This is a genomic window from Luteimonas sp. YGD11-2, from assembly GCF_004118975.1.
Lineage (GTDB): Bacteria > Pseudomonadota > Gammaproteobacteria > Xanthomonadales > Xanthomonadaceae > Luteimonas > Luteimonas muca.
Map to the genome: position 1 here is coordinate 2999179 of NZ_CP035376.1, position 57499 is coordinate 3056677.

General features: G+C 70.7%; 48 protein-coding genes and 2 pseudogenes (2 of these 50 running past the window's edge). 24 read left to right on the forward strand and 26 right to left on the reverse strand.

All coding sequences use genetic code 11. The annotated features are described in order from the left end of the window. Positions 1-479, reverse strand: partial view of a cell division ATP-binding protein FtsE gene (gene ftsE, locus ERL55_RS13835; protein WP_129136939.1) — the 5' portion only. Its footprint begins 211 nt before the window's first position; the window shows 479 of its 690 coding nt (coding positions 1-479); its start codon is at positions 477-479; the stop codon falls past the left edge of the window. 368 nt (positions 480-847) lie between these two features. Beyond that, a pseudogene (rhlB, locus tag ERL55_RS13840) lies at positions 848-2461 on the reverse strand (ATP-dependent RNA helicase RhlB); the annotation flags it as partial. Between the two features lie 243 nt (positions 2462-2704). On the opposite strand from rhlB, the gene trxA reads away from it, so the two are divergent. Together trxA and rho are read left to right on the forward strand one after the other, a co-directional pair. After that, a complete protein-coding gene (gene trxA, locus ERL55_RS13845) occupies positions 2705-3031 on the forward strand; it encodes a thioredoxin TrxA (protein ID WP_129136941.1) in 327 nt (108 codons plus the stop codon). A 182-nt stretch (positions 3032-3213) separates the two neighbouring features. Next, entirely contained in the window at positions 3214-4986 is a 1773-nt protein-coding gene (gene rho, locus ERL55_RS13850) for a transcription termination factor Rho (RefSeq protein WP_129136942.1), read from the forward strand. Between the two features lie 85 nt (positions 4987-5071). On the opposite strand, the gene ERL55_RS13855 is transcribed toward rho, so the two are convergent. The 6 genes from ERL55_RS13855 to ERL55_RS13880 form a co-directional block, all read right to left on the reverse strand. Next, positions 5072-5827 carry a hypothetical protein gene (locus tag ERL55_RS13855; protein WP_129136943.1) on the reverse strand — a complete coding sequence of 252 codons (756 nt, stop codon included), beginning with the start codon at positions 5825-5827 and terminating at the stop codon, positions 5072-5074. A gap of 34 nt (positions 5828-5861) precedes the next feature. After that, the gene (locus ERL55_RS13860) at positions 5862-6719 is read right to left on the reverse strand and encodes a hypothetical protein (RefSeq protein WP_129136944.1); all 858 of its coding nucleotides are present in this window, start codon (positions 6717-6719) and stop codon (positions 5862-5864) included. Between the two features lie 147 nt (positions 6720-6866). Then, positions 6867-10130, reverse strand: a complete 3264-nt coding sequence (locus ERL55_RS13865) for an ankyrin repeat domain-containing protein (RefSeq protein ID WP_129136945.1) — start codon at positions 10128-10130, stop codon at positions 6867-6869. Then, entirely contained in the window at positions 10123-10395 is a 273-nt protein-coding gene (locus ERL55_RS13870; protein ID WP_129136946.1) for a YcgL domain-containing protein, read from the reverse strand. Before ERL55_RS13870 ends, ERL55_RS13865 begins: the two co-directional genes overlap by 8 nt. 148 nt (positions 10396-10543) lie before the next feature. After that, positions 10544-11557, reverse strand: a complete 1014-nt coding sequence (cydB, locus tag ERL55_RS13875; RefSeq protein WP_129136947.1) for a cytochrome d ubiquinol oxidase subunit II — start codon at positions 11555-11557, stop codon at positions 10544-10546. Then, the gene (locus ERL55_RS13880; RefSeq protein WP_129136948.1) at positions 11557-12987 is read right to left on the reverse strand and encodes a cytochrome ubiquinol oxidase subunit I; all 1431 of its coding nucleotides are present in this window, start codon (positions 12985-12987) and stop codon (positions 11557-11559) included. Before ERL55_RS13880 ends, cydB begins: the two co-directional genes overlap by 1 nt. 381 nt (positions 12988-13368) lie before the next feature. Here ERL55_RS13880 and ERL55_RS13885 point away from each other — a divergent pair, with 381 nt between their 5' ends. After that, a complete protein-coding gene (locus tag ERL55_RS13885; protein ID WP_129136949.1) occupies positions 13369-15750 on the forward strand; it encodes a S9 family peptidase in 2382 nt (793 codons plus the stop codon). A gap of 144 nt (positions 15751-15894) precedes the next feature. Continuing rightward, the gene (gene hemF / locus ERL55_RS13890) at positions 15895-16827 is read left to right on the forward strand and encodes an oxygen-dependent coproporphyrinogen oxidase (RefSeq protein WP_129136950.1); all 933 of its coding nucleotides are present in this window, start codon (positions 15895-15897) and stop codon (positions 16825-16827) included. Between the two features lie 111 nt (positions 16828-16938). Here hemF and ERL55_RS13895 read toward each other — a convergent pair whose 3' ends face one another. Beyond that, a complete protein-coding gene (locus tag ERL55_RS13895; RefSeq protein ID WP_129136951.1) occupies positions 16939-18984 on the reverse strand; it encodes a S46 family peptidase in 2046 nt (681 codons plus the stop codon). A gap of 140 nt (positions 18985-19124) precedes the next feature. Between ERL55_RS13895 and ERL55_RS13900 the strand changes: the two genes are divergently transcribed. Next, entirely contained in the window at positions 19125-19370 is a 246-nt protein-coding gene (locus ERL55_RS13900; RefSeq protein ID WP_129136952.1) for a hypothetical protein, read from the forward strand. A 79-nt stretch (positions 19371-19449) separates the two neighbouring features. Continuing rightward, complete coding sequence (locus ERL55_RS13905) at positions 19450-20190, forward strand: glucose 1-dehydrogenase (protein ID WP_129136953.1); 741 nt, start codon at positions 19450-19452, stop codon at positions 20188-20190. A gap of 6 nt (positions 20191-20196) precedes the next feature. Here ERL55_RS13905 and ERL55_RS13910 read toward each other — a convergent pair whose 3' ends face one another. Then, positions 20197-20643, reverse strand: coding sequence for a universal stress protein (locus tag ERL55_RS13910; RefSeq protein ID WP_129136954.1), 447 nt, complete (start codon positions 20641-20643; stop codon positions 20197-20199). Between the two features lie 143 nt (positions 20644-20786). Between ERL55_RS13910 and ERL55_RS13915 the strand changes: the two genes are divergently transcribed. Then, the gene (locus ERL55_RS13915; RefSeq protein WP_206733328.1) at positions 20787-20963 is read left to right on the forward strand and encodes a hypothetical protein; all 177 of its coding nucleotides are present in this window, start codon (positions 20787-20789) and stop codon (positions 20961-20963) included. Between the two features lie 8 nt (positions 20964-20971). Here the strand turns inward: ERL55_RS13915 and uvrD are convergent, their stop codons facing one another. Together uvrD and ERL55_RS13925 are read right to left on the reverse strand one after the other, a co-directional pair. Next, positions 20972-23173, reverse strand: coding sequence for a DNA helicase II (gene uvrD, locus ERL55_RS13920; protein ID WP_129136956.1), 2202 nt, complete (start codon positions 23171-23173; stop codon positions 20972-20974). A gap of 38 nt (positions 23174-23211) precedes the next feature. Continuing rightward, positions 23212-26187 (reverse strand): EAL domain-containing protein, encoded by a 2976-nt coding sequence (locus ERL55_RS13925; protein ID WP_164972213.1) that lies wholly within the window; start codon positions 26185-26187, stop codon positions 23212-23214. A 156-nt stretch (positions 26188-26343) separates the two neighbouring features. Here ERL55_RS13925 and ERL55_RS13930 point away from each other — a divergent pair, with 156 nt between their 5' ends. The 6 genes from ERL55_RS13930 to ERL55_RS13955 all read left to right on the forward strand — a co-directional run bounded on the left by ERL55_RS13930 (position 26344) and on the right by ERL55_RS13955 (position 33962). Beyond that, positions 26344-27033 carry a glutathione binding-like protein gene (locus ERL55_RS13930; protein WP_129136958.1) on the forward strand — a complete coding sequence of 230 codons (690 nt, stop codon included), beginning with the start codon at positions 26344-26346 and terminating at the stop codon, positions 27031-27033. 68 nt (positions 27034-27101) lie between these two features. After that, positions 27102-29342: a DPP IV N-terminal domain-containing protein gene (locus tag ERL55_RS13935; protein ID WP_129136959.1), complete on the forward strand. Its 2241-nt coding sequence runs from the start codon at positions 27102-27104 to the stop codon at positions 29340-29342. 125 nt (positions 29343-29467) lie between these two features. Continuing rightward, complete coding sequence (locus tag ERL55_RS13940; RefSeq protein ID WP_129137364.1) at positions 29468-30643, forward strand: beta-ketoacyl-[acyl-carrier-protein] synthase family protein; 1176 nt, start codon at positions 29468-29470, stop codon at positions 30641-30643. Positions 30644-30698: 55 nt separating this feature from the next. Then, positions 30699-31499, forward strand: a complete 801-nt coding sequence (locus ERL55_RS13945; RefSeq protein WP_129136960.1) for a beta-ketoacyl synthase chain length factor — start codon at positions 30699-30701, stop codon at positions 31497-31499. Next, on the forward strand, positions 31492-32322 hold the full coding sequence (locus ERL55_RS13950; RefSeq protein ID WP_129136961.1) for a glycosyltransferase family 2 protein: 831 nt from the start codon (positions 31492-31494) through the stop codon (positions 32320-32322). Before ERL55_RS13945 ends, ERL55_RS13950 begins: the two co-directional genes overlap by 8 nt. A 2-nt stretch (positions 32323-32324) precedes the next feature. Further along, positions 32325-33962 (forward strand): tryptophan 7-halogenase, encoded by a 1638-nt coding sequence (locus ERL55_RS13955; protein ID WP_129136962.1) that lies wholly within the window; start codon positions 32325-32327, stop codon positions 33960-33962. 46 nt (positions 33963-34008) lie between these two features. On the opposite strand, the gene ERL55_RS13960 is transcribed toward ERL55_RS13955, so the two are convergent. The 10 genes and pseudogenes from ERL55_RS13960 to ERL55_RS14005 form a co-directional block, all read right to left on the reverse strand. Next, complete coding sequence (locus tag ERL55_RS13960) at positions 34009-34461, reverse strand: hypothetical protein (protein WP_129136963.1); 453 nt, start codon at positions 34459-34461, stop codon at positions 34009-34011. A 74-nt stretch (positions 34462-34535) separates the two neighbouring features. Continuing rightward, complete coding sequence (gene fabG, locus ERL55_RS13965) at positions 34536-35285, reverse strand: 3-oxoacyl-ACP reductase FabG (protein ID WP_129136964.1); 750 nt, start codon at positions 35283-35285, stop codon at positions 34536-34538. 1119 nt (positions 35286-36404) lie between these two features. After that, entirely contained in the window at positions 36405-36830 is a 426-nt protein-coding gene (locus ERL55_RS13970) for a phosphotransferase (protein ID WP_129136965.1), read from the reverse strand. Further along, positions 36827-39166, reverse strand: a complete 2340-nt coding sequence (locus ERL55_RS13975) for an MMPL family transporter (RefSeq protein ID WP_129136966.1) — start codon at positions 39164-39166, stop codon at positions 36827-36829. The genes ERL55_RS13970 and ERL55_RS13975 overlap by 4 nt, the downstream gene beginning before the upstream one ends. Beyond that, positions 39163-39768: pseudogene (locus tag ERL55_RS13980) on the reverse strand (LolA-related protein); the annotation flags it as partial. The pseudogene ERL55_RS13980 and the gene ERL55_RS13975, both read right to left, overlap by 4 nt. A 7-nt stretch (positions 39769-39775) precedes the next feature. Continuing rightward, a complete protein-coding gene (locus ERL55_RS13985; RefSeq protein WP_129136967.1) occupies positions 39776-40804 on the reverse strand; it encodes an acyltransferase in 1029 nt (342 codons plus the stop codon). Continuing rightward, positions 40801-41097, reverse strand: a complete 297-nt coding sequence (locus ERL55_RS13990) for a hypothetical protein (RefSeq protein ID WP_129136968.1) — start codon at positions 41095-41097, stop codon at positions 40801-40803. The genes ERL55_RS13985 and ERL55_RS13990 overlap by 4 nt, the downstream gene beginning before the upstream one ends. An 83-nt stretch (positions 41098-41180) precedes the next feature. Continuing rightward, the gene (locus ERL55_RS13995) at positions 41181-41936 is read right to left on the reverse strand and encodes a lysophospholipid acyltransferase family protein (protein WP_129136969.1); all 756 of its coding nucleotides are present in this window, start codon (positions 41934-41936) and stop codon (positions 41181-41183) included. Between the two features lie 59 nt (positions 41937-41995). Continuing rightward, on the reverse strand, positions 41996-42679 hold the full coding sequence (locus tag ERL55_RS14000) for a ketosynthase (RefSeq protein ID WP_129136970.1): 684 nt from the start codon (positions 42677-42679) through the stop codon (positions 41996-41998). Positions 42680-42783: 104 nt separating this feature from the next. Then, the gene (locus tag ERL55_RS14005; RefSeq protein ID WP_129136971.1) at positions 42784-43068 is read right to left on the reverse strand and encodes a phosphopantetheine-binding protein; all 285 of its coding nucleotides are present in this window, start codon (positions 43066-43068) and stop codon (positions 42784-42786) included. Between the two features lie 98 nt (positions 43069-43166). Here ERL55_RS14005 and ERL55_RS14010 point away from each other — a divergent pair, with 98 nt between their 5' ends. From ERL55_RS14010 to ERL55_RS14030, 5 genes are all read left to right on the forward strand, one after another. Next, positions 43167-44522: an NAD(P)/FAD-dependent oxidoreductase gene (locus ERL55_RS14010; RefSeq protein ID WP_129136972.1), complete on the forward strand. Its 1356-nt coding sequence runs from the start codon at positions 43167-43169 to the stop codon at positions 44520-44522. 86 nt (positions 44523-44608) lie between these two features. Beyond that, positions 44609-45511 (forward strand): pteridine-dependent deoxygenase, encoded by a 903-nt coding sequence (locus ERL55_RS14015; protein WP_241685900.1) that lies wholly within the window; start codon positions 44609-44611, stop codon positions 45509-45511. A 169-nt stretch (positions 45512-45680) separates the two neighbouring features. Then, entirely contained in the window at positions 45681-46670 is a 990-nt protein-coding gene (gene hemB, locus ERL55_RS14020) for a porphobilinogen synthase (RefSeq protein ID WP_129136974.1), read from the forward strand. A gap of 344 nt (positions 46671-47014) precedes the next feature. After that, positions 47015-47884: a shikimate dehydrogenase gene (aroE, locus tag ERL55_RS14025; RefSeq protein WP_129136975.1), complete on the forward strand. Its 870-nt coding sequence runs from the start codon at positions 47015-47017 to the stop codon at positions 47882-47884. A 5-nt stretch (positions 47885-47889) separates the two neighbouring features. Then, positions 47890-48144 carry a YkgJ family cysteine cluster protein gene (locus ERL55_RS14030; protein WP_129136976.1) on the forward strand — a complete coding sequence of 85 codons (255 nt, stop codon included), beginning with the start codon at positions 47890-47892 and terminating at the stop codon, positions 48142-48144. A gap of 101 nt (positions 48145-48245) precedes the next feature. Here ERL55_RS14030 and ERL55_RS14035 read toward each other — a convergent pair whose 3' ends face one another. Continuing rightward, positions 48246-48788, reverse strand: coding sequence for a gamma carbonic anhydrase family protein (locus ERL55_RS14035; protein WP_129136977.1), 543 nt, complete (start codon positions 48786-48788; stop codon positions 48246-48248). Between the two features lie 238 nt (positions 48789-49026). Between ERL55_RS14035 and xth the strand changes: the two genes are divergently transcribed. Next, complete coding sequence (gene xth / locus ERL55_RS14040) at positions 49027-49818, forward strand: exodeoxyribonuclease III (protein ID WP_129136978.1); 792 nt, start codon at positions 49027-49029, stop codon at positions 49816-49818. A gap of 51 nt (positions 49819-49869) precedes the next feature. Here the strand turns inward: xth and ERL55_RS14045 are convergent, their stop codons facing one another. Then, a complete protein-coding gene (locus ERL55_RS14045; RefSeq protein WP_129136979.1) occupies positions 49870-51255 on the reverse strand; it encodes an FAD-binding oxidoreductase in 1386 nt (461 codons plus the stop codon). Between the two features lie 117 nt (positions 51256-51372). On the opposite strand from ERL55_RS14045, the gene serA reads away from it, so the two are divergent. Beyond that, the gene (gene serA, locus ERL55_RS14050) at positions 51373-52617 is read left to right on the forward strand and encodes a phosphoglycerate dehydrogenase (RefSeq protein ID WP_129136980.1); all 1245 of its coding nucleotides are present in this window, start codon (positions 51373-51375) and stop codon (positions 52615-52617) included. A 130-nt stretch (positions 52618-52747) separates the two neighbouring features. On the opposite strand, the gene ERL55_RS14055 is transcribed toward serA, so the two are convergent. Then, a complete protein-coding gene (locus tag ERL55_RS14055; RefSeq protein WP_129136981.1) occupies positions 52748-53017 on the reverse strand; it encodes a GlsB/YeaQ/YmgE family stress response membrane protein in 270 nt (89 codons plus the stop codon). Between the two features lie 100 nt (positions 53018-53117). After that, positions 53118-54482, reverse strand: a complete 1365-nt coding sequence (locus ERL55_RS14060) for an AMP-binding protein (RefSeq protein WP_129136982.1) — start codon at positions 54480-54482, stop codon at positions 53118-53120. A gap of 85 nt (positions 54483-54567) precedes the next feature. Here ERL55_RS14060 and ERL55_RS14065 point away from each other — a divergent pair, with 85 nt between their 5' ends. From ERL55_RS14065 to ERL55_RS14080, 4 genes are all read left to right on the forward strand, one after another. Further along, positions 54568-55203 carry a 4'-phosphopantetheinyl transferase superfamily protein gene (locus ERL55_RS14065; RefSeq protein ID WP_129136983.1) on the forward strand — a complete coding sequence of 212 codons (636 nt, stop codon included), beginning with the start codon at positions 54568-54570 and terminating at the stop codon, positions 55201-55203. A gap of 4 nt (positions 55204-55207) precedes the next feature. Beyond that, entirely contained in the window at positions 55208-55855 is a 648-nt protein-coding gene (gene rsmG, locus ERL55_RS14070) for a 16S rRNA (guanine(527)-N(7))-methyltransferase RsmG (RefSeq protein WP_129136984.1), read from the forward strand. A gap of 96 nt (positions 55856-55951) precedes the next feature. Then, positions 55952-56773 (forward strand): AAA family ATPase, encoded by an 822-nt coding sequence (locus ERL55_RS14075; RefSeq protein WP_129136985.1) that lies wholly within the window; start codon positions 55952-55954, stop codon positions 56771-56773. Positions 56774-56864: 91 nt separating this feature from the next. Continuing rightward, positions 56865-57499 carry the 5' portion of a ParB/RepB/Spo0J family partition protein gene (locus ERL55_RS14080; RefSeq protein WP_129136986.1) on the forward strand. Its footprint extends 274 nt past the window's final position, so the window shows 635 of its 909 coding nt (coding positions 1-635); it begins with the start codon at positions 56865-56867; its stop codon lies off the right edge, out of view.

The window sequence follows — 57499 nt, forward strand, 5'->3', positions numbered from 1 at the left end:
AGTCGCGGCTCGCCGACGATCGCGCGGGCGATGCCGACGCGCTGCTGCTCGCCCGCCGACAGTTGCGTGGGCAGCGCGCGCTCGCGCTCGCCCAGGCCCAGTCGCTCCAGTGCGCTGCGCACGCGCCTGGCGATATCCGGCCGCCGCAGGCCGCGCAGGATCAGCGGCAATGCCACGTTCTCGGCAACGGTACGGTCGGCCAGCAGGCGATGGTCCTGGAACACCACGCCGACATCGCGACGGTGCATCGCCACCTTGCGGCCACGCACGCGCAACAGGTTGCGCTCGCCGAACAGCACCGCGCCGCGGCTGGGCCGCTCGGCCAGGTGTACGAGTTTCAGCAGCGTGCTCTTGCCGGCACCGGAATGCCCGGTGACGAACAGCATCTCGCCCTCGCCGACATCGAAGCTGACGTCCGCCAGTGCGACGTGCCCGCCCGAATACTGCTTGCTGACGTTGTCGAATCGAAGGACGCCCATAGCGATCGATTATGCCTGCAACACCTGTGCACGTCCGTGGTGCCCGGGCACCGGGCCGCAAACGAAGACGGCCCGGACATGCCGGGCCGTCGTGCCGTGCGTGGAGTCGCTCAGCGCGCGTCGGCGGAACCGCCGACCAGGCGCTTGAGGCCGCGGCCGATCCGCGACAGCAGGGACGGCGCCGGCTGCTGGGCGGCGGTAGCAGCTGCCGGACGCGGAGCCGCGGGCGCTGCCGTGTTGTCGCGGGGTGCACGCGGGGTGGCGGACGACGCTGCGCTGTCACGCGGTGCGCGCGGCCCACGCGCACTCCCGCCCTCCGGACCACCCTGGCGCGGTGGCCGCGGAGCGCGCGGCGCGGCCGTTCCGGCCTCGCCCGATGCGGCACCCGCTGCCTGCGGCGGCGCGCCGGCGGCATCACCGTCCTTGCGCGGGCCACGACGGCGACGACGCTTGCGCGCCGGCGACGCGGCATCACCGCCATTCGCCGGTGCGCCCTCGGCCCCCGGTGCGGCGGCAACCGGGGTGCTCACGGCGCCGTTGCTGCCAGCTGCCGAAGCGGCGTCTGGAGCAGCCGCGATGCTGGCGTCCTCGCTGCTGCGCGGCCGGCGGCGCTCGCCCGGCCCGCCTTCGCCCGACGACGCGCGACCACCGCTGCGACGGCCGGCACCCGGGCCACCCGCACCACCCTTGCGCGGGCCACCGCGGCGGGCGTCGTCCGCCGCACGCTGCTCGCGTGCTTCGCGGAAGATCTCGCCGATGCTTTCGCCTTCTTCCGCCTGCAGCTCGACGCCTTCGCGCGGCTTGCGCGGCAGCGCGGTCAGCAGCTCGGTGGTGACCGGCTCCAGCGGCAGCTTCTGTTCGATATAGGCCTCGATGTCGGGCAGCGACATCGCATAGCGCTCGCAGGCGAAGCTGATGGCGTCACCTTCGGCACCCAGGCGCGCGGTGCGGCCGATGCGGTGCACGTAGTCCTCGGCATCGAACGGCAGGTCGTAGTTGTAGACGTGGCTGACGCCATCGATGTGCAGGCCGCGCGCGGCGACGTCGGTGGCCACCAGGATCTCGAGCTGGCCGGCCTGGAACTTCTTCAGCAGCGACTCGCGCTTCTTCTGCGGCACGTCACCCGAGAGCACGCCGACGCGGTAGCCGGCCTTCTCCAGCGAACGGGCCACGCGCTCGACGAAGGCCTTGGTGTTGACGAACACCATCGTGCGCGCGCCCTCGCTGCGCGACAGCAGGCCCAGCAGCAGCGGGATCTTTTCCTCGTCCGACGGGTAGTACACCTTCTGGCGCACCTTCGCCGCGGTGATGAACTCGCTTTCGACGACGATCTTCTCGGGCTCGTTCATGTGTTCGTAGGCGAGCTCGAGCACGCGGTGCGACAGCGTCGCCGAGAACAGCAGCGTCTGCCGTTCGGTGCGGATCGGCATGCGCCTGAGCAGGAAACGGATGTCCTTGATGAAGCCGAGGTCGAACATGCGGTCGGCCTCGTCGAGCACGCACATCTCGCAGGCATGCAGGCTGACAACCTTGTGCTGCTTGACGTAGTCGATCAGGCGGCCCGGCGTGGCGATGATGACGTCGGCGCCGTCCTGCAGCTGCTGGCGCTGCTTGTCGTAGTCCACGCCGCCATAGACCAGGGCGAACTTCAGGCCCAGGTCGAGCTTCATCGCATCCTTGTGGATCTGGATGGCGAGTTCGCGGGTCGGCGCCAGGATCAGCGCACGCGGATCCTCGGGCTTGCGGTCGGCCAGCGCCGGGCGCTTGAGCAGGCGGTCGATCACCGCGACCAGGAAGGCCAGCGTCTTGCCGGTGCCGGTCTGCGCCTGGCCGGCGACATCGCGGCCGTTGAGCGCGAGCGGCAGGGTCAGCGCCTGGATCGGGGTGCAGCGGAGGAATCCGGCGGCCTCAAGGCCGGCCAGGAGCTGCGGATGCAGGTCGAATTCCGAAAAGGTGATGTCGGTTAGAGGCTTGTCGCTCATGCGTTGGGAGTGCTCGATATGGCCGGGCTCGCCGGTGGCTTGCGGCGGGATTGCGCTTGCGCGGGGGAGACCCGCGTCGCAGACTGCCGGCCGGAGGAAGGGCGCCGTTGTGGGCCCTGGACGGTCGGGCCTCGATCAGGCCTTGACAGCCGGCCTTGGTTTTTGGCCGGAAGCGCCCAAGTCTAGCATCCATGCGGGTTGCGCGGCCGCGCCGCCTGCCCCCCATCCTTTCAGGAGAATCCAGTGAGCGACAAGGTCATCCATGCCGGCGATGCCGATTTCGAAACCACCGTGCTGCAGTCCGACGCGCCTGTGCTGGTCGACTTCTGGGCGCCGTGGTGCGGTCCGTGCCGGATGATCGCCCCGGCGCTCGACGAGCTGGCCGAGACGTATGCCGGCCGCGCCAAGGTGGTGAAGGTCGACATCGACCAGCACCAGGCGACCGCGCTGAAGTACCACGTGCGCTCGATCCCGATGCTGCTGCTGTTCAAGGATGGCCAGGTGCAGGCCACCCAGATCGGCGCGGTGGGCAAGGCCCAGCTCGCGCAGATGATCGACAAGGCACTCTGATCCACCGCATGGCGCCCGCCGGGCGCCATTGCCGCGGCCCGCGCGGCCGCTTGCCGCCGAACGATGGCGGTGCTAGTTTTGACCGATCCGGCGTGGAGTACCGCGCCGCACCCTTCTGAAGGTTCCCCTTCCATCCCTCGCCCGCATCCAAGCGGGCGCTCGCAGCAGCGAGGAATTCGCACTTGTCCGATAACACCCCCGACGCCGGCCAGACCGGCGAATCAGGCGACACCGCCGAAAAGCGCGTGCGCAAGCCGCGTGCCCCGCGTGCACCCCGTGCCGCCAAGGCCGATGCCGACACCCCCGTGCAGCAGGCGCTGCCGGTGGACGCACCCGCGCCATCCGCACCCGCGCCTTCGGCTCCGGCTGCGCCCGCGGCGACGCCTTCCGAATCCTCCGCGCCCGCGCACGCTGCCCAGTCCAACGACGGCAATGGTGGGAATGGCGGGAATGGCGGCGACGGTGGCGGGCGTGACCACGACGGCCAGGACAATCGCGGCCACGGGCAGCAGGGCCAAGGCCAGAACCAAGGCCAGAACCAGGGCCAGGGCAACAACCGCCGCGATCGCTTCCGCAACCGCCGCGACCGCCAGCGCGACCGCTTCCGCGACGACGGGCTGCCGCAGGAAAGCGGCAACGAACAGCAGCAGGCCCACCGCCTGCCGCCGCCGAACATCCCGGAAGGCTTCCCGCAGTACTCGCTGGGCGATCTCAAGCGGATGCCCGCGCACAAGCTGCTCGACATCGCCGAACAGCTCAACATCCACGAAGGCGTCGCCCGCGCCCGCAAGCAGGACGTCATCTTCGCCCTGCTGAAGGTGCTGACGCGTACCGGCGAAGGCGTGCAGGCCGACGGCGTGCTGGAGATCCTCCCGGACGGCTTCGGGTTCCTGCGCGGCGCCGAGGCGAGCTACCTGGCCGGCCCGGACGACACCTACATCTCGCCCAGCCAGATCCGCCGCTTCAACCTGCGCACCGGTGACCACCTGAGTGGCCGCATCCGCTGGCCCAAGGACGGCGAACGCTACTTCGCGCTCAACGTGGTGGACACCATCAACGGCGAGCCGCCGGAAGCCAGCAAGGGCAAGGTGCTGTTCGAGAACCTGACCCCGCTGTTCCCGCGCAAGCGCTTCAAGCTCGAGCGTGGCGACGGTTCCACCGAGGACATCACCGGCCGCATCCTCGACCTGATGGCCCCGCAGGGCAAGGGCCAGCGCGCGCTGATCGTCTCGCCGCCGAAGGCGGGCAAGACGATGATGATGCAGCAGATCGCCACCGCCATCACCACCAACCATCCCGAAGTGCACATGATCGTGCTGCTGGTGGACGAGCGTCCGGAAGAAGTGACCGAGATGCAGCGCACCGTGCGCGGCGAAGTGGTCTCCTCGACGTTCGACGAGCCGGCCGCGCGCCACGTGCAGGTCGCCGAGATGGTGATCGAGCGCGCCAAGCGCCTGGTCGAGCACAAGCGCGACGTGGTGATCCTGCTCGACTCGATCACCCGTCTGGCGCGTGCCTACAACAACGTCGTGCCGTCGTCGGGCAAGGTGCTCACCGGTGGCGTCGACGCCAATGCCCTGCACCGGCCGAAGCGTTTCTTCGGTGCCGCGCGCAACGTCGAGGAAGGCGGCTCGCTGACGATCATCGCCACCGCGCTGGTCGACACCGGCAGCGCGATGGACAAGGTGATCTACGAAGAGTTCAAGGGCACCGGCAACTCCGAGATCCACCTCGACCGCCGCATCACCGAGAAGCGCGTGTACCCGGCGATCAACGTCAACCAGTCGGGCACCCGCCGCGAGGACTACCTGATCGAGCCGGAGCTGCTGCAGAAGATCTGGATCCTGCGCAAGCTGCTGCACCCGATGGACGAGATCGCGGCGATGGAGTTCCTCCTGGACAAGATGAAGACCACCAAGTCCAACGACGAGTTCTTCTCCTCGATGAAGCGCTGATCCGGCAACGGAGGCGCTAAACGAAAAGCCCCGCATCCGCGGGGCTTTTCCGTTCTGTCCGTCGTGGCGCCGATCCGTGGTGCTGTTATCCGGCGTCCTCGCGCACCACGAACGGCGATTGCGCGGCGACGGCCTGGCCCGAAGGGCGCTCGGCCGCAAGGCACTCCGGCCGGTCCACCCAGGACCGCCGGGCCGCCTCCAGCATCTCGCGGGCGCGCGGCGTACCTGCCCTTGCCACGACCAGTTCGACCGGCGTGCTCACCGGCGTGCTGATCGGCCGGCCGTCCACCTGCTCGGGAAGCAGGCGCATGTCGCGCACCCAGTCGCGTGCCATGCGCTCGAACATTCCCTTGCCGCGCTGGGCCTTGTCATTGAACTCCACCCGGTCCAGTGCCGCCGACCCATCGGGCCTCGCGGTGTAGTGGATCGTCATCTCCGCGCCCAGGTCACGCCTGGCGGCTTCGATCGGGTAGCGTGGTGGCGCCGGATACGGCGTCCCGTCCGTCTGGCCCGGGCCATTGCCGCGGTATTCGGCTGCCATGACCATGGCATCGCCATCCGGCACCGCGCACACGCCCATCACCACGTAGGTGACGCCACCGTGCGCCCGGCCATCGATCATCGCTGGCTGGAATTCGAGTTCGCGCGTGCGCGCCTCGACGAAGTCACGCACCGCGTCCGGCAACGCCGACACCGCCTCGACGACAGCGGGCCTGCCGGCGTCGTCGACCGCGACCTTGACCATCGTGGTGAAGGCCACCGGTGTGTCGGCCTGCTGTGCAAGTGCGGGTGTAGCGGCCACCAGCGTGGCGCAACAGGCCAGCGCAAGCATCGTCTTCATGGGTGTTCCTCCTGGAACAGTCGCTGGGCGTGGCTCAGCCATCCAGCGGCGTGAGCAGGCGGAAACGTGACATTTCCGGTGTCAGGCTGTCGGCCAGCAGCAGATCGGGGCTGAAGGCCGGCGGCGTTGGCCTGGCCCAGTCGGGACGCGTGCGGGGACCGGGATGGTAGGACGCCCATTCGCCGTACCGGGGCCGGCGGTTGTTGCCGATGCGGAAATCAACCGGCACCCGCACCACCCAGTGATCGTGCGCCGCCTCCGGCCCTTCCGACGGCGGGATGAAGGTCCACCTGCGCGCGCCACTGATCGAGGCGCGGGCCAGGGCCTCGCGGATGGATTCCATGGCACGCGCGGTGCCGACCACCGTCAGGTTCACCTGTTCGGCCGCGACGTCCTCGACGCGGCCGTCGCGGCCGACCTTGACCAGCAGGTAGACCGTGCCCGTGCCGCCGGCAACCAGCACGTTGGAGGGATACTGCGGCGGACGCATGTTCTTTCTGCGCACGCTGCTCGCATCAGTGTCCGAATACGTTTCGCCGAAATGCGCGCTGCGGATGGCGACGTTCATGCTGCCATCGCCGGCCTGCGTTGCGACCAGGCGCAGGCTCATCTTCGCCTGTCCCGATGCGGGTGATCCGTCCACCAGCAGCGGCTCGAAGCGGAACGCGGGGACCGCGCGATCGACCAGCTCGAGCACGTAGTCGGGGAGTTTGTCCGGCTGGTCCACGATGTGCGAGGTGACCTCGCCCTGCGCGTCGATGTCGACGGTGCCGGTGACCACCATGCTGGCCTCGACTTCCTGGCGGGCCTCGCGTGCGGTCTGCGATTCGGCGCGGGTGGGCAGCGCCAGCAACGATGCCGCAAGCAAAGCGGCGGCGACGATTCGGAACATGATGGCTTCCTGCGCGGTCCGGGACAGCGAGGATGCAACGCCGGTGCCGATGTCGCAACCGCTGGCAGGTGCCGGGCGCGGGGTGCGTCTCCGCATCCTGACCGCACGGCACGAGCCCTGGGCAGGTGCTGCGGGTTCCGGCGCCGATCAGCCCTGGTCGCGCAGGAACCTCGCCATCGACACGTCGCCGCCGGCCTGGTGGCTCGGCGCAAGCTCGGCGGCGACGTCGACGAAGCCGCGCATGATCGCGACGTCGCGCGGCACCCGGTTGAGCGCGTCGCGCAGGCCGGGGTCGGCACCGGCCCGCAGCAGGCGGCGTGCCAGCTGCAGCAGGCCGTGCAGCGCGGTGAGATGCAGCGGGCCGAAGCCGCGCGGGTCCTGCGCGTCCAGCGAAGCGCCCTCGTCGAGCAGGTGGTCGAGCACCGCGGCAACCACGTTCTCGTCGCAGGCGGTGCCGGGCTCGGCACGTGCGCCCAGCAGCAGCAGCAGCGGCGTGACCCCGCCGGCGGCCACGGCGTCGATCTCGGCGCCGCCGTACAGCAGGGTGTCGAACAGCGCGACCAGGCGCGGGCGGTCGCGCGCGGTGAAACCGTAGAGGGCTGCGCAATGCAACGCGGTCAGGCCCTGGGCGTCGGTGGCGTGGATGTCGGCACCGGCCTTGATCAGGCGCCCGCACAGGTCCGGCAGCCCGAGCGCGGCGGCGAGCATCAGTACGGTCACCTCGCCGGGCAGGCGCTGCTGGTGACCGGCACCGGCTTCGAGCAGACGATCGACGATGTCGAGCTCGCGCATGCTGACCGCGGCCGACAGCGGCGTCGCACCGCTGTGTGCAGCCAGCGCCGGATCGGCACCGCGCGCAAGCAGCAGGTCGACGACCGCGCGATGGCCGCCGCCGCTGGCACGCAGCAGCGCGCTGCAGCCCTGCGCATCGATGGTGTCCACAGCGAAGCCGAGGTCGAGCAGGCGGCGCACCGCATCGGCATCGCCGGCCATCGCCGCACCGGGCAGGTCCGCCGGCTGCAGTGCGCGGCGGGGCAGTGCCCAGCCACGCCAGTCGAGCCAGTCGGCGAGGTCGCGGCGGCCGCCGGCCAGCGCCACGCCCAGCGGCGTCTGCCCGTCGGCTGCGCGCATGCCTGGGCTCGCACCCGCCCGCACCAGCGCCTTCAGCGCCGCCTCGCGGCCGAGGGCCGCGGCCAGGTGCAGCGCGGTCATGCCACGGCCATCGCGGGCATCGAGGTCGACGCCGATCGCGACCAGACGTTCGAGCAGTTGGTGCCAGCCCAGCCGCACCGCCAGTGACAGCGGCGGATCACCTTCGGGCGAGGCCGCGAACGGATCGGCACCGCGCTCCAGCAGTTCCAGCGCGAGGTGCTCCAGCGCGCGCGCGGCATGGTCGCCGTGGGCGCAGGCGGCAAGGAAGCGCGCCAGCCCGCCGGCGCCCGCCGGCGACACGTTGTGGCGCAGCATCGCCTGGAGGGCTTCCAGGGCTTCCGGGCCCTGCGCGAGCAGGCGGAAGATCGCGCTGTCGGCATCGCCCGTGCGTACGTCCGGATCTGCGCCGTGGGCCATCAGCCAGTCGATGCGGGCAGGCGTCACCGGCACCTCGTCGTCCTCGAGCAGGCTGCCGAGTTCGCGGGCGTCCACCAGCCCCAGCAGTGCGTCGAGGCGATCGGTGCGCGCTTCGCGCAGCGCGTCACGCAGCAAGGCCAGCGGCGCGCGGTCGGGCACCTCCGCATCGGCGCCGTCCGGAAGCACGCTGGCAGGCAGCGCATAGCCGGGGTCCAGCAGCGCCACCAGCGACCAGCGGCCCGCGGCCGCGGCGTGATCGAGCGGCGTGCGGCCGCCGGCGTCCGCCTGGTGCGGATCGAGCCCGAGTTCGACCAGGCGGCGCACCAGGCTGGCCGAGGGCGGATCGGCAAGCGCGGCCAATGCCAGCGCGCCCTGCCCCTGCGCATCGACCGCGCCGACGCTTGCGCCGGCAGCCAGCAGTGCCTCGAAAGTGGCAAGCCGCCCGCCACGCGCGGCCTCGAGCAGCGGCGTGCGCGAACTGGAGTCGGCCGGATCCGCCGCGGCACCGGCATCGAGCAGTGCGGCGACGACGTCGACATGGCCGGCGAACGCGGCCTCGTGCAGCGCGGTGCGTCCGCGCGCGTCGCGCGCATCCACCCTGGCCTTGTGGCGCAGCAGCAGCTGCACGCCGGCGGCATCGTCCTCGTCGCCACCGGCCGCGGCCAGGAGCGCCGGGGTGGCATCGGCAGGATGGGTGGCGGCGCCGCGCTCGAGCAGGAACTTCGCCAGACGCCAGTTGCCGGCGGCGCAGGCGATGCCGAGCGGGGTCAGGCCTTCGTCGTTGCGCGCATCCAGTTCCGCGGCGGCATCACGCAGCAAGGCGGCGACGCCGGGATCGGTGCTGCGCGCGGCATGGTGCAGCGGGGTGTTGCCCTCGTGGTCGCGCGCACGCGGATCGGCGCCGTTGGCCAGCAGCGTCATTACCGCTTCCGGTCGCCCGTGCCAGCTGTCGCGGGTGGCGGCCAGCAGCGGCGTCATGCCGGCGGTGGCGTCGTTGAGGTCCACGCCGCGGGCGATCAACGCGCGCAGCAGTCGCAGGTCCGGCAGCACCGCGGCCAGCACCACCAGCGCCCGCTGGTCGCGCCCACCGGCGGGCGGCGGCGCCATCGGATCCGCGCCGTGTTCGAGCAGTTCCAGCGCGCGGTCGACACGACCGGCGCGCGCGGCGGCATACAGCGCGGCATCGGGGTCACCTTCGACGACAGGCTCGACCACCTTCGGCATTTCGATATCGACGACGGGCAGCGGCAGGCGGGCGGCCGGTGCCAGCGCCTGCAGGCCGCGATGCGCAAGCCCGCTCCACACGGCGGCGAGCGCGGCCAGCCCCCAGCGCGCACCGCCATCGACCAGGCCCGGCCATGCCAGCACCACCGCCAGCGCGGCGATGCCCCCCGCGCCCAGCGCCAGCCACAGGCCGCGCAGCGCGCCGGCATCCTGTTCCGACAACGCCTGCCAGTGCGCGGACATGCTGCCACCTTGGCGTTCGAGCGCATGCCAGAACGGCCACGTCCGCCACAGCGCGATCAGCAGCAGACCACCACTGGCGCTCAGGCCCAGCGCGGCGCCCAGCGAGCCGCTCTGCCGCAGCGCCGACAGCGGCCACGCCACCAGCACCGCGGTGGTCACCAGCAGGCCGCCCCATGCCAGCAGCAGCGGCATGGACTGGGCCGGCAATGCACGGTCCAGGCGGGCGCCGCGTGCGGCCAGCGCGAACACCGGCTGCGCCAGCCACAGCCCGAGCGCCGCCAGCCACGGCGCAATGCCGGCCAGCAATACCAGCCCGGCACCCAGCGCATACAGCGCAATGCGATCGCGCCCGGCGGCGGGGCCCGGCTCAGGCATCGGTGCCCCAGTCCGCGGTCAACGGATCGGCGGCAGCCGACGGCGGCATCTGCAGGTGGAAGCGGTGCGCGGCGAGGTTGGCACGCACGGTCGCGATGTCCTCGCGTGCCAGCCGGCGCTCCGCGGTGAGCTCCACGTCGAGCACGAAGCGGAACGGCCCGAGCCGGTCCAGCAGGACCGCGGGCAGTACGGAGAAGTCGTCGCGCACGGCAAGGTAGACATAGGTGTCGTCCTTGCGCTGGCTCTTGTAGACGTAGGCGTGCATGGCCCGGAATACGGCTTGATGCACGCGATTGTGCGGGAAACGGGCTGTACAAGGAACCGCGGCGCGAACCGCGCGCACGGCATCACCGTAGCGGCGGCGACCGTCGTCGCACCTCCGTGCGAAGCGGATCCATCCTGCGCCGGAGGCGTCAGTGGTAGCCGGAATCCGAGCCGATCTTGCCGCGGAACACGTAGTACGACCACCCGGTGTAGCCGAGGATCAGCGGCAGCAGCACCACCAGCCCGACCAGCAGGAAGCCCTGCGACGAGGTGGGCGACGACGCCTCCCAGATCGACAGCGTCGGCGGCACGATGTTGGGCCACATGCCCAGCACCAGCCCCACGAAACCGAGGAAGAAGAAGCACAGGGTCAGCAGGAACGGCGTCGCGTCACGGCCCTCGCGCATCGCCGCGCGCCACAGCAGCACCGCATTCGCCAGCACCAGCAACGGCACCGGCGACAGCCACAGGAAGTTGTTGCCTTCGAACCAGCGCTCCATGACCTGCGACTCCAGGAACGGCAGCCACGCGCTCACCAGCCCCATGAACGCCGCCACCACCAGCACCAGTGGCCGGGTCAGCGTGCGCGCGATCTGCTGCAGCCGGCCCTCGGTCTTGAGGATCAGCCAGGTGCTGCCCAGCAGTGCATAGCCGAACACCACCGCCATGCCCGTCAGCATCGAGAACGGGCTGAACCAGCCGAGTGCGCCGCCGACGTAGCGGCCTTCCTGCAACGGCATGCCTTCGACCAGCGCACCGAGGATCACCCCCTGCGCGAACGTCGCCAACAGCGAGCCCACCGCGAAGGCCCCGCCCCAGAAGCGACGCGCCCGCCTGGCCTTGAAGCGGAACTCGAAGGCGACGCCGCGGAAGATCAGCGCGATGAGCATCAGCAGCACCGGCAGGTAGAGGGCCGACAACACCAGCGCATACGCCGCGGGGAAGGCGGCCAGCAGGGCCACGCCGCCCAGCACCAGCCAGGTCTCGTTGCCATCCCAGATCGGCGCGGCGGTGTTCATCATCTGATCGAGCTGGTGGCCGTCATCGGCGAACGGCGCGAGGATGCCCAGGCCGAGCACGAAGCCGTCGAGCAGCACGTACATCAGTACGCCGAAGCCGATCACTCCGAACCAGATCACCGGCAGCACGGTTTCCATGTCCATCAGCTCGCCCTCCCGCCCGGTTCGGGGGGCGACACATCGCCCTCGTCGGCACCGTCGGCGGCCGACAGCGGACGCCTCGGCGTGCGGTCCCCGTCTTCGGTCTCGGGCGCCGGCTCGAAGGGCATCGGGCCGCGACGCAGCAGCTTGTAGATGTAGCCGCCGCCCGCGCCGAACACGATCGCGTAGGCCAGCACGAACGCGCTCAGCGAGATCACCACGCTCGACACCTCCAGGTCGCTGACCGCGTCCTCGGTCCGCAGCAGGCCCTGCACCACCCACGGCTGGCGGCCGATCTCGACCACGAACCAGCCGGCAAGCACGGCGATGAAGCCGCTCGGTGCCATCAGCCGCCAGCCGTTCAACAGCCACGGCGTGTCGTACAGGCGCCCGCGCCGCCAGGCCCACAGCGAAAGCACGCTCAGCGCCAGCATGAGCAGCCCGATGCCCACCATCACCCGGAACGCGAAGAACACCGGCGCCACCGGCGGGCGATCCTCCGCCGGCACCGCCGTCAGCGGCTCGATCTCGCCATCCAGGCTGTGGGTGAGGATCACGCTGCCCAGGCGCGGGATCGCCACTTCGAAATTGTTGCGCTCGTTCGCCTCGTCGGGCACGCCGAAGACGACCAGCGGCACGCCGGCCCCGGGCTCACCGTGGTGCCAGTGGCCTTCCATGGCGGCGAGCTTGGTCGGCTGGTACTCGGAGGTGGCCAGGCCATGGAAATCGCCGACCACGATCTGCAGGGGCACGGTGATCGCGGCGAACGCGACCGCCAGCCTGAGCATCCGCCGCCCGGCTTCGATGTGGTCGCCGCGCCGCAGGTACCACGCACCCGCACCACCGATGACGAAGCACGTGGTGATGAAGGCGGCGAGCACCATGTGCGCCAGCCTGAACGGGAACGAGGGATTGAAGATGATCTGCCACCAGCTGACCGGGTGGAACATGTCGCCGACCATCTCGAAACCGGCGGGCGTGTGCAGCCAGCTGTTGGCCGAGAGGATCCAGAAGGTCGAGATCAGCGTGCCCAGCGCGACCATGCAGGTGGAGAAGAAATGCAGCTTCTCCGGCACCTTGCGCCAGCCGAACAGCATCACGCCCAGGAACGACGCTTCCAGGAAGAACGCCGTCAGCACTTCGTAGGCGAGCAGCGGCCCGAGGATGTGGCCGGCGCGTTCCGACAGCACCGACCAGTTGGTGCCGAACTGGAAGCTCATGACGATGCCCGACACCACGCCCATGCCGAACGAGATCGCGAAGATCTTCATCCAGAAGAAGTACATGTCGCGCCAGATCGTGTCGCGCGTGCGCAGCCAGCGCCATTGCAGGAACGCAAGCCAGGACGACAGGCCGACCGTGAACGCCGGGAACAGCACGTGGAACGAGATCACGAACCCGAACTGGATCCGCGAAAGCAGCAGTGCGTCCACCGTCACCTCGAAGCTGAACGGTGCTGCAGACTAGGGCGGAGCATGTGAGGCCGGCGTAGGCCGACCAGCGGGGTCGGAAAACCGGCGCCACGATGTGACGCACCACGTCAGTCTACGTGTCCTGACTTGGGAACCTCGGCAGAACGCGACCTGCTGCGTCATCGACTGTGACGGAGTTCGCATACTTTCAGCATCGATTCACGTACGGTGCACGCACAGGATGATCCGGATGCTTCCGGCGAACAGGGACGTGCAGACGGGGACGCGAAAGCGTCCCCGTCCTTTTTCCGGCCCCGGCACTGCCACCCGTGACCTGTGGCCCGCCCGTCCGCCGCACCCCGGCTGGTACCCTGCGGCGGTTTTTGCCCTTCCGGACTCCGCATGATCCGCCTGCTTCCGCTCGTCCTTTTCCTGGGCGCCTTCGCGCCTGCCCTCGCCCAGCCCGCCCAGCCGCTGACCCTGCACCAGGTGATGGCCGATCCGGACTGGATCGGCCCGCCGGTCGAACAGGCATGGTGGTCGTGGGACGGCCGGCGCGCCTTCTACACGCTCAAGCGCCCGGACAGCATCGTGCGCGACACCTGGGTGGTGCCGGTGGACGGTGGCGAGGGCGGCGAACGCGTCGACGGCCCGGCGCGGGCGGATATCGATGGCATGCAGGCCGCCTACGACCGCGGCCGCACGCGCATGGCCTACGTGCGCAATGGCGACGTGTTCGTGCGCGACCTGCGCAACGGCGCGCTGACCCAGCTCGGCCGCGGTGACGAGCGCGCGGCCTCACCGATGTGGGGCGACGACGGCGCGCTGGTATGGCGCGTCGGCAACGACCGCTGGTTCCGCTGGGATCCGCGCGAGGATGTCACCACCGCGATCGTGCTGCGCACCGAGGAGGATCCGGCTGCGGCGCCGAAGGAGGACGGCCTGCGCGAGCTGCAGCTGCGTCTGGTCGACACCCTGCGCGTGGAGCGCGAGCGCCGCGATGCCCAGCGCGAGCAGGATGCCGACTGGCGCCGTGCCGACCCCACCCGCGCGCCTGCGCCGATCCATCTTGGCCGCGACGTCACCATCGCCGCCAGTGCGCTGTCGCCCGATGGTCGCTACGTGCTGGTCGCCACCGAACCCAAGTCCGCCGACAAGGGCCAGGGCGGGCGCATGCCGAAGTACGTGACCGAATCGGGTTACGAGGAATTCGAGGACGTGCGCACCCGCGTCGGCCGCAACGACCCGGTCGCGCAGACGCTGTGGATGGTCGAGGTCGCCACCGGACAGGCGCAGAAGCTCGCGCTCGACGCGCTGCCCGGGATCGACCGCGATCCGCTTGCGGACCTGCGCCGCAGCGCCGGCCAGGAGCCGCTGAACGGCGTGCGCGCGGTGCGGCTGGAAGGCCAGGGCCCCGACGTGCTGCGCTGGGCGGGCGACAGCCGCCAGGCCGCGCTGATGCTGCATTCGGTCGACAACAAGGACCGCTGGCTGGTCACCGTGGACGCAGGCGCCACGTCGCCACGACTGCGTCACCGCCTCACCGACGAGGCATGGATCAACTGGAGCTTCAACGAGTTCGGCTGGATGCCGGACAACCGCACCCTGTGGTACCTGTCCGAGCACAGCGGGTACTCGCACCTCTACACCAGCGATGGCGGCACCACCCGCGCGCTGACCTCCGGGCGCTGGGAGGCCTCGGCGCCGGTGCTGGCCGCCGACGGCAGCACCTTCCTGTTCGTGTGCAACCGCGCCCGGCCGGGCGACTACGAGGTCTGCCAGGTCCCGGCCACCGGCGGCGAGGTGCGCGAAGTGACCGCGCTCGACGGCGTCGAGGATTTCCGCGAATCGCCGGACGGCCGCCGCCTGCTGGTGCGCCATTCCTCGAGCTACGTGCCGCCGCAGCTGGCGGTGATCGGCGTCGACGGCGCCGGCTACCGCCAGCTCACCGATACCCGCACCGCCGAATTCCGCGGCTTCGACTGGCTGGAGCCGGAAACCGTGCAGGTGCCGTCGAAGCACGGTGCCGGCACGATCTGGGGCAAGTACTACGGGCCGGCGACGATGGAGCCGGGCCGCGAGTATCCGATCGTGCTGTTCGTGCACGGCGCCGGCTACCTGCAGAACGTCAGCGACCGCTATCCGAACTACTTCCGCGAGCAGATGTTCCACAACATGCTGGTGCAGCAGGGCTACATCGTGCTGGACCTCGATTTCCGCGCATCGGAGGGTTACGGCCGCGACTGGCGCACGGCGATCTACCGGCAGATGGGCCACCCGGAACTCGAGGACTATCTGGACGGCATCGACTGGCTGGTCGACACCCGCCAGGGCGACCGCGACCGCGTCGGCATCTACGGCGGCAGCTACGGCGGCTTCATGGCCTTCATGGCGCTGATGCGCGAGCCGGGCGTGTTCAAGGCGGGTGCCGCGCTCCGCCCGGTCACCGACTGGACCCAGTACAACCACGCCTACACCGCCAACATCCTCAACACCCCGGCGATCGATCCCGAGGCCTACAGGGTGTCCTCGCCGATGGAGTACGCCGACCGCCTGCAGGACCACCTGCTGATCGCGCACGGCATGATCGACGACAACGTGTTCTACCGGGACTCGGTGATGATGGCGCAGCGGCTCATCGAGCTGCGCAAGGACAAGTGGGAGCTGGCGAGCTACCCGATGGAGCGCCATGCCTACCAGCACGCGGCATCCTGGTACGACCAGTACCGGCGCATCCACGAGCTGTTCGAGCGGGCGCTGAAGACGACGGAAGACCGGAACTGATCTCCGGGCTCCGCTGACGCGCCTGTACCCGTCGCCGCTTGGCACCCTTTCCCGCCGCCGCGGGAGAGGGCACGCCTCGCGCGCTCGCTGCGACAGGTACCACCGCCGAGGGAAGCATCGGAGCGCTGCCGATACAATCCCGGCATGGATGACATCGACACCGTACGCGACTACCTCACCGGCCTCCAGGACCGCATCTGCGCGGCGATGGAGGCAGCCGATGGCACCGCGCGCTTCCACGAGGATGCGTGGACGCGTGAACCCACGCCCGGCAGCACCGCGCTCGGCGGAGGCGGACGCACCCGCGTCATGCGCGAGGGCGCGGTGTTCGAACAGGCGGGCATCGGCTTTTCCGACGTGTTCGGCGAGCGCCTGCCGCCCTCGGCGACCGCGGCGCGGCCGGAACTCGCCGGTGCATCGTGGCGCGCGACGGGGGTGTCGCTGGTGTTCCACCCGCGCAATCCGCATGTGCCCACCACCCATGCCAACGTGCGCCACTTCCGCGCCGAACGCGATGGCGAAACGGTGGCGTGGTGGTTCGGCGGCGGTTTCGACCTCACGCCGTTCTATCCGGTCGACGAGGACGTGCTGCACTGGCACCGCACCGCCCGCGCGCTGTGCGAACCGTTCGGCGGCCAGTCGCGCTACGACGCACACAAGAAGTGGTGCGACGAGTATTTCTTCCTGAAGCACCGCGGCGAGACCCGTGGCGTCGGCGGGCTGTTCTTCGACGACCTCGGCGAGGATTTCGAGCGCGACTTCGCCTACATGCGCGCGGTCGGCGACGGTTTTCTCGACGCGTGGCTGCCGATCGTGGAGCGGCGTCGCGACACCCCGTACGGCGACCGCGAGCGCGACTTCCAGCTCTACCGGCGCGGCCGCTATGTCGAATTCAACCTGGTGTGGGACCGCGGCACGCTGTTCGGGCTGCAGTCCGGCGGGCGCACCGAATCGATCCTGATGAGCCTGCCGCCGCTGGCGCGCTGGGAATACGGCCATGTGCCGGAGCCGGGCAGCGCGGAAGCACGCCTGGCCGACTACCTGCGCCCCCGCGACTGGCTGTCCGAGCTGGGCTGAGGGAGACGCGACGCCTGCGCAATTGCCGGGTCGGAATGGGCCCGCGGCCCTCACCCCTTCCCCTCTCCCGCGCGCGGGAGAGGGTGCCCGGAGGGCGGGTGAGGGCAGCCCTCAGCGCGCGTCGACCGGGTTCATTTCCTCGACCAGGTGGCCGGCGTCATACACCGTATCCAGCGCCTCGATCATCGCCGCGCTGTGCACCGACACCGTGCGGTTGAGCGTCTCGTCGTACCAGAAGCTGCCGCCCAGCGAATGGATGTTGCCGTCGAAGGCCAGGCCCACCACCTCGGCATCACGGTTGATCACCGGGCTGCCTGAATTGCCGCCGATGATGTCGTTGGTGCTGACGAAGTTGAAGCGTGCATCGAGATCGAGCTCGTCCTTCGCCTCCATCCAGCGCTCGGGAAGCGCGTACGGGGCGAAGCCGGTGGCACGCTCGAACACCCCACCGATCTGCGTGTACGGCGCGATCTCGTTGCCGTTCTCGTTCCAGCCGCGCACCTCGCCGTACGACAGGCGCAGGGTGAAGGTGGCATCGGGATAGACGTTGGTGCCGTACTTCGCGAAACGGGTGCGGGCGATCGACTCGGCATTGCGCGCTTCCACCGCATCGACCTCGGATTCGAAGCGGCTGCGGAGCGCGCGCGATTCCGCATCCAGCGCACGCGCGAGGCGGATGAACGGATCCTCGGAGGCATCGACCGCGGCCTTGCCTCCGCGCCACAGGCGCTCGCGCTCGGCGGCATCACCCAGCGTCGTGCCGCCGACGAGTTCCGCGGCCAGCGCTTCCGGCGACCTGCCGGCGAACACCTGGCGCACGGTCGGGTGGTCGGTGCCCAGCAGTTCGCGGAACTTGCTCAGCGAATGGGTCAGCTTGACCGTCTCGAACCCCGGGTACACCGGCGACTTCGAGAACAGTGTCTGCTCCAGCCGCGCAAGGCCCGCATCCTGGAACTCGGGCAGGCGCTCGGCATTGGGCTTCGGGCGCTCGTCGCCGCCGCGCAGCAGGATGGATGCGAACTGGAAGTAGCGGCTGTCGAACGCACGCTGCTGGCCGATCAGCATGTGCGGGTAATACAGCGTGCGCCGCACCTGCTGCGCCTGCGCGATCTCGTCCCATGGCGTGGACGACTCGGCGGCAGTGCGCAGTTCCGCTTCCTCGCGGCGCTTGGCCGCGAACACCTGCGGATCGAGCAGCGCCTGCAGCTGGCCGCGGAAGACCTTGTAGCTGTTCTCGGTGAAGGTGAGGTCCGACTGCGCCTGGCGCGCGGCTTCCTCGCCACCGCGGCTGTACTGCGCCAGCATCGCGCGGCGCTCGGCCAGCAGCAGCAGGTTGTTGATGAGGTCGACGTCGCGTACGCGCTCGAGCTGGGCGACGGTGAGCTGGCGCTGGGTGCGGCCGGGGTGGCCGGTGACCATGGTCAGCTCGCCCGGCTGCGCGCCGGCCGGGTTGATGCGGAAGTGGTGCTCGACCTTTGCCGGCTGCCCATTCTCGTAGGCACGCAGCAGGCCCATGTCGAGGTTGTAGCGCGGGAAATTGAAATTGTCCGGGTCGCCGCCGAAGAAGCCCACCGAATACTCCGGCGAGAACACCAGCCGCACGTCCTGGTAGCGCTTGTAGGCGTACAGGTGGTGCTGGCCGCCTGCGTACAGCGACACCACGTCGCAGCGCCTGCCCGATGCATCGCCGGCGACGCACTCGTCCTCGATGCGCGAGACCTCGGCGTTGCGCGCATCGATGTACTCGCGCCCGGACTTGCCCGCGGTCACCTTCGCGATGCGCCCGGTGACGTCGGTGATCTCCTGCAGCACATTGAGTTCCTCGGCCGGGCACTGCAGTTCCTCGCCGCGCGAACCGGCCACGAAACCGTCGTTGAGGCGGTCGTTCTCCGCCGACGACAGGCCCTGCACGCAGCCGACGATGCAGTGCGCGTTGGTCAGCACCAGGCCCTCCCCGGACACGAACGAGCCCGAGCAGCCGCCGGCCAGGCGCACCGAGGAGCGCATCGCGTTGCGCACCCAGTCTTCGCCCGGGCTGAAGTCGTAGGCGGACTGCAGCGCGCGGGTGGGCAGGTTGTCGAGCGTCCACATGCCCTCGGCGGCGGACGCGGAAGCGGAGACCAGACTGGCGACGGCCAGGGCAAGCAGGTGTTTCATCGAAGCGGCCTTGTGCGGCGGAACCGGAAGGCCGGATCGTAGCGGAATCGGCGGCTGGACCGCCCATGCTGGGACGCGGTTCACCGACAGGGGGCGGCCATCGGCGACAATAGCGCGGTCTTTCGCCATCTCGCCGACCCATGTACGGCCGCGAACGCCGGAAAACCACCGATGCCGATCACGACGCGCTGCGCGCCGCGTTGACGCCTGCGCAGCGTGCGGCGCTACCGCTGCTGGAACGGTTCGGCTGGAAACTGCGGTTCGTGCGTCGCCCGCTGTTCCAGGATCCGGTGCCGATCCTGTTCGACCGCGAGGGTTCGCGTTGGGTCACCCTGGAACCCGACGGCTCGATCAACGAGAACCCGGGCTTCAAGCTGCGCGACTGAACAACGCGTTTGCGCGCGATCAATGCGGCGACCACCGCGGCGGTGCCATCCTGTCGATCCATCCGGACCGGAGCAGGCAATGACCATCCACACGCTTGACGGCCGTACCGCCCTGGTGACTGGCGGCGCACGCGGCATCGGCGCAGCGATCGTGCGTCGGCTGCACGCCGAGGGCGCCAACGTGGTGATCACCGACCTCCTCGACGCCGAAGGTGAAGCGCTGGCGGCAGGACTCGGCCAGCGGGCCCTGTTCGTCCATCACGATGTCGCCGACGAGGCCGGCTGGCAGGCGGCGGTCGCCGCCGCGGTGGAGCGCTTCGGCGCCCTGCACGTGCTGGTCAACAACGCCGGCGTGTACCAGCCCGGCGCGGTCGAGGACACCAGCACTGCCACCTTCGAGTGGATGGTCCGGGTCAACCAGACCGGCACCTTCCTCGGCATGAAGCACGCGCTGGAGCCGATGAAGGCCGCCGGCGGGGGCAGCATCGTCAACATCTCCTCGATTGCCGGCATGGTGGGCTTCCCCGGCGCCTGCGCCTATGTCGGCACCAAGTGGGCGGTGCGCGGGATGACCAAGACCGTGGCCTTGGAGTTCGCCCGACATCGCATCCGCGTCAACTCGGTGCACCCGGGGTTCATCGACACGCCGATGCTGGCCGGCAACTCCGACGAGGCGAACGCGGCCGGCATCGCCGCGACGCCGTTGAAGCGGGTCGGGCAGCCGGACGACATCGCCGCCGCGGTGGCCTATCTGGCCGGCGACGGCGCGTCGTTCGTCACCGGCACCGAACTGGTCGTCGACGGCGGTTACGTGCTGTAGCGCGCGTCAGCGCACCACCAGCACCGGCACGCTGCTGCGTCCGACCACGGCCTGGGTCTGGCTGCCCAGCAGCAGCCGGCCGAGGCCGCTGCGCCCGTGCGATGCCATCACCACCAGGTCGCAGCCGTGCTCGCGTGCGGTGTCGATGATCGCCTCCGCGGGTGCGCGGTCCTCCACGTGCAGCACCTGCGCCGTCACCCCGTGACGGCCGGCGAGCGCGGCTGCCGCGGCGAGGCAGGCATCGGCCTGTTCGCGTGCACCGGCGCGGTATTCGTTGACCAGCTCGCCGGCGGCACCGAACCCGGTGGGGTCGGCCAGCGCCGTGTTCCAGGGTTCCGACACCGTCAGCACTGTCAGCCGTGCGTCCAGTGCGGCGGCGAGGGCGGCGGCATGCGCCACTCCACGCAGGGCGAGTTCCGAGCCGTCAGTGGTGGCGAGGATGTGGGTGTACATGGGCATGCGCTCCAGCCGGGCGGGCCACCATGCTGCCATGACGGGAAGCGGCATCCGGGGCCACCCTTCGTCCACGCCGGCTCCACGCACCTGCATTCAGCATGCGCGCCACCCTCGCGCCCATCCCGGGCATGGAGTCGCACATGTCCTCGTTCGCCATCTATCTCGCGGGAATGCTGGTCCTGATCATCGGCCTGGCGGCCGGCGCCTATTTCGCCGGTGTCGCGATGCAGTGGATCGTGGTCGGCGCCGTGGTGCTGCTGGGCATCGGCATGGTCACCGCGGTGTCGCGCACGCGGCAGAAGGACCCGGCCGCCTGAGCCGGGGCTCAGCCCGGCTGCAGGTTGGCGTAGGCCAGCACCAGCCACTTGCTGCCGGCCTCGTCGAAGTTCACCTGCACCCGCGCGTGCGCGCCGTTGCCCTCGATGTCGGTCACCACGCCGCTGCCGAACTTGGCATGGGCGACGTTCTGCCCGAGCCGGAAACCCGGCGCGGCGTCGTCGACGATGGCATGGCCGGCCCGCCGCGGCATCGCGTACGACGGCCGTGGTGCGGGCGTGCGCGGGCGCACCTCGTTCAACAGCTGCGACGGGATCTCGCGCAGGAAGCGCGACGGCAGGCCAAGCATGTCCTGGCCATGCAGCCGGCGTGACTCGGCGTAGCTGAGCACCAGCTTCTGCCGCGCACGGGTGATGCCGACGTAGGCCAGCCTGCGCTCTTCCTCGAGGCGGCCGCTCTCGTCGATCGAACGCTGGTTCGGGAACAGGCCTTCCTCGACGCCGGCCAGGAACACCAGCGGGAATTCCAGCCCCTTGGCACTGTGCAGCGTCATCAGCTGCACGCCATCCTCGCCGGCCTGCGCCTGGCCCTCGCCGGCTTCCAGCGCGGCATAGGCAAGGAACGCCACCAGCTCGGTGAGCGCCGCGGGTTCCTCGTCGTCGCCCGGCACGAAGCGCGACGCCACCGACACCAGCTCGTCGAGGTTGTCGATGCGCGATTCCGAATCCAGGCCGCCGCGGCTTTCCTTGGCCCAGTGCTCGCGCAGCCCGGAGCGCGCCAGCATGTGGTCGATCTTCTCCGGCAGCGGCAGGTCGTCCACCTCGCCCGCCAGCGCATCGATCAGCGCATGGAACGCCGCCAGCGCATTGCGCGCGCGCGCGGCCAGCACGCTGTCGTGCTGCGTGCGCAGCGATGCATCCCACAGCGACAGGCCATCGGCGCGTGCGCGCATGCGCACCTCGTCGAGCGTGCGCCCGCCGATGCCGCGCGCCGGCGTGTTGACCGCACGCTCGAACGCGGCGTCGTCGGCACGGTTGGCGAACAGGCGCATATAGGCCAGCGCGTCCTTGATCTCGGCACGCTCGAAGAAGCGCACGCCGCCATAGACGCGGTAGGGGATCTGTTCGGCGATCAGCTGTTCCTCGATCGCGCGCGACTGCGCATTGCTGCGGTAGAGCACCGCGCAATCGCCATAGCTGCCACCGTCGCGCACCCACTGGCGGGCACGCTCGACGATGTAGCGCGCCTCGTCGATCTCGTTGTAGGCGGCATACAGGTCGATCGGATCGCCTTGCCCGCTCTCGGTCCACAGCTGCTTGCCGAGGCGGTCGGGGTTGTGCGCGATCACCGCGTTGGCGGCGTCGAGGATATTGGCGGTCGACCGGTAGTTCTGTTCCAGGCGGATGGTCCGCGCGCTGTCGCCGTCGGCACCGCCAAAGTCGCGCAGGAAACGCTGCACGTTCTCGACTTTGGCGCCGCGCCAGCCGTAGATCGCCTGGTCGTCGTCGCCGACCACGAACACCTGCCCGCTGTCGCCGGCCAGCACGCGCACGAACGCGTACTGGATGGCATTGGTGTCCTGGAACTCGTCGACCAGCAGATGGGTGAAGCGGCGCCGGTAATGGGCGAGGATCGCGGCGTTGTCGCGCAGCAGTTCGTGCGCGCGCAGCAGCAGTTCGGCGAAGTCCACCAGCCCGGCACGGTCGCAGCGCTCCTGGTACAGCGCGTACGCGCGGCGCATGGCGCTGCCCCATTCGTCGCCGGGCTCGTCCTGCAGGTGCTGCGCGCGGCGGCCCTCGTCCTTCTGCGCGTTGATCCACCAGGCGATCTGGCGCGGCGGAAAACGTGCTTCGTCGAGTTCGAGCTGCTGCACCACGCGCTTGACCAGGCGCAGCTGGTCCTCGGAATCGAGGATCTGGAAGCCTTCGGGCAGCTTCGCGTCCTGCCAGTGCAGGCGCAGCAGGCGGTGGGCGAGGCCGTGGAAGGTACCGATCCACAGGCCGCGCGCGCCGTTGGGCAGCAGCGGCTCGGCGCGGTGGCGCATCTCCGCCGCGGCCTTGTTGGTGAAGGTGACCGCGAAGATGCCGTGCGCGGGCACCCCGTGCACGGCATTGAGCCAGGCGATGCGGTGGGTGAGCACGCGGGTCTTGCCGGAGCCTGCGCCGGCGAGCACGAGGTAATGCCCCGGCGGCGCCGACACGGCCTCGCGCTGGGCCGCGTTGAGGCCGTCGAGCAGGTACGAAACATCCATGCGCGCAGTTTACGCGAGTGCGTCGCAGGGCCCGGGATTCACGCCGACGCGCCCAGCCGCGCGAGCACCTCGTCGAAGGGTGCGGGGCGCGCCAGCAGAAAACCCTGGAACTCGCCGCAGCCGCGCGTGTGCAGCCAGCTGAACTGGGCCTCGGTCTCCACCCCCTCGGCGGTGACCTCCAGCCCGAGGCTGCGCGCCATGCCCAGGATCGCCTCGCTGATCGCCTCGTTGCCGGGATCACTGCCCAGGTCGCGCACGAACGACTGGTCGAGCTTGAGGCGCTGCAGCGGCAGGGCCTTCAGGTAGGCGAGGCTGGAATAGCCGGTGCCGAAATCATCGATCGCAAGCGACGCGCCCAGCGCGCTCAGGTCCTGCATCACGGTGCGGGCGTCGGCGGGGCTGTCCAGCAGCACGCTCTCGGTGAGTTCGAGTTCCAGCCGCCCCGGCGGCAGGCCGTAGTCGCTGACGGCCGACGCGACATCGGCGACCAGGCCTTCCTGGAACTGCAGAGCGGAGACGTTCACGCCCATCCGCAGGCGGCCCCAGCCGCGCTCGTCGAGCTGGCACCAGCGGCGCGCGGCCTCGCCCAGCACCCAGCGCCCCAGTGCCAGCACCAGCCCGGATTCCTCGCAGGCCGCCATGAACTCGCCAGGTCCGAGCAGGCCGCGCTCCGGATGCCGCCAGCGCACCAGCGCCTCCATGCCGCAGGGGCGGCGCCCACTGTCGAACTGCAGCTGGAAGGCAAGTTCGAACTCGTCGTGTCGCAGCGCACGGTGCAGGTCCTGGATCAGCTCCAGCCGCTGTCCGGCACGCGGATCGAAGGCGGGCCGGTAGGCGACGCTGCGGTTGCGTCCCAGCCGCTTGGCCTGCGCACCCGCCTGGCTGGCGGTGCGCAGCAGGGTCTGGCCGTCGTCGCCATCGAAGGGGTGGCGGCTGTAGCCGATGCTCGGTGTCACGTGCAGCGAGACACCACGCACGGTGCGCGCCTCCGCCACCGCCGCGCGCAGCGATTCCACCTGCCGCGACAGCTCGGCATCGTCACTGCAGCACAGCAGCACGCCGAACTCGTCGCCGCCCAGGCGCGCGACCAGGCTGCCATCGCCGGCCGCGGCCTCGAGGCGCTGCGCGACCGCCACCAGCAGCTCGTCGCCGACCACGTGGCCGAGGCTGTCGTTGACCAGCTGGAAGCGGTCGAGGTCGAGGAAGCACGCGGCCACCAGCCCGTTACGCCCGGCGATGGCCGCATCGATCGCCCGGATGAGGTGGTCGCGGTTGGACAGGCCGGTCAGCGCGTCGTGGCTGGCGCGGAATGCGCGCTCCTCGGCGTCGCGACGACGCGCGGTGATATCGGTCACCAGGCCGACGTAATGGGTGACCACGCCGCCGGCGTCCGGCACCGGGCCCATGCGCACCTCCAGCCAGCGCGGGTCGTCGGGATCGCGTTGATCGTGGACCTCGGCCGCGGCTTCCTCGCCCCGCCGTATCGCCTCGCGCAATGCCGCGGTGGCGCGGGCGTCGACGACCTCCGGTGCACTGGCGTCGCTCTCCAGCCCCTCGCCCGTCACGCCGGTGCCGGTCAGGCGGTTGAAGGCCGCGTTCGCGTACACCAGTCGATCGGCCGCGACATCAAGGACGAACAACCCCTCCTCGCTGGCGGCCACCGCGCGGCGCAGCAGGCGCAGGTCGGCCTCCGCGCGAACCCGGTCGCTCACGTCCAGGGCGATCACCAGCCGCGCAGGCCTGTCCCGGAACGACAGCAGGTCGCTGGCGAAGATGAGGGCGTGGAAGACGCTGCCATCGCGCTTGCGGTGCAGCCAGACACGATGGCCATAGGCGCGCGGATGCGTCTGGATCTCCTCGCGCACATCCTCGAGCCGGCCCTCGGCCAGCAGCTCGGCGGCGTTGAGGGCGAGGAACTCGTCGTGGCTGTAGCCGTACTTGTGCACGGCCGCCCCGTTGACCTCGAGGATCGCCAGCGTCTCGCGGTCGAACACGCAGGCCGGCAGCGGATGCTGCTCGTAGAGGAAGCGGTACTGCGCCTCGACGTCGCGCACCCGCTCGCGCAGGTGCCCCACGGTGTGCTCGGAGGCCTCGATGCTGCGGCGCATGCTCTGTTCGCGGCGCGCGGCGACACCCAGGAAGCGCAGGCCGGCAAGCCACGCCAGCGCCAGGCCGGCGACACCGGCGGCCAGCGCCGCCACGAACGCCCACCAGCCCCCGTACAGGGCCCTGGGTGTCATCCCGACGGTGGCCACCAGCGGCAGGCCGTCCACGGTGCGGTAGGCCACCACGCGCTGGCGCCCGTCGAGCCGGCTGCGGGCGTCGACGATGCCGCGCGGCGTCGTATCGATCCGGGCGAAGACCGGCGAATGCGTGGCCGACATCCCGGTATGCCGGGTCCCGCTGTCCGACCGCGCCACCAGCACCGCGTCGCGGGTGAGCACGGTGGCGATGCCGTGCTCGCCGACCTCGTGCTCGGACAGCACCTCGTCGAAGAACCGCAGATCCAGCGCGCCCACAAGCCAACGGTCGGCACTGCCGGGGCCGGGCAGGATCCGCATCGCCAGCCCCATCTGCCAGGCACCCGATGCTGCACGTTCGGGCGGCCCGACGTGCAACGTCCACGGCGCCGCCGCGCCATCGGCGAACGGGGGCGGGAGGCCGGCCTCGCGCACCTCCAGGCCGTGCACGTCGGGATGGCGGTCATCGAAGGTGAGCAGCGCGTCGCGCAACAGCGCCGGCGCCTGCTGCGGCGCGATGCGCTCGTACAGGCGCAGGTCGGTGCCCATGCCGGTCATGCCGCGGGCCAGGCTGGCGAACGCGTGGCGCAGTTCGCGGGCATGGCTGTCGGCGAGGGTGAGCACATAGCGTTCGCCGGCATCGCGACGGACCCGGTAGTCGTTCCATGCCACCGCGCAGGCGACCAGCGCGACCGCGACCAGCAGGGCGCCCCCCAGCCGCAGCGCACGCGCGCGGCGGCTCCCGGTGTCGTGCAAGGGCCTGCGGCCGTCCATCCGCGCTCCTGTTCCTGCCCGGGTCCCGGGCATTCCCTCGTCCATCGGGCCATCCTCGTCGCGCACGCGTCAACCGCGCGTCACCACGCGGCACCACACCACCGCCGCGGGCGCCGTCCTAGACTCGCGGTCCTCTTTGCCACAGCGAGTGCGGACATGATCGACCTCTTCTACTGGCCCACGCCCAACGGCCACAAGATCACCCTGTTCCTGGAGGAGACCGGCCTCGATTACACGTTGCATCCGGTCGATATCGGCCGCGGCGCGCAGTTCGAGGACGCCTTCCTGGCGATCTCGCCCAACAACAAGATGCCGGCGATCATCGACCGCGCCCCGGCCGACGGTGGCGACCGGATCACCGTGTTCGAATCCGGCGCGATCCTGCAGTACCTGGCCGAAAAGACCGGCCGCTTCCTGCCCACCGACCTGCGCCAGCGCATCGCCACGATCGAATGGCTGACCTGGCAGATGGCCGGGCTGGGCCCGATGACCGGCCAGTACGGACACTTCAACGTCTATGCGCCGGAGAGGATCGACTACGCGATCGAGCGCTACACGCGCGAGGTCGAACGCCTGCTGGGCGTGCTCGACCGCCGCCTCGACGGCCGCGCGTTCATCGCCGGCGACGACTACACCATCGCCGACATGGCGGCGTACCCGTGGATCAACGTCTACGACAAGGCGCCGATCGACCTGTCGCCATTCGCCGAGGTTCGGCGCTGGCATGCCTCGATCGCGGAGCGCCCCGCCACGCAGCGCGCGTACGCGCTGGCGAAGCAGGTCAACCCGAATGCGGGCCAGCCGATGAGCGAGGACGAGAAGAAGGTGCTGTTCGGCAGGCGCTGAGCCGGCCGGTGCGGCCGCAGCCCCGACCCCAGCCGATACACTGGGGTCCCTGCTCCACCGGACCCGCCATGCGCTCGATGTTCGCCGCCGCCGCCCTGATGTTCGCCATCGCCGCCACCTCGCCTGCCGCCGAGCGCAGGCTCACCCTCGAAGCGATCACCGGCGACGCGCCGCTGTCTGGGCCGACGCTCATGAAGCCGCAGGTCGCGCCCGACGGCTCGCGGGTGACCTTCCTGCGCGGCAAGGATGCGGACCGCAACCGCCTGGACCTCTGGGAGTACCACGTCGACAGTGGCGAGACCCGCATGCTGGTGGATTCGGCGGTGGTGCTGCCGGGCGAGGAGACCCTCAGCGACGAGGAGAAGGCACGCCGCGAGCGCCAGCGCATCGCCGGACTGTCGGGCATCGTCGACTACCAGTGGTCGCCGGATGCGGCGAGCCTGCTGTTCCCGCTCGGCGGCGAGCTGTACCTGTACGACCTGTCGAAGCAGGGCGCGGACGCAGTGCGCCAACTCACCCATGGCGGCGGTTTCGCCACCGACCCGAAACTCTCCCCGCGCGGCGGCTACGTGAGCTTCGTGCGCGCCCGCAACCTGTGGGTGATCGACCTCGCCTCGGGCGCCGAGCGCCAGCTGACCTTCGACGGCAGCGAGACCATCGGCAATGGCGTGGCCGAATTCGTCGCCGACGAGGAGATGGGTCGCCACACCGGCTACTGGTGGGCGCCCGATGATTCCACCATCGCCTACGCACGCATCGACGAATCGCCGGTGCCGGTGCAGAAGCGCCCCGAGGTCTATGCCGACCGCACCGAGATCGTCGAGCAGCGCTATCCGGCGGCCGGCGACGACAACGTGCGCGTGCAGCTGTTCGTGATCGCGCCCGGCGCTGACACGCCGGCTCCACGCGAAATCGATCTCGGCCCCGAGCAAGACATCTACCTTGCCCGCGTGCAGTGGCGCGATCCGCAGCGGCTGACCTTCCAGCGCCAGTCGCGCGACCAGCAGACGCTGGACCTGATCGAGGTGGTGCTGGCCGATGGCCGCCAGCGCACGCTCCTCACCGAGACTTCCGATACCTGGGTGCCGCTGCACGACAACCTGCACTTCCTGCGCGACGGCCGCTTCGTCTGGGGTTCCGAGCGCAGCGGCTACGAGCATCTCTACCTCGCCTCCGAGGACGGGCGTACCTTGGCGCCGCTGACCTCCGGCGAATGGGTGGTCGACGGCCTGCTGGCGGTCGACGAGGACCGCGGCCTGGCGTGGTTCGCCGGCACCCGCGACGGTGCCACCCAGCGCCATGTCTATTCGGTGCCACTGGCCGGTGGCGAGCCGACCCGGCTCACCCGCCAGCCGGGCATGCACAACGCGAGTTTCGCGCGCAATGCCAGCGTGTTCGTCGACAGCTGGTCCAATACCACCACGCCGCCGCAGATCGACCTGCTGCATGCCGACGGCCGCCATATCGCCACCCTGGTCGACAACGACCTTGCCGACCCGCAGCACCCGTACGCGCCCTATCGCGACGCCCACCTGCCGACCGAATTCGGCACGCTGACCGCCGCCGACGGCGCGACCGAACTGCATTACAGCCTGATCCGCCCGGCGGACTTCGATGCGTCGAAGCAGTATCCGGTGGTGGTGTTCGTCTACGGCGGCCCTGCCGCGCAGACCGTGCTTGAGAGCTGGCCCGGCCGCGCCGATGCGTTCTTCAACCAGTACCTCGCCCAGCAGGGCTATGTGGTGTTCTCGCTCGACAACCGCGGCACCCCGCGCCGCGGCAAGGCGTTCGGCGGCTCGCTGTACCGCCGCCAGGGCACCGTGGAGATCGAGGACCAGCTGGCCGGCGTCGCGTGGCTGCGCGAGCAGTCCTGGGTGGATGCCGAACGCATCGCCGTGCACGGCTGGTCGAACGGTGGCTACATGACGCTGATGCTGCTGGCGAAGGCCCCCGACGCCTATGCCTGCGGCATCGCCGGCGCACCGGTGGCGGACTGGGCGCTGTACGACACCCACTACACCGAGCGCTACATGCACCTGCCCAGCGCCAATCCCGCGGGCTACCGCGAGGCCAGCGTGTTCACCCATGCCGGCAACATCCGCCCCGGCGCGCTGCTGCTGGTGCACGGCATGGCCGACGACAACGTGCTGTTCTCCAATTCCACCCAGCTGATGGGCCAGTTGCAGCAGGCCGGCATCCCCTTCGAGCTGATGACCTACCCGGGTGCCAAGCATGGCCTGCGCGGCGCCGACGCGCTGCACCGCTACCGCATTGGCGAGGCCTTCCTGGGGCGCTGCCTGGCGCCCTGAACGCCACGCCTGAACCGCGCGGTCGTGAACGGAACGCTTGCGAACCGCTCCGTATACTCCGCCTCCCGTCGAATCCAGCCATGGGCCCTGCCGCGCAGATGCCGTTGTCCACCGCTCCGGCGCCGATCGAGGCGCTCGCCATCCGCGCGTATACCGCCACCACCGCACTCGGCCGCGGCCGCCAGGCCCAGGCCGATGCGCTGTCCGCGCGCCGCGGCGGGCTGCGCCGCAACGACTTCGGCACCGACCCGCTCGACACCTGGATCGGCCGCGTCGATGGCCTTGAGGACGCCGCGCTGCCGCAGGCACTGGCGGCATGGGAATGCCGCAACAACCGCCTCGCCTGGCTGGCCCTGCAGCAGGACGGGCTGATGGACGCGGTCGATGCGATCCGCACGCGCCACGGCGCCGGCCGCGTGGCCATCGTCATCGGCACCTCGACCTCCAGCATCGGCGCCACCGAGGAAGCGTATGCACGTGCGCAGGATGGCCAGGTGCCGGCGGACCTGCAGCGCCCCGCCGTGCACCAGCCGCATTCGCTGGGCGGCTTCGTGCAGGCGGCGACCGGGCTGGCCGGCCCCTGCATCACCGTGGCCACCGCGTGTTCGTCGAGCGCCAAGGTGTTCGCGCAGGCGGCACGGCTGATCCACGCCGGTATCGCCGATGCGGCGCTGGTCGGTGGCGTCGACACGCTGTGCGGCAGCGTGCTGTTCGGCTTCAACTCGCTGGGGCTGGTGTCGACGCAGCCGGCGCGCCCGTTCGATCGCGACCGCGACGGCCTGTCGCTGGGCGAGGCCGGCGGCTTCGCGGTGCTCGAGCGCGATGACGGCGATGCCGCGCTGCGCCTGTGCGGCTATGGCGAATCCAGCGATGCCCACCACATGTCCGCGCCGCACCCGGAGGGCCTCGGCGCACGGCTGGCGATGGGCGATGCACTGGCACGCGCCGCGATCGCCCCCGACGCGGTCGGCTATCTCAACCTGCACGGCACCGCGACGCCGGCCAACGATGCGGTCGAAGCGCGCGCGATCGCGGCGCTGTTCGGCGAGGGCCTGCATGCGGGCTCCACCAAGGGCTGGACCGGCCACACCCTGGGCGCCGCCGGCATCGTCGAGTCGGTGTTCGCGCTGATCGCGCTCGAGGACGGCCTGCTGCCAGGCACCCTCAACAGCACGTCGCCGGATGCCGCCTGCGGGCCGCAGCTGCGTTTCGACAACGCCCAGCGTCGCATCGACTACGCAATGAACAACTCGTTCGGCTTCGGCGGCAACAACTGCTCGCTGGTGTTCGGCCGCGCATGAAGGATGTCTCCGGTTTGATCGCCTCGGTATTCGTCATCGCCGCCCGGTGCGCGCGATGAATCCGCTTGTCGCCCGCATTGCCGGGGTCGGTTTCTGGGCCAGCGGCCTGCCCTCGTGGGATGCCGCGCAGGCCTTCGTTGCCGACGGCCGCCTGCCGGACAACGCGCCCCGCCGGCCATCGCCGGAACTGCTGGCCGCCAACGAACGCCGTCGCGCACCGGAATCGGTGGCGGTGGCGCTGGAGGTCGCGCTCGCGGCCACCCGTGCATCCGGCCGGGATCCGGCGACGCTCGCATCGATCTTCGCCTCCGGCCATGGCGATTTCGGCATCACCGGCTACATGTGCGAGACGCTCGCCGACGACCCGCGGTCGATCTCGCCGATCCGCTTCCACAACTCGGTGCACAACGCCGCCGCGGGCTACTGGACGATCGGTGCCGGCTGCACCGCCACCACCACCGCGATCAGTGCCGGTCCAGCCACCTTCGCGCAGGGCCTGCTGGAGGCACTCTCGCAGCTGGCGACGGGCACCCCGGCGGTGCTGCTGGTGGCCTACGACGTCGAATCCACTGGCCTGCTGGGCGCGCTCACGCCGAGCGAACAACTGCTTGGCGGTGCGCTGGTGCTGACGGCTGCAGGCGAAGGCCAGGGCCCGCTGTTGCGTGCCGCGCTGCGCACCGGCGACACCACGCCGGAGGCACCCGGCCCGCTCGCGCGGCGCTTGCACGGCAACGCGATGGCGCCGATGCTGCCCCTGTTCGATGCACTCGCCGCCGGCGCCGGCGCCGGACGGGTGATGCTCGATGCCGGCGCGGCACAGGCCCTGGAGGTTGAATTGGAGGGGATGCATGTCTGATCCGGCGCGCCTGCACCGCGGCAACGTCGCGGTGGTGATCCCGGCGCTCAACGAGGCACTGCGCATCCGCGAAGTGGTCACCGGCGCACTGGCCGAGTGCGAGCGGGTGATCGTCGTCGACGACGGCTCCGACGACGGCACCGCCGACCTCATCGCCGACCTGCCGGTCACCGTGCTGCGCCATCCGCAGCGGCGCGGCAAGGGTGCCAGCCTGCGCGATGGTTTCGCCGAGGCGCTGCGCCAGGGCGCGCGCGCGGTGTTGACCATGGATGGCGACGGCCAGCATTCGGCTGCCGACATCCCGCGCATGATCGCCTCCGCCAACCGCCATCCGGACGCCATCGTCGTCGGTGCGCGCCTGCGCAAGCGCAGCTGCCAGCCCTGGTATCGCCGCCTGGGCAACGACTTCGGCGACTGGGGCATCGCCATCGGCTGCGGCTACCGGCTGGTCGATTCGCAGAGCGGCCAGCGCCTGTACCCGGCCGCGGTCTGCGCGTTGCGCGACGTGCCCGGCGAGGGCTTCGTGTTCGAGGCGCAGATGCTGATCTCCGCCGCGCAGGAACTGGGCATGCGCGTGGTCGCCCTGCCGGTGGAAACCCGCTATGCCGTGGCCGGCTCGGGCGTGGTGTTCCGCAAGAGCCATTTCCGGCTGTGGCGTGATCTCTACTCGATCACCTCGCACGTGGTCGTGCAGGTGCTCCGCCAGGGCCAGCTGCTGCGCCGCTACCGCACCACGCGCGCCAACCCGCCGCTGATCGACGATTCCGACACGCTGCCCGACGCCGCGCCGCTGGCCGCAGGGCAGCCCACCCATACCGGATGAGCATGGACGTGACCGCCTCCACCGATGTGCTGGTGCTCGGAGGCGGCCTTGCCGGGCTCACCGTTGCACTGCAGCTGCGGCAGCAGCACCCCGACCTCGCCATCACCGTGGTCGAACGGCGCGCGCACCCGCTGCGCGAGGCCGCACACAAGGTCGGCGAATCGACGGTGGAGATCGGCGCGCACTTTCTCGCCGACGTGCTGGGCCTGCGCGACCATCTCGACGAGGCGCAGATCCGCAAGTTCGGTTTCCGCTTCTTCTTTTCCGACGGCCGCAGCGACATCGACCGCTGCACCGAACTGGGCGTCAGCCAGCTGCTGCCGACGCCGTCGTGGCAGATCGACCGCGGCCGCTTCGAGAATTTCCTCGGCGAACGCGCGCGGGCAGCGGGCATCGACTTCCTCGACGGCGCGGTCGTACGCGCACTCGACATGGGCACGGACGGCGCACGCCATGCGATCACCGTCGACCATGCCGGAACCACCCGCTGCTTCGATGCGCGCTGGGTGGTGGATGCCAGCGGCCGCGCCGGGTTGCTCAAGCGCAGGTTCGGCCTCGCGCGTGCGAATGCGCATAACGCCAATGCGGTGTGGTGGCGCGTGGATGGCGTGGTCGACCCCAACGACTGGTCCGACGACCCGGCCTGGCTGGCACGCTGCACGCCGCCCGACCGCTGGCGCTCGACCAACCATATGTGCGGGCCGGGCTACTGGTTCTGGCTGATCCCGCTGGCCTCGGGCGCGCATTCGCTGGGCATCGTCTGCGACGCCGACATGCACCCGCTCGAGACCATGAACACGCATGCGAAGGCGATGGACTGGCTGCGCGAGCACCAGCCGCGCGTGGCGGCGTCGCTCGAACGCGAGCAGCACACGCTGCAGGACTTCCTGTTCCTGCGGCACTTCTCCTACGACTGCACCCAGGTCTTCAGCGCCGACCGCTGGGCGATCACCGGCGAGGCCGGGCTGTTCCTGGATCCGTTCTATTCCCCCGGCAGCGACTTCATCGCGATCGCCAATACCTACATCTGCGACCTGGTCGCCCGGGACCTCCGCGGCGAGCCGTTCGCGGCGTACGCCGAGATCTACCAGCAGATGTATTTCTCGTTCTACGCCAACACGCTGACCCTCTACCAGGACCAGTACGCGCTGTTCGGCGATCCGCAGGTAATGCCGGTCAAGGTGATCTGGGACTACACCTATTACTGGTCGCTGCTGGCGCCGCTGTTCTTCGCCGGGCGCCTGACCGACATGCGCACGATCGGCCGCCTGCGGCCGGTGTTCACCCGTGCCTCGGCGCTGAACCTGGCGATGCAGCCACTGCTGCGTGCGTGGGGCGAATGCAATGCGGCCATGGACGAACCGCCGTCGCGGCTGCTCGACCAGGCGCGGATCGACTGGTTCCACGCATTGAATGGGGCGCTCGGCGAGTCGTCCACGCTCGACGACGATGCGTTCGTGGCGACCATGGAAGCCAATGTCGAACGCATGCGCGTGTTGGCCGCCGAAATCCTCGGCCGCGCACGCGAGACGCATGCGGACATCGATGCCGGCGAACTGGGAGCCCTGGTGGCCGGTGCCGGTGGCCCGGCACTGCTGGCGCCGCACTGGTACGGCGCGGCTGCGACCGCCGACGCCTGACGACCCGCGCGGAGATCGCGCGGGCCCGTCCTATCGCCGCCGTGCGTCAGTTGCCCTGTGCCGCCGGCGGATTGGCGACCCAGATCGCGATGCCGCTGCCGTACTGCTGGCTGGGGCTGATGTTCACGCCGACGCCGGCGCTGCTGAAGCTGCTGCCGCCGAAGCGGCCTCCACCGGCACCGACACTGACGCCACCACCGCCGGGGCCCTCATCGGCGACACCCTGCAGCAGCACGCCGTTGGCGCCGAGTTTCGCCGCTTCCTCGCGCAGCCTGCGCAGCACCGAATCGGTCTTGTTCTGCGCGCCATAGGTGAACGCACCCGACTGCGTGCGCAGGACCGCGATCTCCTCGTAGGCGCCCGGTGGCGGGCCGTGGTAGATGCGCACCTGCGCCGGGTCGATCGGCGCGCGCGGGGTGCCGGTGAGGATGTGGGAAGACGCACAGGCCGCGAGCAGCGACACCGCGGCAAGCAGCAGGAGGGTACGCATCGCACGCATGGCGGCAGTCCTCGTTGGGTTGCGGCGAGCATGCGCCGCAGCTGCTGAATTCCGCGTGGAGGTCGCGCCGCCGGTCAGCCCATGCCGCCATTGATGCCGATCACCTGGCCGTTGATGTAGCCCGCTTCGTCGCGGCACAGGAAGGCCACCAGCGCTGCAACCTCATCCGGCTGGCCGGCGCGTGCGGCAGGGACCAGCTGGCGGATCGTCGCGGGGTCGAAGCTGTCTTCGGCCATCGCCCCGGCGATCACCCCCGGCGCGACCACGTTGACGGTGATGCCGCGGCTGGCCATCTCGCGCGCCAGCGAGCGGGTGGCGCCATGCAGGCCGGCCTTGGCCGCGGCGTAGTTGGCCTGCCCGCGATTACCGAGCACCGCGGCCACGCTGGAGACACTGACCACGCGCCCCCAGCGGGTGCGCGCCATCGGCAGCAGCAGAGGCTGGGTGACGTGGAAGAAGCCGTGCAGGGACACGTCGACCACCCGCTTCCACTGCGCATCGGTCATCCCCGCCATCGGCGCGTCGTCGTGGATGCCGGCGTTGTTGACCACCACCTGGATTGGGCCATCTTCCAGCAGTGGTTCGAGGGCAGCGCGGGTGGCATCGCCATCGGCGACGTCGAAGGCGATCGCCTGCGCGCTGCCACCAGCCCCGGCGATGGTCGCCACCACGGCTTCGGCGCGGCCGATGTTGGCGTTGGCATGCACGATCACGTGCAGGCCATCAGCGGCCAGGCGCCGGCAGATCGCGCCACCGATATCGCCGCTGCCGCCGGTCACCAGCGCCCGTCGCGGGCTGTTGTTCCTGGGAGTCGCGTTCGTCATGGGCGCATTATCCATGGCTGTGCCGATGCTTCGCGGCAATGTGCGTAATCCGTGGCGGCACGGGCGACGGTCCCGGCGCGCCGGCCCCTGGACCGATGCGTCGCAATGCGAAGGCGAGTCGCCGAAGCAAGAAAGGTTCTTGTCCCGATTGAGGGTGTCCATCCCAGCGCGGAGCCGCGCGCCCGGAAGCCCGGAAGCCCGGAAGCCGGAAGCCGGAAGCCGGAAGCCGGAAGCTTGGAGCCAGAGCCATCGCACAGGCTGGTTGGGGCCGCGGGCCGCCCGCCGCGGCCACAGGGGGATGCCCAGCCGGATATCTCCGCGTCCTGCTCCCACATCCGGCCGCCGGCCGTCCATGGCCGGCTCTGGACATCCCCCTGCGTCCACGGCGGGCCCCGAGCTGTCGTCGCGTTTCCGGAAGAGATCAACGGCGAAGAACGTCAGACCGTCGTGCCGGGGCTCCCGGCCTGGCGCCTCTGCCGTCGCTGCCGCCATGGCGCCACTGCCGGCGTTGAGGCCGTGTCGCGCCTGCTGACCTCCAAGCGGAACTGCCGAACCCATGAGGCGGGCATGTCAGCGCAAGGCGACGCGTGCACCACCGCTGTTGATTTCCGTGCCGGAGCCGGCGGATGCCCGGGCCCGTCGCGTTCACCGGGGGGTGTGCTCCCAGCCGGCCATGGATGGCCGGCGGCCGGCCGTGGTAGCCGGACGCGGACTCCGGCCGGGGGAGCGCACCCCCCGGTGCGCGCGACGGGCAGCGCGACGCCAAAGGAAGCCCCTAACCGCCGCCCGGCGCTCCAGGACTCCGGCGTTGCGCCACAGCCGTCCCATGGAGATGAGCGGGAACAACGCCCCCGTGTGCAGGACGGGCGGCGCGCACGGAGTCACTTCAGCCCTACGACGTCCCCCGGAGTGGGGAAGGAACCAGAAGAAGCGACCGCGATCTTCCTCCCGGGGTGACGCCCGTGCGACCCGCGCCCTTGACCCTCTACCTGTCCGGGCCCCCGAAGCCGTAAGCGAAATGTCGCCCCGCTCGCCAGCGCGACCAGGGCCATGACAGAACCGTCGCGCGCTCACCGCAAACGCCAGCGCGGCCGTGACGCTCCTACCCACGCCCGGGATTCAACCCAGCATCACCGCCGCGCGCCCTTCGGCCAGGAGCTGCCCGCCGTGGAGGATGCGGAACGCGTACTGCTGGCTGTCGGTACCTTCGGCCACCGCTTCGGCTTCGCCGATGAGGTCGCCCTCGAGCGCGTCCACATACGCCACGTGCAGCCTGGTCCCGCGCAACGCCACCAGCATCCCGGGACGCACCGGCAGGCCCGCCGCGCGTCCACGCAGACCACCGTGTACCGCCATCGCCTGCGCCCCGTATTCGCACAGGTGCACCGCGCGCAGGCCCTGCGCGCCGCGCAGCGGATGGGAAGGATCACGATGCGTGGCGGTGGCGAGCCGGATGCGGGTGTCGTCCCAGTCGAGCACGCGGTCCCACAGGCACATCGCACCCTGGTGCGGCACCAGGCCCAGCAGCGTGTCGCGACCGATCATGCGGAAGCCTCCGTCCGCGCCGGCCCCGCGTGACCGGCCAGCAGCACCGCGAACACGAAGTTGCCGACCACGCCCAGCGTCACCGTCATTCCGATCGCGCGCAGCACCGGGATCGACGACAGCGCCAGCAGGCCGAACACCAGCACGGTCATCGACGAACACACGATGATGGCGTGCAGCGTGCGCAGGTGCTCATCGCGGTCGCCGGATGCACGCTCGAAGAACAGCGCGTAGTCGAGCCCCAGCCCCGCCGCCAGCACCAGCGACACCAGGTGGAACAGGGTGAGCTCGATCCCGGCCGCACGCAGCACGGCCAGCGTCAGCAGCAGGGTCAGGCCCATCGGCAGCAGCACCCGCGACACCCGCCGCGGGCTGCGCAGCGACAGCCATACCGTTGCCGCCAGCAGCAGCGCGGCCAGGGCAAGCGACAGCAGCACGCCGCCACGCCAGGCCGAGACCAGCGATTCGGAGGTCGTCTTCAGGTCGAGCAGCTCCGCGCCCTGCGCGCGTGCCACCTCGGCCACGCGCTGCGGATCGGCAAGGCCGCCCAGCGAGACCAGCGCGGTGGCACCGTCGCCGCCCGACAGCAGCAGGCCCGAGACCGCCGCATCCAGCGGCGTGCCGGCGAGATCCGCCGCGGTCAACGGTGCGGCCGTGCGCGCAGTCTCCACGTCCGCCAGGAACGGCGCGAACACATCGGCGCGGAACGGGCTGTCGACGAGGGCGGCATCCAGTGCGGCGCGCAGCGCGTCGGGTGTCGGCAGGCCGGCCTGGCGGGCGCGCTGCACTTCCACCGTCGGCAGGTAGCGCGCGGCGAGTTCGTAGCTGCCGAGCGCACCTTCGTCGACCAGCGCGTCCAGTGCCGGCAGCAGCCCGGCCGACGCCGCCAGCACCGCCTGCTCGTCGGCACCGTGGGTCACCATCAGGTAACGCACGTCGGGTGCGCCGAGCGCCTCGCGCAGGCGCATGTCGTCGCGCATGCCCTGCTCGGGCACCGGCGTCAGCTTCGACAGGTCGTTTTCCCAGAACGGCGCCGGTGCCAGCCCCACGACCGCAAGTGCAAGCACCGCGACGACCGACAGCATCACCGGGCGCGGCCGCGGCAGGCGATCGAAGGCGCGTGCGCAGGCCCCCACCCAGCGCGCCTGGCCGACGTCGTCCGCGCGCGGTGCCAGCAGCGGCGGCAACAGGAAACGCGTGGCCAGCGCGGCCGCCAGCAGCCCGACGATGGTGAACACCGCGAGCTGGCGCAGGCCGTCCACGCCCGCCACGAAGAAGGTGAGATAGGCGATGCAGGTCGACACCACGCCGGTCAGCAGCGTCGGCCACAGCGCCCGCGCGCTGGTGGCAGGCGCATGCCGCCCGTAGAGGTGGCTGAAGAGATGCACCGGGTAGTCCTGCGCCACCCCGATCAGGGTGAAGCCGAACGCCAGGGTGATGCCGTGGATGCCGTCGAACAGCGTGGCCACCGCGGCGAAGCCGGCGAGACCGGCGGTGGCGAGCGGCAGCACGCCCAGCAGCAGCAGGCGCGCGCTGCGGTAGGCGAACACGAACAGCAGCACCAGGCCCAGGGTGCCGATCGCGCCGATCGTTGCCGCCTCCTTGGCGGTGCGGTTGCCGATCTCCACCGAGAACGCGCCCGGGCCGGTGAGGGTCAGCCGGCTGCCGCTGTCGCCGGTGGCATCGGCAAACGCCGCTTCGATCGTGGCGATGATCTGTGCCTGTGCCGTGGGGTCGAACCCTGCGGCATGGGTGCGCACCACCAGCAGCGCCTCGGCGCCGTCGGCATCGAACCACACACCGTGCAGGCGCTGCGGCGCGGTGGCCGGCTCCCAGCGTTCGGCCAGGTGCAGGATCTCCAGCGTCGGGTCGGATGGCAGCAACGGCTCCACCAGTGCACCGGCCGGCGAGCCCAGATCCTGCAGGCGCGCCTCCAGCGCCTCGCGCAACGTGTCGGCAGCGAGCGGGACGTCGTCGAAGCGCTCGCTGAGCAGGTAGCGGTAGGGCAACAGCTGTGGCGGGATCATGCCCAGGTCGGACTCGGCACCATTGGCGACGAACTCGATCAGCGGCTCCGTGGCCAGCGACTCGCGCAGCGATTCCGACTGCGCGGCAAGCTCTTCGGCATCGGCGCCCGACAGCCCGACCAGCAGCAGCCGCGAGCCGGGGCCGTCACCGAGCTCATCGATCAGCATGCGTTCGGCCGCGGTCTCCGGCGCCGGCAGGAAGGCGCGCAGATCACCGGAAATTTCCAGCCGCTGCGCCGACCACAGGCCAAGCGCCACCAGCAGCGCCGCCCACAGCAGCGCCAGCATCCACTGCGTCAGCGGCTTCATCCGCTGCGGCCGCCACCCGGGCTGCCCGTGGCAGCCGTCGCATCGCCATGGCACAGCGCGACCAGGGCCGCGCCGTCATGTGCCGGCGTCGCTGCGCGCGCGGCGGTGGCCAGCAGGGTGCGCTGGATCTCGCCATCGACGGGACGCGTTTCGATGCAGCGCAGCTCGGCGCCGCGACCATACAGCGCGACCTCGCGCACACGGGCGGCAAGCGCGGCATCACGCGGCGTCATCGTCAGGATCCAGCGCTCGCGCACGCCCTGGCTGCGCACGGTGTAGTGGCGCTCGAGGGCGGCACGGTCGCCGCCCAGCAGCGCGCCGAAGCTCGCCTGCAGTGCCGCGAGTTCGGGCGCACGGGTCAGCTTGAAACGGCGTGGCGAGCGGCCCTCGCGGGCAATGGTGGCCTGGTCGCCGCGGATCGTGGTGGTCTCGCGGTACGGCGACTGCACCTCGCGCACGAGCGTGGCGTCGTCGGGGCGCTGGTACTCGCCGCTCACGCGCAGCGGCGCCTTGAGCATCGGTGAATCGCGCACTTCCAGGAACGAGGTGCTCACCGGTGCGGGCCGGGCAATGCGTTCGAGGATCCAGCCGGCCTCGATCGTCGGGCGTTCAGTCGCCGGCTGTGCCAGGACCGAGCACGGCAGCAGCGCGCACAGCGCGATCGCCGCCCACGCCGGCCTGCGGCGGATCGACGGCGCGCACGGTGCCCGCTTCGTTGGCGGAAGGATCGACGCCATCATCACCACGCTCCCAGAAATCGTAGAAGTTGAACCAGTTGTAGGGCGCATCGCGCACGCGATCTTCCAGCCGCGCCGCATAACGCGCGATGAGCGCCGGCAGCGCGGCCGCGCGCTCGCGACGCGCCACCTGGATGCCGTCGCTGAAGGGCTCGAACAGCAGATCGTAGCGGTTGCCGCCGCGGTACAGACCGAACGCCAGCACCACCGGGATCTTCAGCACCGAGGCGATCAGCCACGGTGCCACCGGGAAGCGCGCCGGCGCACCGAGGAAGGGCACGCTCACCGACGGCTCGCCGGGCTGGGTGCGATCGACCAGCAGCGCGATCATCGCGCCCTGCGCTGCCGCCTCCTGGATCGCCAGCATGATCGCCGGGCCGTCCTGGCCGGCATCGATCACGGTGGCGGCGATCTCCGGATTGATCTGTTCCAGCAGCGCAGTGACGCTGGCGCTGTGGGCGCGGTCGAGCACCACCCGGATCGGCACGTCGGGACGCTGCCGCGACAGCACGCGCAGCACCTCGAAGCTGCCCAGGTGGGAGCCGAACAGCAGCACCCCGCGGCCGCCCTCGAGGTGCCGGTGCAGTTCGTCGAGGCCATGGGTGCGCACGTCGAAGCGGCGCATGTCCTCGCTGAGCAGGAACAGGCGGTCCAGGACCGTCTGCGAAAAGGTGTGGATGTGCCGGAACACCTCGCCGGCGGTGGCAGGGCGGCCGTGCACGCGCGACAGGTAATCGCGCGAGTCACGACGTTCTTCGGGTCGCCGCCACATGAAGTACAGGGTCGACGGGTAGAGCACCGCGCGCGCCAGCGCCCGCCCGCCGCAGCGGCCGATCGCGCAGATCGCGGCGATCGCCCAGCCGGCGCCGGCCTCGCGGCGCCACTTCCACTGCGCGCTCACGCCGGGGCCGCCGCGTCGTCGACGACTTCGCCGGAGGCCAGCAGCGTCGCGTCACGGGTCACCCGGAAGCGCCAGCGGCCGGGCGCGGGGGTCTCGAGGGAGACTTCCGCGCATTGCCCCGACAGCAAGGGCTGCAGGAATTTCACCTGCGGCAGGCGCAGCGCACCGGCGCGACCGCCGGCCGCCTCGACGGCGTCGAGCACCCGTTCGAGCAGCAGCACGCCCGGCACCACGGGGTTGCCGGGGAAGTGGCCGGGAAGGCTGGGATGGTCGTGCGCGATCTCGAACTGCATGGCGTTCCGGCGCGCCCCCCTGGCGCGACTGGTGAAAAGCGGCCAGAGGATACCGGATCGGTAACGGGCGACCGCGGCGCTGTTCAGCTGCGATGCTGCAGCAACGCCAGCACCTGCGCGCGCGCTTCCTGCGCCAGCGCCTGGCGGTCGCGCCCCGCGACCGCGATCGGGGTACCGATGCGCACGCGGATGGTGCCGGGGCGCACGCGGAAAAAGCCGCCTGGCGGCAGCACCGCGCCGGTGCCCTCCAGCGCTACCGGCAGCACGTCGGCACCGGCGGCAAGCGCCGCTTGGAAGGCGCCCGGCTTGAACTCGGCAACCGTACGGTCGTGGCTGCGGGTGCCTTCGGGAAAGATGCACAGGATCGCGCCGCTGCGGACCAGGTCCGCCGAGCGACGCAGGCTGGCGGTGGCGGCACGGCGGTTGTCGCGGGGGATGAACACCATGCCCATCGCGCGTGCATACCAGCCCACGAAGGGCACGCGGGTCATCTCCTGCTTGAGCAGGAAATGCAGCGGCACCGGAACCGCGCGGAACAGCGCGCAGATGTCGATCACCGACTGGTGGTTGGCCACGAGTACATAGGGACGCGACCAGTCCACGCCGTCGACGCCCTCGACCTCGCAGCGCGCGCCGGCGCCCCAGAACAGCCCGGGCGCCCAGCACCGGGACGCCATGCGCAGCGGCAGCCGGCGGCGACCGCCGGTGACCGCCCACAGCAGCAGCGCGATCGTGATCAGCCCCGCCGTCCACGCCAGGGTGAAACCGAACTGCACCGCGTTCGCCGCCGCCCACGCCAGGCGCTGCATGCGTGCGGGCCCGAATTCGATGGAGTCCATTCGCTGATTCACGCGCGCAGCATACCGTGGGTGGGTGGCATCGTCGCCGCGCGGCGCCGTCAGCGCAGCAGGTCGCGCCAGAATGCCGGCCCGAGGCCGCCCATCCGCCGCAGGAAATCCGCGAAGCTTGCATAGCGGTTCGGGAAGCGCCGCTTGCGCCAGGCGTATTCACCGATGAACGCGCCACCGACGATGCCGTAATTGAACAGGTTGGCGAACCACGACCACTGCGTGCGGGTGATCGACACCGGCGGCGTGATGCCCAGCGAAGCGAGCAGGCCGTCGGGCGTGGCGATGGCGGCAAGTACCAGGTTCACCAGCGCCAGCGTCACCAGCAGGGCTGCCCAGAACGCGGTCAGCGCGCGGGTGTAGGCGATGAGTTCTGGCGCCAGCGGCGCATCCGGCCCGCCTTCCAGCGCCAGCACGATGCGGCTGATCAATGGCGTGCGGCCACGCCGGAGCGTGCGGCCGAACACCCAGGCGATCAACAGGATGAAGGCGACCGGCACCAGCAGCAGCGGCACGCCGGCATGCCCGGCCGCATACAGCCACCACGCCGCGGCCACCAGCACCGGCAGTGCCAGCCATGCCCATGCACGGCGTGCGGCGATCGGCGCGGCCAGCAGCATCGCCACCAGCGCCAGCAGCGCGGCCAGCGACAGCACGTCGTTGCGCCATGCCGCGGCCAGGTGCGCCAGCAGGCCGTAGGCCAGCGCCAGCGCGATCTCGACGATCAGCAGCATGCGGCAGCGGCGCCGTGCGGCGTCATGGGCGCGTTGCGCTCGTGCATGGCTTCATAGGCCCGATGGCGGCGCAAGCCGCGCCGGCAGCCGGAAGGAATCCGGCGTCAGGCGGCGCGATTGGCTTCGATATGCGCCGACAGCGCGCGCAGCGAAGCGAAGATGCGACGGTTGTCATCGTTGTCGGAACGCAGCTGGAAGCCGTAGCGCTTGCTGATGGCGAGCGCGAGTTCCAGGGCATCGATCGAATCCAGGCCGAGGCCTGCATTGAACAGCGGCGCCTCGGGATCGATGTCGGCCGCGGCCACGTCCTCGAGGTTGAGCGCCTCGACCAGGAGTTCGGCGAGCTCCTGCTCTGCGGGGGTCTGGGTGGCGGAGGTCTGGCTGGACATGCGGATTCCCGTGACTGGACTGGAGGCGGCGGAGCGTTTGCCGCGCCGCGCTATGATGCGCGCCCGGAATGATGGCATGGGCCGGCACCCGCCGCGAGATGACAGACCCCAACAGGAACGAAACCGCGGCACCGGCACTGCTGGAGACCGATGTGCTGGTGATCGGCGGCGGACCTGCCGGCAGTACCGTGTCGACCCTGCTCGCGCGCCGCGGCTGGCGGGTGACGATGCTGGAAAAGGACGCCCACCCGCGCTTCCACATCGGCGAGTCGCTGCTGCCGATGAACATCCCGATCCTCGAGCGCCTCGGCGTGCTCGAACAGGTGCGCGCGATCGGCGTGCTCAAGACCGGTGCGGATTTCCCGGTTGGTGGTGATCCGAAGCGCATCAACATGTTCCGCTTCACCCGCGCGCTCGAACCCAAGGCCGACTACGCCTTCCAGGTCACCCGCTCGGAATTCGACCAGCTGCTGTTCGAGCACGCGCGTTCCAACGGCGTCGACGCGCGCGAGCAGGTGAAGGTGGACGCGCTGGAACACGACGCGAGCGGGCGGCCAACGCATGCGCTGGCACGCGATGCCGCCGGCAACACGCTGCGCATCGGTTTCCGCTACCTCGTCGATGCCAGCGGCCGCGACACCTTCCTCGGCAACCGGCTCAAGCTCAAGCAACGCAACCGCAGGCACCAGTCGGCGGCACTGTTCAGCCACTTCCGCGGCGTCGAGCGGCGCCCGGGCGAGGATGCCGGCAACATCACCATCGACCGGTTCGAACACGGTTGGTACTGGTTGATCCCGCTGCGCGACGACGTCATGAGCGTGGGTGCGGTGTGCTCGCCGGCGTATCTCAAGCAGCGCCGTGGCGACAACGCCGGTTTCCTGATGCAGACGCTGGCACTGCGCCCGTCGGTGATGGCGCGCATGCGCGGTGCCGAACGCGTGGCGCCGGTTCACGCCACCGGCAACTATTCCTACTGCTGCACGCGCATGCACGGGCCCGGCTGGCTGATGCTCGGCGACGCCTACGCGTTCATCGACCCGATCTTCTCCTCCGGCGTGTTCCTGGCGATGGACGCCGGCGAGCGTGGCGCCGAAGTGGTCGACGGCGCGCTGCGTGAGCCGACGCGCGAGGCGGCGCTGCAGAAGGCGATGGCGCGCCGTACCGATCGCGGACTGCGGCATTTCTCGTGGTTCATCCACCGCTTCACCACGCCGGTGATGCAACGGCTGTTCGCCACCCCGCGCAATGATTTCCAGATCGAACAGGCGGTGATCTCGATGCTGGCCGGCGACGTGTTCGACAACCGCCCGGTGCGCCTGCGCCTGTACCTGTTCCGGCTGCTGTATCTCGCCAATGCGCTGGCGATCGCGCCGCAGGCGCTGCGCGGCTGGCGCCAGCGCCGCCGTCGCGGCGAGGTGTTCACCGGCGACACCCTGCAGGAGGGCAACCCGTGACCCATCCACTGCCGGCTACGCCCGACGACGTCGCGCGGCTGCGCGTCGACTACGCCGAGGCCGGTCTCGAGCGCCTCGATGACGACGTGCTGGCGGCATTCGTGTTCGGCCACCGGACCCCGGCCGGCACCGACCCGCGCGTGCTGCGGGTGCCACTGGCGCCGTTCGGCGACAGCCCGGCCGAGGTCTGGCGCGTGGCCGGCCCGGTGCGGCACGGCGATGACGGCGGGATCCGCTGGGCGGCCGACGAGCACCTCGCCTTCGGGGTGATCGAGGTCGCCGAAGGCGACGACGGCATCGAGGCCGCGGCGCGGCGCGCGTATGCGGCGATGGTCGCGCATGTCGGCGCCAGCGCGATGCCGCACCTGCTGCGGATCTGGAACTACTTCGACGCGATCACCCTGGGCGAAGGCGATGCCGAGCGCTACCGGCGCTTCTGCGTGGGCCGCGCCGAAGGCCTCGGTGCGTTCGACCTCGGACGCCTGCCGGCCGCCACCGCGATCGGCCGCTGCGATGGCGAGCGCGTGCTGCAGGTCTACTGGCTGAGCGCGCGCGAGCCGGGGATCCCGGTGGAGAACCCGCGCCAGGTCAGCGCCTACCGCTACCCGCGCCAGTACGGGCCGCAGCCGCCGAGTTTTGCGCGCGCGATGCTGCCGGCCGACGGCCATGTGATGCCACTGCTGCTGTCGGGCACCGCGGCGGTGGTGGGGCATGCCTCGCAGCACGATGGCGAGCTGCTGGCGCAGATCGAGGAAACATTCGCCAACTTCGACGCCCTGCTCGACAACGCCCGCCGGCACCGGCCCGGGCTGCCGGCGGCATTCGGGCCCGGCACCCGGCTCAAGGTGTACGTGCGCGACCGTGCCGACCTGCCGCTGGTGGCCGACGCCCTGCAGCAGCGCTTCGGCGACCGCGTGCCGCGGGTGATCCTGCATGCGGCGGTGTGCCGGCGCGAGCTGGCGGTGGAAATCGACGGCGTGCACGGCTGATCCACACGCGGAGTGCCGACTCCGCCGCCCGGGTCCATCCATGCCGCTCTCCTGCCTGTGCCAGGACGCCCGACGGCGCGGGTAGAGGGCGCTTCGCGCGCCATACGCGGCCCCAACGCACGCGCGTCGGTGCCGCGGCGCTTCAGCACCCGCACGCTAGAATCCGCCCATGAATCGCCTTCCCCACCGCCCGCGGCGCATGCGCCGCGACGATTTCTCGCGCCGGCTGATGCGCGAGCACGTGCTCACCGCCAATGACCTGATCTGGCCGGTGTTCGTCCATGAACCCGCCGGCCGCGTCGAGGTGCCCTCGATGCCCGGCGTCGAGCGGGTGTCGATCGACGAACTGCTGCGCCTGGCCGAAGAGGCCTGCGAACTGCGCATCCCGGCGCTGGCGCTGTTTCCGGTGACCGCACCGGAGGCGAAGTCGCTCGATGCCGCGGCGGCGTTCGATCCCGATGGCCTGGTGCAACGCGCGGTGCGTGCGCTGAAGGCGCGTTTTCCGGAACTGGGGGTCATCACCGACGTCGCCCTCGATCCGTATACCGCGCACGGACAGGACGGCCTGCTCGACGACCGCGGCTACGTGCTGAACGACGCCACCGTCGAGGTGCTGGTGAGGCAGGCGCTGTCGCATGCCGAGGCCGGCGCCGACGTGGTCGCGCCCAGCGACATGATGGACGGGCGCATCGGTGCGATCCGCGATGCGCTGGAGGATGCCGGCCTCATCCACACCCGCATCCTCGCGTATGCGGCGAAGTACGCCTCGGCGTTCTACGGCCCGTTCCGCGATGCGGTGGGTTCCGCCACCGCGCTCGGCAAGGCCGACAAGACCACCTACCAGATGGATCCGGCCAACGGCGACGAGGCCCTGCGCGAGGTGCAGCACGATCTCGACGAGGGCGCCGACATGGTCATGGTCAAGCCGGGCCTGCCCTATCTCGACGTGGTGCGGCGGGTGAAGGACGCCTTCGGCGTGCCGACCTTCGCCTACCAGGTCAGCGGCGAGTACGCGATGCTCAAGGCCGCCGCCGGCCACGGCTGGCTCGACGAACGCGCCTGCGCGCTGGAAGCCCTGCTCGCCTTCAAGCGTGCCGGCGCCGATGGCGTGCTGACCTACTACGCCCCCCAGGCCGCGCGCTGGCTGCGCGAGGGCTGATCGCGCGGCGCCTGTCCGGTCCGATATCGGACAACACCCTTCGCCCGTGTACGGGGTGAAGCGGTGCGTCTGCGAGCCGTAGGCTCGCGTGCCGGTGAACGCCCGAGCGGCAACGCGAGGGCCGGGGCGCGGAGCGAGGTGCCCGAAGGGCGGATGAGGACGCCCTGCTCGTGCCCCCATCCCATGACGGGATCGCGGGTCACTGCGCGGTGCTCCGGCGCAGCACATGAGCGCTCCGCGCGCGCATTGCCGGCCTTCCCCGGCGGATTCCGTTCTCCGGGAGTAGACTCGCGCCGTGCGCTGCCCCGCAGCAGCCGGTGACTCTCCAACGTGACGAGGAACCCATGAGCCCCGCCGACGCAGACGCCTATCCCGGCCCGCGCTATGCCGTGTTCGGCCAGCCGGTCGCCCACTCGCTGTCGCCCACCATCCACGCCGCCTTCGGCCGCGCGCTGTCGATCCCGCTGCGCTACGAGGCCATCGAGGCCGCGCCCGACGCATTCGCCGACACCCTGGCAGCGTTCGCCGCCGCCGGTGGCCGCGGCGGCAACGTCACCCTGCCGCTGAAGGAACGCGCCGCCACGCTGTGCGCAAGCCTCGGCGAAAGCGCCCGGCGCGCCGGCGCGGTCAACACGCTGGTGCGAACGCCGGAAGGCTGGCATGGCGAGAACACCGACGGTCGCGGCCTGGTGCGCGACCTCACCGACCGCGCCGGGCTCGACCTGCGCGCGCGTCGCACCCTGCTGATCGGCGCCGGCGGCGCGGCACGCGGCGTCGCGCCGGCACTGCTGGATGCGGGCATCGGCGACCTCTATGTCGTCAACCGCACCGGCAGCCGCGCCGATGCGCTGGCCGATGCGCTGGGCCAGCCCGGCCGCGTGCATCCGCGCTATCTCGACGATGCCGGCGGGCTCGGCGAATTCGAGCTCGTCATCAATGCCACCTCCGCCGGCCGCGGCAGTGGCCTGCCGGTGCTGCCGCGCAGCGTGCTCGCCAACCGCGCGGTGGCGGTTGACCTCAACTACGGCGAGGTCGCGGTGCCATTCCTGTCATGGGCGCGTGCCGCCGGTGCGCACGACGTGGTCGACGGGTTGGGCATGCTGGTGGAACAGGCTGCCGAGGGCTTCGCGCTGTGGCATGGCGTGCGCCCGGAGACCGACGAGGTCTACCGACAGCTGCGCTCGCGCAACGCGCTGCTGGTCACCGCGGACTGATCTCCATGCACTGTCGCGACCACTGCGGCGCCTGCTGCATCGCCCCGTCGATCAGCTCGCCGATTCCCGGCATGCCGCACGGCAAGCCCGCAGGCGTCGCCTGCATCCAGCTCGACGAACAGCTGCGCTGCCGGCTGTTCGGCGACCCGCGCCGACCGGCAGTGTGCGGCTCGCTACGGCCAAGCGATTCGATGTGCGGCGGCGGCCGCATGCAGGCGCTGGAAATGCTGCGCGAACTGGAAGTGGCGACCGCACCCTAGGCGGCGCCTGCCTGGGCCGCCATTGCGGCGAGTTCCCATTCCCGCGTTCGCGGCCACCGGGAGCGCGGCGCGCCCCGGGGCCACGACGCGGCCGCGCACTTTCAGCGAGCCGCGGCCTGCAGGTACTCGTCCTTCAGCCGCACATAGTGCGCGGCGCTGTAGCGCAGGCCTTCGATCTGCGCGTCGGTGAGCGTGCGCACCGGGCGCGCGGGGTTGCCGACCCAGAGCTCGCCATCACCCACCACCTTGCCGGGCGGCACCAGCGCGCCGGCGCCGATCATCGCGTGGTCGCCCACGCGCACGCCGTCGAGCAGGATCGCGCCCATGCCGATCAGCGAGGCATTGCCGATCGTGCAGGCATGGATGATCGCCTTGTGGCCGATGGTGACGTCCTCTCCGATCACGGTCGCGAAACCGCCAAGCTTCGCGTGCGGACCGTCGTGGCTGACGTGGATGACGCTGCCGTCCTGCACGCTGGTGCGCGCGCCGATGCGCACGAAGTTGACGTCGCCGCGGATCACCGTGCCCGGCCACACCGAGACGTCGTCGCCGAGCTCGACATCGCCGATGACGGTGGCGGCGGGATCGACGTATACGCGCGCACCGAGGCGTGGATGGCGGTCGCGGTAGGGACGCAGATGCATGGCGGTGCCGGTTCCGATGGTCGGGGCTGGGGAGGATACCGTGCGACGCCATGACGGCCGGCGCGGCGGGGTGCATGGATCCGTGTGCCCAAGGGGACGTGCGCCTTTATTTCCGTCGTGAACTTCCCGCACGCGCGAGCGTCGCGCGGGGCATCAGGCGTACGACCCGACAGCGACGCACCGGGCAGCAGACGCATCGCTCCTACAATGTGCGGTGACCTGCCGAGGAACATCATCCGTGAAGATCGCCAGCTGGAACGTCAATTCGCTCAACGTGCGCATGCCGCACCTGGTGCGCTGGCTGGAGGATGCGCGGCCCGATGTCGTCGGCCTGCAGGAAACCAAGCTCGAGGATCCGCGCTTTCCGCTCGACGAGCTGCAGGCGCTGGGCTATGCCAGCGTGTTCCACGGGCAGAAGACCTACAACGGCGTTGCGCTGCTGAGCCGTAACGCTGCGATCGGCCAGGTGCAGATGGGCATCCCCGGCTTCGAGGACGACCAGCGGCGGGTGATCGCCGCCACCATCGGCGACGTGCGGGTGATCAACCTCTACGTGGTCAACGGCCAGTCTGTGGGCAGCGAGAAGTACCTCTACAAGCTGCGCTGGCTGGACGCGGTACGCGACTGGATCGCCGGGGAGATGCGTGCGCATCCGCGGCTGGTGGTGATGGGCGACTTCAACATCGCCCCCGACGCGCGCGACGTGCACGACCCGGAGGTCTGGCATGACGCCCACATCCTCACTTCGGCCGCCGAACGCGCCGCGCTGCAGCGTCTGCTTGCCCTCGGCCTGCACGATGCCTTCCGCCTGCACCATGACGAGGCCGGCATCTTCAGCTGGTGGGACTACCGCCAGGCGGCGTTCCGCCGTGGCATGGGCCTGCGCATCGACCTCACCCTGGTGTCCGACGGCCTGCGCGCGTCGGCAGTCGCCTCCGGCATCGATCGCGAACCGCGCACCTGGGAGCGCCCGAGCGACCACGCGCCAGTGTGGGTGCAACTGACGCCCGCGATGGCTCCACGCGGGTAATGGAGCGCCGGCGCAGCCGCACGCCACGTCGAGCGCGGGCCGCCCCTGCGCTCAGTCGAACAGCTTGCCGGGGTTGAGGATGCCTGCCGGGTCGAACACCGCGCGGATGCCGCGCATCAGCGCGATCTCGTCGGCGCTGCGGGTGCTGTCGAGCCATGGCTTCTTGACCAGGCCGATGCCGTGCTCGGCGGAGATGCTGCCGCCGTGCTCCTCCAGCAGCGCGGCCAGCAGTTCGGTCACCTGGCCGCACTGGCGCAGGAAGTCGGCATCGTCGCTGCCATCGGGCTGCAACACGTTGATGTGCAGGTTGCCGTCGCCGATATGGCCGAACCAGACGACCTCGAAATCCGGATACGCCTCGCCCAGCAGCGCCTGCGCGCGTGCCAGGAAGGCGGCCATCGCGCCGACACGCACCGAGACATCGTTCTTGTAGGGCCGGTAGCGCGCCACCGCCTCGGTGATGCCTTCGCGCAGGCGCCACAGCTGCTGCGCCTGCGCCTGCGATTGCGCGATGACGCCGTCGAGCACCCAGCCGGCCTCCGCGCAGGCCTCGAACGCGGCCAGGCCGGCCGCCTGCTGCACATCATCGGCGGCATCGAATTCGGCGACCACGTAGTACGGATGCCGGGCATCGAACGGGTCGACGCCACCCTGGTGGACCACGTGCGCCAGCCCGTTGGCGGTGAAGAACTCGAATGCCTGCAGCCGCACGCGCGCACGGAACGCGGCGAACACCTGCATCAGTACCTCGAACGAGGGCAACGCCAGCAGCAGCGTCTGTGCCGGCGGCGCCGGATCGGTGAGCCTGAGCGTGGCCTCCACCACGATGCCGAGCGTGCCTTCCGCACCGATCGCGAGATGCCGCAGGTCGTAGCCGCTGGAGTTCTTGACCAGCCCGCGGTTGAGGTCGATGAGCGCACCGGTGCCGGTGACCAGCGTCAGCCCGGCGATCCACTCGCGGGTGTTGCCGTAGCGGATGACACGGATGCCGCCGGCGTTGGTGGCGATATTGCCGCCGATCGTGCACGAGCCGCGTGCACCGAAATCCACCGGGTACTGCAGCCCGTGCGCCGCGGCCGCCTCGTGCACCGCCTGCAGCGCGATGCCGGGCTGCACGGTGAGCGTGCGGTCGACCGGATCGAAGCCGAGCACGCGGTTCATCCGTTCCAGGCTCACCACCAGTTCGCCGTTGGCCGCCACCGCACCGCCGGACAGGCCGGTGCGTCCGCCCGACGGCACGATCGCCACCCGCTGGTCGTGTGCCCAGCGCAGCAGCGCCTGGACTTCGGCGATGTCCGCCGGCCAGGCGATCGCCAGCGGCGCCGGCGTCCAGCGCCGGGTCCAGTCGCGCCCGTAGTGTTCGAGGTCGGACGGCTCCACCGACAGGCGCAACGCGGGCAGCGCCTGGCGCAGGGTCTCGAGTCGCGGGTCGGTCATGGCGGCAGTCGTGCGCTGGGGCACTCAGGCTGCCAGCGCCGGTGCGATGCGTCCATCGTGTTGCGACGCCCACGGGCCGCGCGTACCGTGGGTCTCCGCCCGCGCCGCACGTTGCAGATGGCAGACGACCGCAAGACCTCGTTCCCGCGCCAGGACATCCGCGTACTGCTGCTGGAAGGCATCAGCCCGACCGCGGTGGACGCCTTCCGCGCAGCGGGCTACACCCACATCGAGCAGCACGACACCTCGCTGGCCGGTGACGCGCTGAAACGCGCGATCGCCGACGCCCACGTGGTCGGCATCCGCTCGCGCACGCAGCTCGATGCCGACGTGCTTGCGCACGCGCGCCGGCTGATCGCGGTCGGCTGCTTCTGCATCGGCACCAACCAGGTCGACCTCGAAGCCGCGGAACTCGCCGGCGTGCCGGTGTTCAACGCACCGTATTCCAATACCCGCAGCGTCGCCGAGCTGGTGATCGCCGAGACCATCCTGCTGTTGCGCGGCATCCCGCGCCGCAACGCCGAATGCCATCGCGGCGGCTGGTCGAAGACCGCCGCCGGCAGCCACGAGGCGCGTGGCAAGACCCTCGGCATCGTCGGCTACGGGCATATCGGTACCCAGGTCGGCGTGCTTGCCGAAGGCCTCGGGATGCGGGTGCTGTTCCACGACATCGAAACCAAACTCGCACTGGGCAATGCACGGGCGGCGCTGGATCTGCATGACCTGCTGGCGCGCAGCGACGTGGTGACCCTGCATGTGCCGGAAACCCCCAGCACCCAGCGCATGATCGGTAGCGCGCAGCTGGCGGCGATGAAGCCAGGCGCGCATCTGGTCAATGCCTCGCGTGGCACCGTGGTCGATATCGATGCGCTGGCGGATGCATTGCGCACCGGGCATACCGGCGGCGCTGCGGTGGACGTGTTCCCGGTGGAACCCAAGGGCGCGACGGAACCGTTCGAGTCGCCGCTGCGCGGCATCGACAACGTGATCCTGACCCCGCACGTCGGCGGCAGCACGCTGGAGGCTCAGGACAATATCGGCCTGGAGGTTGCCGCCAAGCTGATCCGCTACAGCGACAACGGCTCCACGCTGTCGGCGGTGAATTTCCCGGAGGTCGCGCTGCCAGGCCACGAGGGCTCGCGACGGCTGCTGCATATCCACCGCAACATGCCCGGGGTGCTGTCGCAGGCCAACGATGTCTTCCGCGAACGCGGCATCAACATCGACGGCCAGTACCTGCGCACCGACAGTCTGGTCGGCTACGTGGTGATCGACGTGACCGCCAGCGAGTCGCAGGCGGCCGAACTGCGCAGCGCGCTGGCGGCGATCCCCGGCACCCTGCGCACGCGGGTGCTGTACTAGCGGATCGGCACGTTGCCTGCGGGCGACCTTCGCCGGGCGGTGCACCCGGACACAGCACAGAAACAGCACCCCGGAAAACAGCAGGGGCGGCCACTGGCCGCCCCTGCAGAACATCACAGCAGCGCGCGTATCAGCGCACGCGGCCGCGGCGGAACAGGTTCACGATCGCCAGCAGGATGATCGCGCCGATCAGCGAGACGACGAAGCTCATGACGCTCAGCTCGCCGCTGTTGATCGACGGCGCGCCCAGCATCGGGCCGATCAGCAGACCGCCGATGAAAGCGCCGATGATGCCGACGACGATGTTGAGGATGATTCCCTGCTGGCCATCGGTGCGCATGACCAGGCTGGCGAGCCAACCCACGATGCCGCCGACGATCAACCAGATGATGATTCCCATGGTGTTTGCTCCTCCGTTGTGCGGGCGGTTGCCCCTCGGGTCCGGAGTCTGCGATGGACGGCCGTGACGGCGATGTAAGCGAAGCTGACTGCGGCTGCGCTCAGCGCAGCAGCGCCAGCACGATGTCGCGCGGCAGCTTGCCGGTCTCGTTGCGGGGCAGCGCATCCACCCGCCGCAGCCGCCGCGGAAGGAACACGGGATCGATGCTTGCACGCAGCGCGGCGTGGATCGCCGCTTCGTCCAGCGTTGGCGCCACCACCAGCGCGGCGATCCGGCGCACCCCACCGGCATCGGCATCGTCGAGCTGCACCATCGCGCCGTCCACCACGCCCGGCACGGCGAGCAGGCGCGCGGTCAGGTCGCCCAGCGATGCGCGCTTGCCGGCGATCTCCAGCAGGTCGGCCTGGCGGCCGCGCAACAGGAACCGTCCGTCGGGCAGCAACTGCACGAGGTCGGCCAGCACCACCGGTGCCGGCAGGTGCGCGGCCTCCACCGCGGTGCCGTCGGGCTGCGGCTGCAGGCGCACACCCGGCAGCGGCGTCCAGGCATCGTCGATGGCGGTGCGGCGGCGCGCGATGATGCAGGTCTCGGTGGAGCCGAACAGTTCGCGCACTTCCCCGCCGAAGCGCTGTTCGGCCGCGGCAGCCAGCGCCTGCGGCAGTGGCGCGGTGGCGCTGACGATGCCGGCCAGACGCGGCAGTTCCACACCCGATTCCACCAGCGCGCGCAGGTGCACCGGCGTGGTCACCAGCAGCCTCGGCGCGTCGATGGCGCGGAGCGCGGCGGCGATGTCGTCGGGGAAGAACGGCCGGCCGCTGTGCACCGCGGCATTGCCCAGCAGCGGCAGCAGCACCGACATCTCCACGCCGTACATGTGCTGCGGTGGCACCGTGGCCACGATCGACGGTGCGTCTTCGTTGTACAGCCCGGCGAGCGCGGCGAGGTTCTGCTGCACGCCATCGGCGAAGTCACGCCAGCGCTTGGGATTGGCCTTCGGCGCGCCGGTGCTGCCGGAGGTGTAGCCGATCGCGACCACATGCCCGCTGTCGACCCGTGGCACCCCACCGGGCGCCTGCGGAAGCTGTGCCGGGATCGGCACGAAATGCGGCAACGGCGCCAGCGCATCGCAACCGCAGGGGTCGACATCACCGAGGCAGTAGCTGTCGGGATGCTGGGCGCGCACGTCGTCGATCGCGGCGCGGGTGCGCGACGGCGGCAGCAGGGTGGTCTGCCCGCGCGCGGCCACCGCGCAGAAGGCGACCAGGAAGCGGTAGCGGTCCTCGCACAGGTTCACCGCGTGGCGCCGGTCCGGCAGGCGTGCGGCCAGGCCGCGCACTTCGGCAAGGAAACGCCCGAGGCTGATGCGCTCCCCGGCGACGACGGCGATGGTGCGCCCGGCATCGCCGGTGGCAAGTGGCAGATCGCGCCGGTCGGCGCAGGCGGGGCTGTCGATGATGGCGGACATGCGTGGCGTGGACGCCGTTCCTCGTGTGCGGACTGCGCCGGCACGACCGGGCGCGCGGGCGTCGATAGCTTACGCTGCGCGCCTGATGGCCACAGCACCCGCCGCCCGCCAACCCGACGCACCGCTGGCCGCCGGAGCCCTGCGGCTGGGTGCGATCGACTGTGCGTGGCGCCCGTATGCCCGGGGCGAGCGCGCCGAGCCACACGTGCGTGCCTGGCTCGCCGGCCTGCTGCCCGATGGCGTGCCCGCGCTCCAACGCGACGCCCACGGCCGCCCGCGCTGGCCCGAGGCCGTGGGCGCCGAGGTCAGCTGGAGCCACAGCGGCGGCGGCTTGCTGATGGCGCTGGCGCACGGCCTGCGCGTGGGCTGCGACCTCGAGTGGATGCGACCCCGGCTGCATTCGCTGGAGCTGGCGCAGCGCTTCTTCCATCCGCGCGAGGCGGCGTGGCTCGAAGCGCTGCCCGCCTTATTGCGCGAGCGGGTGTTCGTGCGCCTGTGGTGCGCCAAGGAAGCAGTGCTGAAGGCGCATGGCCGCGGCATCGCCTTCGGCCTGCACCGGCTGGAATTCGCCGAGCGCGGCGACGCGCTGGCGCTGGTCGACTGCGATGCCGCCCTCGGGCAGCCACAGGACTGGTCGCTGCACGCGTTCGAGCCGGCGCCCGGCTACCTCGCCACGCTGGCGTGGTCGCCGCTGCCGACGGCACGCACCCACCTACAATAGGCCGATGCCCACCTCCGCCCATCCGCAGCAGCAGCGCCTGCTCCACGGCCTCGACGCACTCGCCCTCGACCCGGCCCTGGCCACCCCGCTGCTGGCCTATCTCGACCTGCTGCAGCGCTGGAACCGCACCTACAACCTCACCGCGATCCGCGACCCGGACGCGATGGTGGTGCTGCACCTGCTCGACTCGCTGGCGATGGCCACGCACGTGGCAGGGCTGCGCACGCTGGCCGACCTCGGCACCGGACCCGGGCTGCCCGGCATCCCGCTGGCGATCACCCATCCGCAGCTGCAGGTGGCGCTGGTCGAATCCAACGGCAAGAAGGCACGCTTCCTGCGCGAGGCGGTGCGCACGCTCGGCCTGGGCAATGCCCGGGTGCTGGAATCGCGCGCCGAGGCGGTGGCCGAGCCGGGTGGCTTCGACGCGATCACCGCACGCGCGCTCGCCACCCTGCCCGACATCCTCGCGGTCGGCGGGCATCTGCTCGCCCCTGATGGCCAGCTGCTGGCGATGAAGGGCACGCGCCCGGACGAGGAGATCGCCGCGCTGCCGGCGGGCTGGCGGCTGCTGTCGGTGGAACCACTGTCGGTACCCGGGCTCGGCGCCGCGCGCCATCTGGTGCGGGTCGGACGCGCCGCCGACGCGGCCTGAGCCCCGGTCCTGCCCCCGTGGCCCGGGTCCGGCATAATCCCCGGCCGGCCCGCTTTTTCCGCGCGTGCCGTTCCCTGTGCTTCGAGACCCGCTGCAATGGCCCGGATCATCGCCATCGCCAACCAGAAGGGCGGCGTCGGAAAGACCACGACGTCGGTCAACCTGGCGGCCGCGCTTGCCGCCACGCCCAAGCGCGTCCTGCTGGTCGATCTCGATGCGCAGGGCAACGCGACCATGGGCAGCGGCATCGACAAGCGCGACCTGCACGCCTCCACCTACGACGTGTTGCTGGGCGGGCTGCTGGCCGAGGACGCGCTGATGGAGACGGCGGAGCACTTCGACCTGCTGCCGTCCAATACCGACCTCACCGCGGCCGAGATCGAGCTGATGGACGAGGAAGGCCGCGAGCAGCGCCTGAAACGCGCGCTCGAGCCGCTGAAGCCGCGCTACGACTTCATCCTGATCGACTGCCCGCCGGCACTGTCGCTGCTCACGCTCAATGCACTGACCGCGGCCGACTCGGTGCTGGTGCCGATGCAGTGCGAGTACTACGCGCTGGAAGGCATCAGTTCGCTGCTGGAAACCATCGATGCGCTGAAGGCGCGATTGAACCCGGCGCTGGAGATCGAGGGCGTGCTGCGCACGATGTACGACGTGCGCAACAACCTCACCAATGCGGTCTCCAACGAACTCGACCAGCATTTCGGCGACAAGATGTTCCGCACCGTGGTGCCGCGCAACGTGCGCCTGGCCGAAGCACCCAGCCACGGCCAGAGCATCATCGGCTACGACCGCAATTCGCGCGGCGCGATCGCCTACCTCGGGCTCGCCGGCGAGATCCTGCGCCACCAGCGCGAGCGCGAGCAGCCCGCGGCGGCGCCGCTGGGCGCGCCGGCGGAACTGGTGCAGGCGGGCTGAGCATGCATAACCACCTGCCCGCGCACGCCGCCCGCATCCACGCCGCCTGCGTCGCATGCGGCGCCCGCCATGTCCGCACAGGGGGAGCGGCATGACCGCAACGAAGAACCGAACCGCTACGAAGAAGGGCACGCTGGGCCGCGGGCTGAACGCGCTGCTCGGGCCGCAGGGCGCCGCCACGCCGGCACTCGAGGCGACCCCGGCCGACACCCTGCAGAACCTGCCGATCGATGCGTTGTCGCCAGGCAAGTACCAGCCGCGGCGGACGATGAGCGAGGACAAGCTCGACGAGCTCGCGGAGTCGATCAGGGCGCAGGGGGTGATCCAGCCGATCGTGGTGCGCGATCTGGGCGGGCGGAAGTTCGAGATCATCGCCGGCGAGCGTCGCTGGCGTGCCTCGCAGCGCGCAGGGCTCACCGAAGTGCCGGTGGTGGTGCGCGAGGTCGACGACCGCACCGTCATCGCGATGGCGCTGATCGAGAACATCCAGCGCGAGGATCTCAACCCGCTGGAGGAAGCGCAGGCGCTGCAGCGGCTGATCGACGAGTTCATGCTGACCCACGCACAGGCCGCGGCCGCGGTGGGGCGCTCGCGCGCGGCGGTGTCCAACCTGCTGCGGCTGCTGGAACTGCCGCAGGCGATCCGCATCCTGGTGGAATCGAAGCAGCTGGAAATGGGCCATGCCCGCGCGCTGCTGACGCTGTCGCCGGAGCTGGCGAGCAGGCT

Bases quoted from the DNA above. Each gene is read 5' to 3' on its own strand.
- ERL55_RS13855 (WP_129136943.1), bottom strand. From the start codon at position 5,827: ATGAAGACGATGCTTGCGCTGGCCTGTTGCGCCACGCTGGTGGCCGCT.
- ERL55_RS13860 (WP_129136944.1), bottom strand. From the start codon at position 6,719: ATGTTCCGAATCGTCGCCGCCGCTTTGCTTGCGGCATCGTTGCTGGCG.
- ERL55_RS13865 (WP_129136945.1), bottom strand. From the start codon at position 10,130: ATGCCTGAGCCGGGCCCCGCCGCCGGGCGCGATCGCATTGCGCTGTAT.
- ERL55_RS13870 (WP_129136946.1), bottom strand. From the start codon at position 10,395: ATGCACGCCTACGTCTACAAGAGCCAGCGCAAGGACGACACCTATGTC.
- cydB (WP_129136947.1), bottom strand. From the start codon at position 11,557: ATGGACATGGAAACCGTGCTGCCGGTGATCTGGTTCGGAGTGATCGGC.
- ERL55_RS13885 (WP_129136949.1), top strand. From the start codon at position 13,369: ATGATCCGCCTGCTTCCGCTCGTCCTTTTCCTGGGCGCCTTCGCGCCT.
- hemF (WP_129136950.1), top strand. From the start codon at position 15,895: ATGGATGACATCGACACCGTACGCGACTACCTCACCGGCCTCCAGGAC.
- ERL55_RS13895 (WP_129136951.1), bottom strand. From the start codon at position 18,984: ATGAAACACCTGCTTGCCCTGGCCGTCGCCAGTCTGGTCTCCGCTTCC.
- ERL55_RS13900 (WP_129136952.1), top strand. From the start codon at position 19,125: ATGTACGGCCGCGAACGCCGGAAAACCACCGATGCCGATCACGACGCG.
- ERL55_RS13905 (WP_129136953.1), top strand. From the start codon at position 19,450: ATGACCATCCACACGCTTGACGGCCGTACCGCCCTGGTGACTGGCGGC.
- ERL55_RS13910 (WP_129136954.1), bottom strand. From the start codon at position 20,643: ATGTACACCCACATCCTCGCCACCACTGACGGCTCGGAACTCGCCCTG.
- ERL55_RS13915 (WP_206733328.1), top strand. From the start codon at position 20,787: ATGTCCTCGTTCGCCATCTATCTCGCGGGAATGCTGGTCCTGATCATC.
- uvrD (WP_129136956.1), bottom strand. From the start codon at position 23,173: ATGGATGTTTCGTACCTGCTCGACGGCCTCAACGCGGCCCAGCGCGAG.
- ERL55_RS13925 (WP_164972213.1), bottom strand. From the start codon at position 26,187: ATGGACGGCCGCAGGCCCTTGCACGACACCGGGAGCCGCCGCGCGCGT.
- ERL55_RS13930 (WP_129136958.1), top strand. From the start codon at position 26,344: ATGATCGACCTCTTCTACTGGCCCACGCCCAACGGCCACAAGATCACC.
- ERL55_RS13935 (WP_129136959.1), top strand. From the start codon at position 27,102: ATGCGCTCGATGTTCGCCGCCGCCGCCCTGATGTTCGCCATCGCCGCC.
- ERL55_RS13945 (WP_129136960.1), top strand. From the start codon at position 30,699: ATGAATCCGCTTGTCGCCCGCATTGCCGGGGTCGGTTTCTGGGCCAGC.
- ERL55_RS13950 (WP_129136961.1), top strand. From the start codon at position 31,492: ATGTCTGATCCGGCGCGCCTGCACCGCGGCAACGTCGCGGTGGTGATC.
- ERL55_RS13955 (WP_129136962.1), top strand. From the start codon at position 32,325: ATGGACGTGACCGCCTCCACCGATGTGCTGGTGCTCGGAGGCGGCCTT.
- ERL55_RS13960 (WP_129136963.1), bottom strand. From the start codon at position 34,461: ATGCGTGCGATGCGTACCCTCCTGCTGCTTGCCGCGGTGTCGCTGCTC.
- fabG (WP_129136964.1), bottom strand. From the start codon at position 35,285: ATGACGAACGCGACTCCCAGGAACAACAGCCCGCGACGGGCGCTGGTG.
- ERL55_RS13970 (WP_129136965.1), bottom strand. From the start codon at position 36,830: ATGATCGGTCGCGACACGCTGCTGGGCCTGGTGCCGCACCAGGGTGCG.
- ERL55_RS13975 (WP_129136966.1), bottom strand. From the start codon at position 39,166: ATGAAGCCGCTGACGCAGTGGATGCTGGCGCTGCTGTGGGCGGCGCTG.
- ERL55_RS13990 (WP_129136968.1), bottom strand. From the start codon at position 41,097: ATGCAGTTCGAGATCGCGCACGACCATCCCAGCCTTCCCGGCCACTTC.
- ERL55_RS13995 (WP_129136969.1), bottom strand. From the start codon at position 41,936: ATGGACTCCATCGAATTCGGGCCCGCACGCATGCAGCGCCTGGCGTGG.
- ERL55_RS14000 (WP_129136970.1), bottom strand. From the start codon at position 42,679: ATGCTGCTGATCGTCGAGATCGCGCTGGCGCTGGCCTACGGCCTGCTG.
- ERL55_RS14005 (WP_129136971.1), bottom strand. From the start codon at position 43,068: ATGTCCAGCCAGACCTCCGCCACCCAGACCCCCGCAGAGCAGGAGCTC.
- ERL55_RS14010 (WP_129136972.1), top strand. From the start codon at position 43,167: ATGACAGACCCCAACAGGAACGAAACCGCGGCACCGGCACTGCTGGAG.
- hemB (WP_129136974.1), top strand. From the start codon at position 45,681: ATGAATCGCCTTCCCCACCGCCCGCGGCGCATGCGCCGCGACGATTTC.
- aroE (WP_129136975.1), top strand. From the start codon at position 47,015: ATGAGCCCCGCCGACGCAGACGCCTATCCCGGCCCGCGCTATGCCGTG.
- ERL55_RS14030 (WP_129136976.1), top strand. From the start codon at position 47,890: ATGCACTGTCGCGACCACTGCGGCGCCTGCTGCATCGCCCCGTCGATC.
- ERL55_RS14035 (WP_129136977.1), bottom strand. From the start codon at position 48,788: ATGCATCTGCGTCCCTACCGCGACCGCCATCCACGCCTCGGTGCGCGC.
- ERL55_RS14045 (WP_129136979.1), bottom strand. From the start codon at position 51,255: ATGACCGACCCGCGACTCGAGACCCTGCGCCAGGCGCTGCCCGCGTTG.
- serA (WP_129136980.1), top strand. From the start codon at position 51,373: ATGGCAGACGACCGCAAGACCTCGTTCCCGCGCCAGGACATCCGCGTA.
- ERL55_RS14055 (WP_129136981.1), bottom strand. From the start codon at position 53,017: ATGGGAATCATCATCTGGTTGATCGTCGGCGGCATCGTGGGTTGGCTC.
- ERL55_RS14060 (WP_129136982.1), bottom strand. From the start codon at position 54,482: ATGTCCGCCATCATCGACAGCCCCGCCTGCGCCGACCGGCGCGATCTG.
- ERL55_RS14065 (WP_129136983.1), top strand. From the start codon at position 54,568: ATGGCCACAGCACCCGCCGCCCGCCAACCCGACGCACCGCTGGCCGCC.
- rsmG (WP_129136984.1), top strand. From the start codon at position 55,208: ATGCCCACCTCCGCCCATCCGCAGCAGCAGCGCCTGCTCCACGGCCTC.
- ERL55_RS14075 (WP_129136985.1), top strand. From the start codon at position 55,952: ATGGCCCGGATCATCGCCATCGCCAACCAGAAGGGCGGCGTCGGAAAG.